43 protein-coding genes and 3 tRNA genes (1 of these 46 only partly in view) are annotated in these 57,671 nt (G+C 65.6%); 25 read left to right on the forward strand and 21 right to left on the reverse strand.

Going from position 1 to position 57,671, the window contains the following annotated elements:
* Window positions 1-105: 105 nt before the first annotated feature.
* Window positions 106-522, reverse strand: coding sequence for a YajD family HNH nuclease (locus ACFSJC_RS12340; RefSeq protein ID WP_386027096.1), 417 nt, complete (start codon window positions 520-522; stop codon window positions 106-108).
* Between the two features lie 424 nt (window positions 523-946).
* Here ACFSJC_RS12340 and ACFSJC_RS12345 point away from each other — a divergent pair, with 424 nt between their 5' ends.
* The 3 genes from ACFSJC_RS12345 to ACFSJC_RS12355 are packed head-to-tail and all read left to right on the forward strand — an operon-like array spanning window position 947 to window position 5,620.
* Window positions 947-2,059 carry an ATP-binding protein gene (locus ACFSJC_RS12345; RefSeq protein WP_386027098.1) on the forward strand — a complete coding sequence of 371 codons (1,113 nt, stop codon included), beginning with the start codon at window positions 947-949 and terminating at the stop codon, window positions 2,057-2,059.
* The gene (locus ACFSJC_RS12350) at window positions 2,050-4,425 is read left to right on the forward strand and encodes a DUF5682 family protein (protein WP_386027101.1); all 2,376 of its coding nucleotides are present in this window, start codon (window positions 2,050-2,052) and stop codon (window positions 4,423-4,425) included. The genes ACFSJC_RS12345 and ACFSJC_RS12350 overlap by 10 nt, the downstream gene beginning before the upstream one ends.
* On the forward strand, window positions 4,415-5,620 hold the full coding sequence (locus tag ACFSJC_RS12355; protein ID WP_386027103.1) for a VWA domain-containing protein: 1,206 nt from the start codon (window positions 4,415-4,417) through the stop codon (window positions 5,618-5,620). The genes ACFSJC_RS12350 and ACFSJC_RS12355 overlap by 11 nt, the downstream gene beginning before the upstream one ends.
* A 541-nt stretch (window positions 5,621-6,161) precedes the next feature.
* Here the strand turns inward: ACFSJC_RS12355 and rsgA are convergent.
* Entirely contained in the window at window positions 6,162-7,232 is a 1,071-nt protein-coding gene (rsgA, locus tag ACFSJC_RS12360; protein ID WP_386027105.1) for a ribosome small subunit-dependent GTPase A, read from the reverse strand.
* A gap of 148 nt (window positions 7,233-7,380) precedes the next feature.
* On the opposite strand from rsgA, the gene ACFSJC_RS12365 reads away from it, so the two are divergent.
* Entirely contained in the window at window positions 7,381-7,935 is a 555-nt protein-coding gene (locus ACFSJC_RS12365; RefSeq protein ID WP_386027107.1) for a cyclin-dependent kinase inhibitor 3 family protein, read from the forward strand.
* Window positions 7,936-7,948: 13 nt separating this feature from the next.
* Window positions 7,949-8,683 carry a hypothetical protein gene (locus tag ACFSJC_RS12370; protein WP_386027109.1) on the forward strand — a complete coding sequence of 245 codons (735 nt, stop codon included), beginning with the start codon at window positions 7,949-7,951 and terminating at the stop codon, window positions 8,681-8,683.
* Here ACFSJC_RS12370 and ACFSJC_RS12375 read toward each other — a convergent pair.
* Both ACFSJC_RS12375 and ACFSJC_RS12380 read right to left on the reverse strand, forming a co-directional pair.
* Window positions 8,673-9,716, reverse strand: coding sequence for a thioredoxin family protein (locus tag ACFSJC_RS12375; RefSeq protein ID WP_386027111.1), 1,044 nt, complete (start codon window positions 9,714-9,716; stop codon window positions 8,673-8,675). The genes ACFSJC_RS12370 and ACFSJC_RS12375 overlap by 11 nt on opposite strands.
* Window positions 9,717-10,044: 328 nt before the next feature.
* Window positions 10,045-10,521, reverse strand: a complete 477-nt coding sequence (locus tag ACFSJC_RS12380; RefSeq protein WP_386027114.1) for a MarR family winged helix-turn-helix transcriptional regulator — start codon at window positions 10,519-10,521, stop codon at window positions 10,045-10,047.
* A 154-nt stretch (window positions 10,522-10,675) separates the two neighbouring features.
* Between ACFSJC_RS12380 and ACFSJC_RS12385 the strand changes: the two genes are divergently transcribed.
* The 5 genes from ACFSJC_RS12385 (at window position 10,676) to ACFSJC_RS12405 (ending at window position 17,460) form a co-directional block, all read left to right on the forward strand.
* Window positions 10,676-11,122, forward strand: a complete 447-nt coding sequence (locus tag ACFSJC_RS12385; protein WP_386027116.1) for a hypothetical protein — start codon at window positions 10,676-10,678, stop codon at window positions 11,120-11,122.
* Window positions 11,123-11,155: 33 nt separating this feature from the next.
* A complete protein-coding gene (locus ACFSJC_RS12390) occupies window positions 11,156-11,560 on the forward strand; it encodes a hypothetical protein (protein ID WP_386027119.1) in 405 nt (134 codons plus the stop codon).
* Window positions 11,561-11,723: 163 nt separating this feature from the next.
* A complete protein-coding gene (locus tag ACFSJC_RS12395) occupies window positions 11,724-15,548 on the forward strand; it encodes a DUF4132 domain-containing protein (RefSeq protein ID WP_386027121.1) in 3,825 nt (1,274 codons plus the stop codon).
* Complete coding sequence (locus ACFSJC_RS12400; RefSeq protein WP_386027123.1) at window positions 15,545-17,188, forward strand: hypothetical protein; 1,644 nt, start codon at window positions 15,545-15,547, stop codon at window positions 17,186-17,188. Before ACFSJC_RS12395 ends, ACFSJC_RS12400 begins: the two co-directional genes overlap by 4 nt.
* A complete protein-coding gene (locus ACFSJC_RS12405; protein ID WP_386027125.1) occupies window positions 17,167-17,460 on the forward strand; it encodes a hypothetical protein in 294 nt (97 codons plus the stop codon). Before ACFSJC_RS12400 ends, ACFSJC_RS12405 begins: the two co-directional genes overlap by 22 nt.
* A 30-nt stretch (window positions 17,461-17,490) precedes the next feature.
* On the opposite strand, the gene ACFSJC_RS12410 is transcribed toward ACFSJC_RS12405, so the two are convergent.
* Together ACFSJC_RS12410 and ACFSJC_RS12415 are read right to left on the reverse strand one after the other, a co-directional pair.
* Window positions 17,491-20,487, reverse strand: a complete 2,997-nt coding sequence (locus tag ACFSJC_RS12410; RefSeq protein WP_386027127.1) for a diguanylate cyclase — start codon at window positions 20,485-20,487, stop codon at window positions 17,491-17,493.
* A gap of 19 nt (window positions 20,488-20,506) precedes the next feature.
* Window positions 20,507-21,646 (reverse strand): polyamine ABC transporter substrate-binding protein, encoded by a 1,140-nt coding sequence (locus tag ACFSJC_RS12415; protein ID WP_386027129.1) that lies wholly within the window; start codon window positions 21,644-21,646, stop codon window positions 20,507-20,509.
* 456 nt (window positions 21,647-22,102) lie between these two features.
* On the opposite strand from ACFSJC_RS12415, the gene ACFSJC_RS12420 reads away from it, so the two are divergent.
* From ACFSJC_RS12420 to ACFSJC_RS12450, 7 genes are all read left to right on the forward strand, one after another.
* Window positions 22,103-23,458 (forward strand): SWIM zinc finger family protein, encoded by a 1,356-nt coding sequence (locus ACFSJC_RS12420; RefSeq protein ID WP_386027132.1) that lies wholly within the window; start codon window positions 22,103-22,105, stop codon window positions 23,456-23,458.
* Window positions 23,458-25,044 (forward strand): DUF5691 domain-containing protein, encoded by a 1,587-nt coding sequence (locus ACFSJC_RS12425; protein ID WP_386027220.1) that lies wholly within the window; start codon window positions 23,458-23,460, stop codon window positions 25,042-25,044. The genes ACFSJC_RS12420 and ACFSJC_RS12425 overlap by 1 nt, the downstream gene beginning before the upstream one ends.
* On the forward strand, window positions 25,041-26,138 hold the full coding sequence (locus ACFSJC_RS12430) for an ATP-binding protein (RefSeq protein ID WP_386027135.1): 1,098 nt from the start codon (window positions 25,041-25,043) through the stop codon (window positions 26,136-26,138). The genes ACFSJC_RS12425 and ACFSJC_RS12430 overlap by 4 nt, the downstream gene beginning before the upstream one ends.
* The gene (locus ACFSJC_RS12435; protein ID WP_386027138.1) at window positions 26,135-28,405 is read left to right on the forward strand and encodes a DUF5682 family protein; all 2,271 of its coding nucleotides are present in this window, start codon (window positions 26,135-26,137) and stop codon (window positions 28,403-28,405) included. Before ACFSJC_RS12430 ends, ACFSJC_RS12435 begins: the two co-directional genes overlap by 4 nt.
* Window positions 28,402-29,556 carry a VWA domain-containing protein gene (locus tag ACFSJC_RS12440; protein ID WP_386027140.1) on the forward strand — a complete coding sequence of 385 codons (1,155 nt, stop codon included), beginning with the start codon at window positions 28,402-28,404 and terminating at the stop codon, window positions 29,554-29,556. The genes ACFSJC_RS12435 and ACFSJC_RS12440 overlap by 4 nt, the downstream gene beginning before the upstream one ends.
* A 178-nt stretch (window positions 29,557-29,734) precedes the next feature.
* Window positions 29,735-29,998 (forward strand): hypothetical protein, encoded by a 264-nt coding sequence (locus ACFSJC_RS12445; protein WP_386027142.1) that lies wholly within the window; start codon window positions 29,735-29,737, stop codon window positions 29,996-29,998.
* Between the two features lie 92 nt (window positions 29,999-30,090).
* A complete protein-coding gene (locus tag ACFSJC_RS12450; protein WP_386027145.1) occupies window positions 30,091-30,729 on the forward strand; it encodes a transglycosylase domain-containing protein in 639 nt (212 codons plus the stop codon).
* Between the two features lie 78 nt (window positions 30,730-30,807).
* Here ACFSJC_RS12450 and ACFSJC_RS12455 read toward each other — a convergent pair whose 3' ends face one another.
* Window positions 30,808-31,872 (reverse strand): NAD(P)H-dependent flavin oxidoreductase, encoded by a 1,065-nt coding sequence (locus tag ACFSJC_RS12455; protein ID WP_386027147.1) that lies wholly within the window; start codon window positions 31,870-31,872, stop codon window positions 30,808-30,810.
* A 90-nt stretch (window positions 31,873-31,962) separates the two neighbouring features.
* Between ACFSJC_RS12455 and ACFSJC_RS12460 the strand changes: the two genes are divergently transcribed.
* The 4 genes from ACFSJC_RS12460 to ACFSJC_RS12475 all read left to right on the forward strand — a co-directional run bounded on the left by ACFSJC_RS12460 (window position 31,963) and on the right by ACFSJC_RS12475 (window position 36,238).
* Entirely contained in the window at window positions 31,963-32,838 is an 876-nt protein-coding gene (locus tag ACFSJC_RS12460) for a LysR family transcriptional regulator (protein ID WP_386027149.1), read from the forward strand.
* Complete coding sequence (locus tag ACFSJC_RS12465) at window positions 32,835-34,001, forward strand: YbfB/YjiJ family MFS transporter (RefSeq protein WP_386027151.1); 1,167 nt, start codon at window positions 32,835-32,837, stop codon at window positions 33,999-34,001. The genes ACFSJC_RS12460 and ACFSJC_RS12465 overlap by 4 nt, the downstream gene beginning before the upstream one ends.
* Window positions 34,002-34,218: 217 nt before the next feature.
* On the forward strand, window positions 34,219-35,769 hold the full coding sequence (locus ACFSJC_RS12470) for a serine hydrolase (protein WP_386027153.1): 1,551 nt from the start codon (window positions 34,219-34,221) through the stop codon (window positions 35,767-35,769).
* 157 nt (window positions 35,770-35,926) lie between these two features.
* Window positions 35,927-36,238, forward strand: coding sequence for a YebG family protein (locus ACFSJC_RS12475; protein ID WP_386027155.1), 312 nt, complete (start codon window positions 35,927-35,929; stop codon window positions 36,236-36,238).
* Between the two features lie 260 nt (window positions 36,239-36,498).
* Here ACFSJC_RS12475 and htpX read toward each other — a convergent pair whose 3' ends face one another.
* Window positions 36,499-37,386: a protease HtpX gene (gene htpX, locus ACFSJC_RS12480; RefSeq protein ID WP_386027158.1), complete on the reverse strand. Its 888-nt coding sequence runs from the start codon at window positions 37,384-37,386 to the stop codon at window positions 36,499-36,501.
* A 186-nt stretch (window positions 37,387-37,572) separates the two neighbouring features.
* Between htpX and ACFSJC_RS12485 the strand changes: the two genes are divergently transcribed.
* Both ACFSJC_RS12485 and ACFSJC_RS12490 read left to right on the forward strand, forming a co-directional pair.
* Window positions 37,573-37,648: transfer RNA gene (locus ACFSJC_RS12485), tRNA-Ala, on the forward strand.
* 56 nt (window positions 37,649-37,704) lie between these two features.
* A tRNA-Glu gene (locus tag ACFSJC_RS12490) sits at window positions 37,705-37,780 on the forward strand.
* 137 nt (window positions 37,781-37,917) lie between these two features.
* Here ACFSJC_RS12490 and ACFSJC_RS12495 read toward each other — a convergent pair.
* The 5 genes from ACFSJC_RS12495 to ACFSJC_RS12515 all read right to left on the reverse strand — a co-directional run bounded on the left by ACFSJC_RS12495 (window position 37,918) and on the right by ACFSJC_RS12515 (window position 42,673).
* Complete coding sequence (locus tag ACFSJC_RS12495; protein ID WP_386027223.1) at window positions 37,918-39,303, reverse strand: ribonucleotide-diphosphate reductase subunit beta; 1,386 nt, start codon at window positions 39,301-39,303, stop codon at window positions 37,918-37,920.
* 185 nt (window positions 39,304-39,488) lie between these two features.
* Entirely contained in the window at window positions 39,489-39,950 is a 462-nt protein-coding gene (locus ACFSJC_RS12500; protein ID WP_386027161.1) for a hypothetical protein, read from the reverse strand.
* A gap of 218 nt (window positions 39,951-40,168) precedes the next feature.
* Window positions 40,169-41,896: a potassium/proton antiporter gene (locus ACFSJC_RS12505; RefSeq protein ID WP_386027163.1), complete on the reverse strand. Its 1,728-nt coding sequence runs from the start codon at window positions 41,894-41,896 to the stop codon at window positions 40,169-40,171.
* Between the two features lie 105 nt (window positions 41,897-42,001).
* On the reverse strand, window positions 42,002-42,316 hold the full coding sequence (gene ppnP, locus ACFSJC_RS12510) for a pyrimidine/purine nucleoside phosphorylase (RefSeq protein ID WP_386027165.1): 315 nt from the start codon (window positions 42,314-42,316) through the stop codon (window positions 42,002-42,004).
* Between the two features lie 81 nt (window positions 42,317-42,397).
* Entirely contained in the window at window positions 42,398-42,673 is a 276-nt protein-coding gene (locus ACFSJC_RS12515) for a YMGG-like glycine zipper-containing protein (protein ID WP_386027167.1), read from the reverse strand.
* A gap of 310 nt (window positions 42,674-42,983) precedes the next feature.
* Between ACFSJC_RS12515 and hcp the strand changes: the two genes are divergently transcribed.
* A complete protein-coding gene (gene hcp, locus ACFSJC_RS12520) occupies window positions 42,984-44,273 on the forward strand; it encodes a hydroxylamine reductase (RefSeq protein ID WP_386027169.1) in 1,290 nt (429 codons plus the stop codon).
* Between the two features lie 27 nt (window positions 44,274-44,300).
* On the opposite strand, the gene ruvB is transcribed toward hcp, so the two are convergent.
* Together ruvB and ACFSJC_RS12530 are read right to left on the reverse strand one after the other, a co-directional pair.
* Window positions 44,301-45,353, reverse strand: coding sequence for a Holliday junction branch migration DNA helicase RuvB (gene ruvB / locus ACFSJC_RS12525; RefSeq protein WP_386027171.1), 1,053 nt, complete (start codon window positions 45,351-45,353; stop codon window positions 44,301-44,303).
* Between the two features lie 105 nt (window positions 45,354-45,458).
* A complete protein-coding gene (locus ACFSJC_RS12530; protein ID WP_386027174.1) occupies window positions 45,459-46,949 on the reverse strand; it encodes an FAD-linked oxidase C-terminal domain-containing protein in 1,491 nt (496 codons plus the stop codon).
* 132 nt (window positions 46,950-47,081) lie between these two features.
* On the opposite strand from ACFSJC_RS12530, the gene ACFSJC_RS12535 reads away from it, so the two are divergent.
* Window positions 47,082-47,157: transfer RNA gene (locus ACFSJC_RS12535), tRNA-Thr, on the forward strand.
* 300 nt (window positions 47,158-47,457) lie between these two features.
* Here the strand turns inward: ACFSJC_RS12535 and ACFSJC_RS12540 are convergent.
* From ACFSJC_RS12540 to ACFSJC_RS12565, 6 genes are all read right to left on the reverse strand, one after another.
* Window positions 47,458-50,823 (reverse strand): ABC transporter permease, encoded by a 3,366-nt coding sequence (locus tag ACFSJC_RS12540; protein WP_386027176.1) that lies wholly within the window; start codon window positions 50,821-50,823, stop codon window positions 47,458-47,460.
* A complete protein-coding gene (locus tag ACFSJC_RS12545; RefSeq protein ID WP_386027177.1) occupies window positions 50,820-51,707 on the reverse strand; it encodes an ABC transporter ATP-binding protein in 888 nt (295 codons plus the stop codon). Before ACFSJC_RS12545 ends, ACFSJC_RS12540 begins: the two co-directional genes overlap by 4 nt.
* A 7-nt stretch (window positions 51,708-51,714) precedes the next feature.
* Complete coding sequence (locus ACFSJC_RS12550; RefSeq protein ID WP_386027179.1) at window positions 51,715-53,568, reverse strand: ABC transporter ATP-binding protein; 1,854 nt, start codon at window positions 53,566-53,568, stop codon at window positions 51,715-51,717.
* Window positions 53,565-55,373 carry an ABC transporter ATP-binding protein gene (locus tag ACFSJC_RS12555; RefSeq protein ID WP_386027181.1) on the reverse strand — a complete coding sequence of 603 codons (1,809 nt, stop codon included), beginning with the start codon at window positions 55,371-55,373 and terminating at the stop codon, window positions 53,565-53,567. Before ACFSJC_RS12555 ends, ACFSJC_RS12550 begins: the two co-directional genes overlap by 4 nt.
* 5 nt (window positions 55,374-55,378) lie before the next feature.
* Window positions 55,379-57,478, reverse strand: coding sequence for a TonB-dependent receptor (locus ACFSJC_RS12560; RefSeq protein WP_386027183.1), 2,100 nt, complete (start codon window positions 57,476-57,478; stop codon window positions 55,379-55,381).
* Window positions 57,479-57,579: 101 nt separating this feature from the next.
* On the reverse strand, window positions 57,580-57,671 hold the 3' portion of the coding sequence (locus tag ACFSJC_RS12565; RefSeq protein ID WP_386027186.1) for a class I SAM-dependent methyltransferase. 721 nt of this gene lie beyond the right edge of the window; 92 of the gene's 813 nt are visible here — the last part of the coding sequence; the start codon falls outside the window, past its right edge — the gene reads right to left on this strand; its stop codon occupies window positions 57,580-57,582.

Raw genomic sequence — 57,671 nt, forward strand, 5'->3', positions numbered from 1 at the left:
GCAGGGCTCCTTCGTGGCGTGGTGTGTGCTGGAAATGGGTCGATCGCGTGCGGATGGCCCGCAGGTCTATGACGACGCGGGCGAGTCCGCAGTGCGGCGAATGCCCTATGTGTCCTTTTTCAAAAGATCGGCCAAACCCTCGAACGGGTTGAAGGTCGTCTGGTTAGCGCTGTCCTTGTGCGTCTTGCCGCGTCCCGCACCGAGCGAGGCCAGGTGCTCCTCGTACTTCTGATGTTCGTTGTCGTGGCAATAGATGCACAGCAACTCCCAGTTGCTGCCGTCCGACGGATTGTTGTCGTGGTTCATGTCCTTGTGGTGGACGGTCAGCTCGCGCAGGTTCTCGCGGGTGAATGTCCGGGCGCAGCGTCCGCAGACCCAGGGATAGAGCTTGAGCGCCTGGTCGCGATAACCCGCCGCGCGCTCGTCGCTGGCCTGACGTGCCTGAGCGACCACGCGGTCGAGCTTGTCGACATCGATCGGTTTGCCGGTCTTGGAATGACGTGGGCCGTTGCTGGTGGCCATCTGTGGGTCCTCATCAAGAAGGTGCGGTTGGCCGATCAGGACGGCTTCGCTGGTTGCCATGGTGGCCGCACTGAGAGACCGGAGACCCGCAAGGCTGGGTGAAATCGTGCCGGGAGCCTGATGCGCGAACGGGCTGCGGGGGCTTGTATGCCCAGCGTGCGAAGCCGAGCCGACGCGCGTCTCAAAGGCGGAATGTTAGCAAACCGTTGCGGCCTTTGTCCCACTGTAATCACCGCCGCTCGGCGCGTTCGTCGCGCAAGCGTGCCCGCGTTCGCAAACCCTGACGCGCATCTCGCCTATCATCGCGGTTTATGCTTGGTCGGGACGGGGCGAGCGGGGCGTCGCGCGTCTCCGGCTCAATCGCGTTTTCGGCATCCGTGCCTCGGCCTGGCAACCGACAACTCAGTTCAGGATCCCGCGAACGATGACGGCCGATTCCCGACCCAGCTCCTCCGCCCAGCGTCTTCCCGCCGAGCAGCTCCATGCCCATGAACTCGCGGCACTGCGCGCCTGGGACTGTCACCCGCGTCCGGCCGGCTGGCAACTGAGCCCGCGCGCGGTTCGCGCCTTCATCCTCGGCAGTGACGGCGAGACGCTCGGCGGCCAGATCATCGAGCGCAAGATCTACGGCAACGACGTGCTGGTGGAACGGGCCATCGTCACGCTGGCGGGGCAGCGTGGGCTGCTGTTGGCGGGCGAGCCGGGAACCGCCAAGTCGCTGCTCTCCGAGCTGCTGGCAGCGGCCATCTCCGGCCACAGCACGCTGACGGTCCAGGGCAGCGCCGGCACGGTCGAGGAGGGCATCCGCTACAGCTGGAACTATGCCTTGCTGCTGCGTGACGGTCCGACCCCGGCGGCGCTGGTGCCCGGCCCGCTGCATCGGGCGATGGAGCAGGGCGCGCTGATGCGCTTCGAGGAGATCACCCGTTGCCCGGTCGAGATCCAGGACCTGCTGATCCCGGTGCTGTCCGATCGCGTGCTGCATGTACCCGAGCTGAAGGGCGAAGGGGCGATGCTGCTGTCCCGGCCGGGCTTCAACATCATTGCGACCGCGAACCTGAAGGATCGCGGCGTCAACGAGATGTCGTCGGCCCTCAAGCGCCGGCTCAACTTCGAGACCATGCAACCGCTCTCCGACGCTCGGCTGGAGGGCGAGCTGGTGAGCCGCGAGGCGGGGCGTCTGCTGGCGGCGGAGGGTATCGAGACCGCCCCGGCGCCGGATCTGACCGGACTGCTGATCACCCTCTTTCAGGAGCTGCGCCAGGCCCAGGCACTGGGCGTTGCGCTCGAGCCGCTGAGCAATGTCCTCTCGACCGCCGAGGCCATCAACGTCCTCTACAGCGCGATGGCCGAGTCCTGGTATCTCGGCGGCGGCCCGCCTGGTCCAGCCCAGTTGCTGCGCCATCTCGGCGGCACGGTCATCAAGGACGAAGAGGACGACCGCCGCCGGCTACGCGACTATCTGCGTCTGGTCCGCAGCCATCGTTCGGACGACCCGGCCTGGCGGGCGCTGCTGGAGGGGGAGGCGTGGCTCTGAGCGCGGCCGAGGCGGACGAGTCGCGTCTGGATCGCATCCCCTTCGGCTCCGACCTCTGGCTGGTCCCGATCCGTCACCATAGCCCGGCCTGTGCGCTGCATCTACAGGCCCTGATCCGTCGTGTTCGGCCAAGCCGAATCCTGATCGAAGGCCCAGCCGACGCTACCGCCCTGATCCCGCACCTGGGTGCGAAGGACGCTCGCCCGCCGCTGGCCATCTATTGCTTCCATACACTGCCGGCCCGATCGGCTGGCGGCGAGCCGGTGCGGCACCGCAGCTTCTTTCCGATGGCCGGCTTCTCCCCGGAATGGATCGCGATCCGCGAGGGGCTGCGGGTCGGTGCCGAGGTGCGCTTCATCGACCTTCCCTACGCGGCGCGCGTCGGTCTGTCCGGTCAAGACACGCCAGAGTCAGACGCCGTGCCCGAGGGTGTCGAGCGCACGCTCGCCGAGGACCGGCTGCTCCAGCAGTCCTGGGCGACCAGCCGTCTGGTCGAGCGCGCCGGCTGCAGAGACTTCAACGAATGGTGGGACCGCTATTTCGAGTCCCGCACCCCGGCCGGCGACCCCGAGACCTTCTTTCGCACCCTGTTGCACTGGTGTCTGCTGCTGCGCCCGGAATTCGACACGGGCGACGTGGAAACGGCGGCACGCGAGCGCGCGATGGCGAGTGCCGTGCGCGACGCCCGTGCCGAGGAGGGGCGCTGTCTGGCGATCACCGGCGGTTATCACTGCGAGGCCATTGCGCGGTTGCTGGAGATGCCCGCCGATCCGCCGCCCGTCGATCCACGCAAGCCGGGCGAGCAGGGCACCTATCTGATTCCCTACTCCCTGTCCCGTCTGGATGCCGCCAATGGCTATGCGGCCGGCATCGCCGACAGCGGCTACTACCAGGCGCTGTGGCGACAACGCGGCCAGCCGGACCCACGGGCCGAGGCGATTCGCGTCTCTGCCGCCCGTGTCGCTCGCCAGATGCGCGAGCGCGGCGAGCCGGTGACCCTGCCCGATGTGCTGGAGGCCACGCTGATCGCGCACCGACTGGGCGCCTTGCGCGCCTGTCCGCCGGGTCGCCCGGAGCTGTTCGATGCCATGGAAACGGCCTTCGCCAAGACCTTGCAGCCCGATCCCGTCGCCTGGCGCCGTCTGCTGCGCGAACTGGCGGCCGAGGCGTGCGTCGGGCGCGTCCCCGAGGGCTATCCGTTGGCGCCCCTGGTCGAGGACTTCCGCGCCCGCTGCAAGCACTTTCGGCTCGCCTACGCGGCTGGCGCCGAACGGGTGCGCGTGCTCGATCTCTATCGCTCCGAGCGGCATCGCGAGGTGTCGCGCTTTCTATGGCAGCTCGGCTTTCTCGGGATCCCCTATGCCGAGCGGGAGGCAGGCCCCGACTTCGTCGCCGGCACCGGACTCGATCGGGTGCGCGAGACCTGGCGTCTGCGTTGGAGACCGGAGACCGACTCGGCCTTGACCGAATGCAGCCTCTACGGCGCCCAGATCGGCGAGGCGGCCTCGGGCCGGCTGAGCGAGCGGCTCGACCAGGGCGGCGATGCCGCATCGCTGCTGATCTCGGCGCTACAGATGGGGCTGCGCGAGCGTATCGGCCGACTGCTCGAACGCCTGTCCGCCTGGCTCGGTCAGGAGGGCGACTTCGTGGTTCTGGTCGCCGGATTGGCTCGGATCGAGCTGGCGCGCAACGCCCGGCATCTGCTGGAGCCCCAGGACGCGACGGACCTGGATGCGCTGCTCGGCAGCGGCTTCCGTTACGCCTGCCGGCGCCTGTCTTGGATCGGCGACCTGGAGCCGGAGCGCGATGCCGATTGCGCCGAAGCACTGGGGCTGCTGAACGGTCTAGCGCGACCGGACGCACCCTGGTGCGACCTGGAGCTGTTCAGGGACAGCCTGATCGGGGTTGCAGACAGTGCCCCTGCGCCGATCCTGGCCGGACGGTCGGCGGGCATCCTGACCGCACGCGGACTCTGGCCGAGCACGAAGGGGCGCGCGTCACTGGAGCGGGCGATGCGCCAGGGCGAGTTGACCCCGATCCGACTCGGCGGCTTTCTTCAGGGTTTTCTGCCTCCAACTCGCGCCCTGTTGGTCCAGGAACCGGAGCTGATCGCGGCCATGAGCCGGGTGCTGCTGCGCTGGGACGAGGACCAACTGCTCGCGGTGCTGCCGCATCTGCGGCTCGCCTTCACCGCGCTCAAGCCCCGCGAGGCGGCGGATCTGGGTGCGCTGATCGCGCGTCTGCTGTCCGGCGAGCCGTCGGCGACCCGCGCGGTCTGGAGCGATCGGGACCGTGCCGCCGCGCGCCAGCTCCACGACCGGGCCTTTGCGGCCTTGAAGATCTGGGGATTCACCGATGCTGACTGATCTGTCCAGCGAGGAGGGCGCCGAGCTGCGGCGCCGTTGGCGGCTGATCCTGGGGCCTGCCGCCGAAGACGGACTCGCCCCCTGCGCTGCGACCAGCGGCGAGTCCGGCGACCAACAAGGCCAGCGTCATCCCGTCCTCGGCGATCGCGATCGTCAACGCGACGATTTGCTGGAGCACCTCTACGGCCGCGAGCACGTCAGGCGCGTCTACGAGACTGGCGGCACTCGGCGCGCCGGGCGGGATTCCTCGGGGCTCAGTGTCCCCCAGTGGCTGGCCGGGGTCCGCGCACTCTTTCCGCGCTCGACGGCGGAGACCGTCCAGCGTCAGGCCCTGGAGCGCTACGGCATGCGGGAGCTGCTGGTCGATCCCGAGGTGTTGCGCCAGGCGCCCGCCGATCTGGAGACGGTGCGACTGCTCATCCAATATCGCTCACTGCTGTCCGACACGGCCATGGGCGAGGCGCGCCGGCTGATCCGCAAGGTCGTCGCCGAGCTGGAAGAGCGCCTGACGCGGCGCGTGCGCAACAGCATCCTGGGTCCACGACTGCGCCAGGAGCACGGCGGCGCGCGCATGCTGGCCAATCTCGACTGGGCCACCACGCTGCGGCGCAACCTCAAGCACTATCAGCCGGAGCTGGGCGTCGTGATCCCGGAGCGGCTGTGGTTCTGGCGACGCCAGCGGCGCAGGCCGCCCTGGGACCTGATCCTGCTCGTCGACCAGAGCGGCTCCATGCTCAGCTCCGTGATCCATAGCGCCGTGGTCGCCGCCGTCTTCCATGGGTTGCGCGTCCTGCGCACCCGTCTCGTCCTGTTCGATACCCGAGTCGTCGACGTCAGCGAGCGTGTCGGCGATCCGGTCGAACTCCTGCTCGGCGTCCAGCTCGGAGGCGGCACCGACATCGCGGCGGCCATGGACTACGCTCGCGGTAAGGTCGAGACACCGCGCCGGACCCTGATCGTGCTGGTCTCCGACCTCTACGAAGGCGGCAACCCCGCGAGGCTCGTCCGGCTGACGGCGCGGCTGTATCAGAGTGGTGTCGCCCTGCTCGGACTGGCGGCCCTCGACGAGCGTGGCAACCCCGACTACGACCGTCCATTCGCCGCCCAGCTCGCCGCCGCCGGCATGGAGATCGGCGCCATGACACCGGATCGCCTAGCCGATTGGGTCGGAGAGACGATGGCACGCCGGAGCTAGCCTGAAACCGCTTGACCCAGCGTAGGGCGCAATAGGCCGTGACTGACGCCAGAGCAGGCAACTGCAAGGCATCGTAAGACCCGCAGCATCACCCACACGCCGAGGACTGGCGGCCGTATTGCGCCGCATGCGAGGTTGGCACGGTGTTTGGGGCTGTGCACGGCGCGGCCTTCCTTGTGGCGAAGGCACGCTGGCAAGATGTCTGGCGTCGGTGTGGCTTCCATTCGGCGCAATACGCTATCGCTATTGCGCCCTACGCGGACTTGCTGCCGCCGACATGGAGATCGGCCCCATGACACCGGCTCGCCTAGCTGACTGGGTCGGAGACGATGGCCCGCCGGGCTTAGCCTGAAACCGCTTGACCCAGCGTAGGGCGCAATAGGCCGAGTCTGACGCCTGACCAGGCGACTGCAAGGCATCGTAAGACCACCGCATCACTCACACGCCAAGGGTTGGCGGCTGTATTGCGCCGCATGTTGAGGTTGACAGGGGAGAGGCGAGGTGGCGGAAGGACCTGAGCGCGAGGCACCCGAGTTCGCCTTCAGCGATCCTTCAGATCCCGCTTCACCGATTTGATGAAGCGGCCGAAATCGCGGTCCTTCTTGCGCCGCTCGGCATGGGTCATCTGGTTGAAATCGGACTCCTGTCTGAGCTTGAGATAGTTCTCGAAGTGGGCGCGGCCGATCTCGCCCGAATCGAGCGCCTCGCGCACGGCGCAGCCGGGCTCGCCGCGATGGGTGCAGTCGCGGTAGCGGCAGCGTGAGGCGAGGGCGGTGATCTCGGCATAGCTGCTTTCGATGCCGTTCCCTGCGTCCAAGATGCCGAATTCGCGCATTCCCGGGGTGTCGACGACCAGCGCGCCGCCGTCGAGCCGGATCAGCTCGCGGCGGACGGTGGTATGGCGTCCCTCGCCGGTCGCGCTCACGCGGCCCGTCTCCAGGGCGTCCCGGTCGATCAGATGGTTGATCAGGGTACTCTTGCCGACACCGGAGGATCCGACGAAGCAGTAGGTTTTCCCAGGCAGCAGCGCCCGTTCGAGCGCGTCGAGTCCCTCCCGAGTCACGTTGCTCAGGGTCAGGACCGGAGTCATGAGGCCCATGGCCTCGATCTCGGCCAGCTGACCGGCCAGGACGTCCGGATCCACCAGATCCGTCTTGGTGAGCAGGATGCAGGGATCGGCCCCGCCGTCCATCACCATGACCAGATAGCGCTCCAGCCGTTTGAGGTTGAAGTCGAAGTGACAGGACTGGACGATCATGACGGTATCCAGATTCGCCGCGACCATCTGATACTCGACGGCGTTTCCGGCCGATTTGCGGCGCAGTGCGGTCCGGCGCTCGACGACCGAATGGACGATCGCGAAATCGTCCCCCGGCCGACGTTCCAGGCAGACCCAGTCGCCCACGCAGGGCAGTTCGTGCGGGAAACGATGGCGATGCAGCAGGCTGCCGGCCAGTTTGGCGCGGAAGGAATCCTGCCCGTCCAGGAGCAGCAATTGATCGCGGTCGACGGCCGCGACGCGGGCGATGGATTGCGAGGCATCGCATTCGGCGCGCTGGTCGAACCACTGGGACCAGCCCAGATCGGTCAGTTCGGGATGTCGAGTTGTCATCGTGGGTCGGCTCGGATCGATGGGTGGTGTGGGTGCATGACGGGATGCCTTCATGCCGCGACCGGGATTTTGGTGCAAACGGGTCGACGCGCATAGAGGCTCTGATACACTGGCACGCCGACCCTCGGTATGCCGTCAAGATGCCCCTATGACACAGGTTCGGACGAGCCAGACGCACCCGCTTCGGATCGCGGAAGTCCGCGCGAGCCCCGCGCACGGACGCATCGGGATCACCTTCTGTCCGGGCAAGCAGGATCCCCTTGCCTACACGGGCGCCTGGAAGCGCGACCTCGGGACCGATCTGGACGCCATCCGCGACTGGGGCGCCAGGCTGGTGCTGACGCTGGTGGAGCCCGAGGAACTGGCGATGCTCAAGGTGCCGCACCTCGGCCAGGAGGTCCAGAACCGGGGCATCGCCTGGCGCCATCTTCCCATCGCCGACTATTCGATTCCGAACCAGGCATTCGAGGATCTGTGGCTCGTCCATGGCCGCGAGATCCGCCAGATGCTGCGCAACGGAGAGGATGTGCTCCTGCACTGCAAGGGCGGCCTCGGGCGCGCCGGCATGATCGCCGCGCGACTGCTGGTCGAACTCGGCATGGAGCCCGACGAGGCGATCCGCGACGTTCGCCGCGAACGCAGGGGCGCCATCGAGACGTCTTCGCAACTCGCCCTGGTGCGCCGAACCTGCCCCATTCCCTGATCCAGGATTCGCGATGACCTCCGATATTCCTCCCATCGATACCGCCCTCATGCAGCGTGTCGGCGGTCAGTTGGGCACCAATCCGGCCGGCATCTTCGAGGACGATGACGGACGCCGCTTCTACGTCAAGACGCTGGAGTCGCCGATGCATGCCCGCAACGAGGCGATCGCCGCCCGGCTCTACCGGCTGACGGGTGCCCCGACCCTGACCTATGTGCGCACGGTCGAGCCCGAGCAGATCGCGACCCAGTGGGTCCAACTCGACAAGCGCTGCGTGGCGCACCTGAGCGAGCGCGAGCGCCGCCAGGCCCAGCGCTGGTTCGGGGTGCATGCCTGGACGGCCAATTGGGACGCCGCCGGCTTCGACGGGGACAACCAGGGCGTGGTCGACGGACAGGTGCTGACGCTCGATCTGGGCGGTGCGCTGTGCTTTCGGGCCCAGGGCGATCCCAAGGGCAAGGCCTTCGGCACCCGGGTGGACGAACTGGACGTCCTGCGCCGCGACGAGGACAACCCGCATGCGCTCCGGCTCTTCGCCGACATGCGTCCAGACGCCATCAAGGAGGCCATCGAGGTCGTGGTTCGGATCCCGGACGACCGGATCCGCCAGGTCATCCTCGACGGCGGCGGCAGCCGCAAGCTGGCCGAGAAGATGGTCGCGCGCAAGGCGGATATGGCTGGGAGGTTGGGAACCTTCGAGTCGGCCGTGAGCCTCTGCGCCTCGATGATGGAATCGGCTAACGCATGATGTCGATCTGGATCCCGCGCTCGGCGAGCGCCTCGCGGCGCGCCGAGAGGTAGCGCTGGAAGCTCGGCTGCCAGCGGTAGGCGCCGGTGGAGACGTAGTCGAGCGCGCCCTGGACGTGGAACGCCTTCAGATAGCCCTCGGTGCGGAAGACCTCCCTACCCTGGGTATCGTAGAAGACCAGGCTGGGCGTGTATTCGATCCCCAGCTCGGCGGCCCAGTCGCGCCCGGTCGTCTCCCGTCCGTCCGGCGTCTGCAGGGGCTCGCGCGAGAAGACGTCGACGATGGCGGCATCGAAGGCCGCGAGCGAGAGCGCGACCGGCTCGCGGCGCAGAACGTCCTGATGCAGCTCGTCGCACTCCCGGCACACCGGCTGCTCCAGCATCACCACCAGCGGACGCGGCGATTTCCGGCGGTTGTCGCCGAGTCGTAACGGCGGGGCGAGAAAGCCCGCCTCTTGGTGCAGGTCGCCCTCGGCCTCGCGCGGATTGGTGCGGACATAGAATTTGCTGAAGCGCTCGCCGTTGCGCTCGTGGCGTTCCGCCACGTATTTCAGCGCGGCCGCGAAACGGTGCGGCGGCAGATAGCCGTTCAGCCGCAGCACCGTCTTGCCGGCTTCGTCCAGGAACAGCAGGGTCGGCGTGAACTGGACCCCGAGCAGGGTGGCGAGCTTCTTCTCGGTCGTGGTCTCGCCGTCCAGCCCGGTCACCTCGCGATCGCCCCAGAGGTTGATCGCGATGACGTCGAAGTCCTGGCGCGTCAGCTCGACGATCTCGCGGTCGGTGAAGTTGTCCCGCAGCAGCTTGGCGCAGTAGGGACAGCCGTCCTGGTAGAAATAGAGCAGCACCCGCTTGTCCTCGGCCGCGGCCTCCGCGACATCCTCGTTCAGATCCAAGAAGGAGGTCTTGAACCAGGCGGGCTGTTCCTCGTATCCGGGGTGCTGCATGCCGGCTCCCAGCTCGGCAGGGGCGTCCGAGGCGGCCATCGAGGGAGCGGTCAGGAATAGGAGAGACAGAATCGTCAGCGCTTGGAGCATGGGGGAAGTCCTCACATGAATCGGCCTCAAGGCACTATGTATGCGATGACCGTCTCTTTAAACGCTTCGGGAGCCGAAGCCAAAAGACAAGACCGACACCGCTTGACCCAGCGTAGGGCGCAATAGGCCGCGACTGAAGCCAGAGCAGACAACTGCAAGGCATCGTAAGACCAGCAGCATCCCCCACGCACCGAGGGTTGGTGGCCGTATTGCGCCGCATGCGAGGTTGGCACGGTGTTGGGCAGGGCTTTTATGGCGGTCCCCGACGGCGGTGAGTCATGCGGGGTTTCGGTCAGCCCATCTCTGGCGCGATAGGCTCCACCCAAGGTCATGTGGATTCGGCACGGCGCCTGGCCGGGATGTCCCGATCACCGACGGGAGCCTGCAGGGTTGCGATGATTCGGCGCATCGTCGCCTGGAAGGCTGCGCGTTCCTCGTATTCGAGCCCCGCCAGCGCGTCGGCGTTCACCGCCTCGGCCGCCGCCGTTGCCGGACCTTCGAGCGCGCGCGCCTGATCCGTCAGCCAGATGCGCTGCACCCGCCCGTCGGCAGGATCCTTGCGACGCTGGATCAGGCCGTCGCGTTCCATGCGCGTCAGCGTGTTGGCCATGGTTGGCTGCTCGATGTCCAGGTGTTCGATCAGCTCGCGCTGTGTCAGACCATCGCCCTCCCACAGCACCAGCAGCGCCGGGAAGGTCCCTGTGCTCAATCCCAGCGGCTTGATCCGTGCCTGAAGCTCGCGCGCGAACAGCCGCGCCAAGTGATTGGCGAGATAGCCCGCCGATTCGTCTTTGTTGAAGGTCATCTGATCTCGTCTCGACTGAAGCGTTTTCCACGCAGGCAGGAAGGATGCGATCGACGCATCCCAACGTCCGAATCCCGCCTTGGTACCACTTGCATAGCTTGATATGCAATGTTATATAGCCTGCTATGTTTTTTGTTCGAGACGGAGTCATACCATGTCCAAACGCCTCCATCCCGTCGCCGGCGCGATCGCGCTGCTGACCATCCTGACCTTCTGGGTCGCCACGGTCCTGGCCGAGACGCTCGGCGACATGGCCACCATCGTCGCAGTCAAGACCGCCATTCCCTGGGGCCTGACGATCCTGATCCCGGCCCTCGCGGCGGTCGGCGGATCGGGCTTCGCGATCGCGCGCGACCGCTCCGGGGGACTGGTCGCCGCCAAGCGCCGACGCATGCCGCTCATCGCCGCGAACGGTCTGCTGATCCTGGTCCCCTGCGCCTTCCTGCTGTCCTTCAAGGCCCAGTCGGGAACGCTCGACACGGTCTTCTACGGGGTCCAGGCACTCGAGCTGATCGCCGGGGCCGTCAACATCGCCCTGCTCGGTATGAGCCTGCGCGACGGTCTGCGTCTGAGCGGCCGGCTGCGCACGGCCACCGCCTGAAAACCGGAAAGGATCCATCCGAGGAGAGAAACCATGCGTACCGAACACGCCCTGCTCGCCGCACTTCCCGCGCTGGCGCTCGCCGGCTGCGGCGCCCCCCACCTGAAGACCCTGCACACGGCCGAACAGGCGCTGATCGGCGAGGATGCCGACATCTTGGCGCACTGCATCGGCGAACCATTGGAGATCCGCGAGGTGTCCGGCACCTCTTCGACACGTCTGTACCGGTACTCGTCGGCCCAGTCGCACGATGCCGAGGGACGGCTGCTGTCCGATCCCGCCCCGGATCCCGAACGCGATGCCTCGGCCTGCGTCTTCGACATCCGGGTGCGCGATGGGCGCATCGTTTCGATCGCGCACGACAATCGTGCAGGCTGGGGATTCGGCCGCATCAAGCGGTGCTCGGCGGTGGTCGAGCGCTGCGTGGACGCCCGATAGGCGCGGCCCTGTGCCAAGGATCACGAAACGCGTCTCGACTTCGGGTTAAGGTTCCCGATTTGCTCGGGCGCGCCGTCGATTCCCATCCGAGTCGAGCAGGCGCGTCCGTCCAGGCGATGCATCGCCGACAACGAAAAGAACCGACCCGAGGAGACCTCGCCCCATGGGGACGCTGACCACCGCTATCCAGCAAGACGACACCCAGGCCATCGAGCAGGCATTGACTCCAGACCGTTTGGAGAACCCGATCGACGACCAGGATCTGACGCCTCTCGGCTATGCCGTAGAGCATCAGCGCCCCGGCGCGGTCGCCTTGCTGCTGGCTCAGGGGGCGGATCCGATGCGTCTCGATGTCTCCGGCAAGACGCCGCTGCTGCGGGCGTTGGAGGGCGGGCGCGAGACCGCAGAACTGGTGTTGGACGCCATCGTCGAGCGCGGGCTGATCAACGATGCCTGTCGGCGGGTGATCATGCGCGTGCTGATGGGGCGCTGGGTCGAGGACGAGGACAGCCGGGCCTGTCTGGACCCGCTGGGCATCGACCGCAAGCGTCAGGCGGCGCTGTTCGGCCAATTCGACCGGCACGAGGCCAAGCTGCGAGCCGCCGCGCTCGTCGAGCGTCTGCGGGCCTTCTGCCGTGCCTATGTCGAGATGGCGTCGGGGCTATCCGGCGTGCCGGATGCGCCGGACACCGAGACCCTCTTCGGCTTTCTGATGCATGAAAGCGATGCCGAGCCCGTGACCGCCTGGCTCCTGGCGCTGAAGGCACGGATCGAGGCGGGGGCGCGTCCCGACTTCGCGTGGCAGGACTATCGTCCGTTGCTGTCCGGTATCCGCAACCTGGACGCGGACCAGCGGACCGGAGAGGTCTACGCCCGCTGGGTGATGCTGGAGGCGCCCTTCTTTTCGATCGAGGCGCTGGTGGCGGGACGCATCGCCGCTGAGGTGGCGATCAATGCCGATGCGCAGGCGAGGGCGATCACGCGGGCGGCACGGGCGGGGCTACTCGATCTGAAAGGCTGGATCCTGATCATCGTCTCGGGCATCGATTGCGAGGAGGGCGTCGACGCCGACAATCCTTGGCTGGCGTTGCAGGACGAGCGGGCGCGGGCCGCCATGATCGAACACCCCCGACGGCTGCGCAACGACGCCTTCCAGCAGTTGGCGGGCGTCATGGACGTGCTCGGGTCCGCGTTCGACGGCCTTGCCGGTTTCGTTGCGGCCCTGACGCCGTCCCAACGTACCGCGTTTGCCGCGCATCACCTCTCCGCCTGCAAGGGACAGCCGGGCGGCTGGCTCGCGATGGCGCGCGTCCTGGCGAGCGAGGGGCTGCTGCCCGCGCAACTGCCTGCGCGAGACGACAGTGCGAGCTGGGATGGCATGGCCGACTGGCTGATCGCCGAGGTCGGCAGCGATCTGACCCTGGAGCTGCTCGAACGGATCGGGCAGGACAGGGCACGTCGTCGCTATCGCTGGTCCGACAGCGTGCAAGGCCAGGTCCAGGCGCGGGTGTTGAGCCATTGGATCGAGGCGCAGCCCGATGCGGTCGATCGACTGCGGGCCGCGCATCTGTGCTTGGTCGGTGACCGGGCCTTGCTGCGGCGGCTGATCCTCGACAGCCGCTGCGATTCCGAGCTGCAAGAGGTGGCGATCGCCAACCTGGGCTGGCAACTCGATGGGTTGGCGCCGGACGAGGGGCTGTTGGCGTCGCGCCGAGCGGATTGTCTGCGCATCTGGTGCGCGCAGTCATCGATCCTCCCGGATGACTGGATGGACTGGTTTTGGGCGCATCGCGTCGAGGGCGACGAGCGCGCCCTGTTGCTCAAGGCCTTCTCGCAGGCGGCCTCGGTGACGACGGACGAGGAGGGCGAGGCGCTCGCGGAGGCTGTGGGGCCGGCCCTCGACCGGCTGCGCGACTGGTATATGCAAGACCCGGCCCTGTCCGATCGGGCGTTCTCGGCGATCGAGGAGGTCGATTGGCGCGTCGCGAACGCGGCCTGGGATTGGCTCGGTCCCGCGAGCCGGCGTGCCGTGCTGAGTGCGCTCGCGAGCGAGCTCGATGGGGCTGGAGACTATCGATTGAGCCACTGGCTCAATCAGCCGTCCGTGGTCGCGCTGCTCGACCGAGGCATGGCCGATGATCCCGCGCCCCTGCTGGCACGGCGCGATGCCGCCCGGTGGGCCTTGCGGCATCTCTGTGACGCGGGATTCGAGGCGAGTCTGCCCCAACTTGAAGCGCTTGCGAGCCAGAAAACGGTCCTGCCACATGCGGCCAAGGGGCTTGCCCGGATCACGCCCGGACGTCTGCGCGACGCTGGCCTGCTGTCCGACAGCCGTAAGGCGGTTCGCGATCTCGCCCTGCGCGGTCTCTGCGAGCGCAGCGATGCCGATGCGGTGCCGGTGCTGGAGGAGTGTCTCGGCGAGCGGGCGAGCCGCTGGACCGACATCCAGCGCGGTCACATCCTCGATCGGCTGGAGCACTTCGGTCGCGACGTCTCGGACCTGGATCCACTGCTGGACGCGGACCTCGCCGCCTTCGAGGCGCAGGCGGTCAAGGGGCTGAAGGGCAAGCGTAGCGATGCGTTGGAACGGCTGTGGAATCCGCGTATCGAGGAGCTGGATCTGCCGTTCTCGCGCGATGCCCTGCACTGGAGCTGCATGCTGGCGCGCGACGAGGAATGGGGACAGATGCCGCGCGGCGTGCGGCAGTTGTGGGCGCTTCTGAGCAGCGAGCAGCGCGCCGAGCTGGCATCTCGGCTGGTGGAGTCCTGGGGGCAGGGCGCGGCGGACAACAAGGATCGCTGGGTGCTGCGTCTGGCGTCGGCCTTCGGGGATGACCGGCTGGTTCCCCAGCTCAAGGAGCTGGTCGCGCTCTGGAACAAAAAGCACTACCAGCGCGCCGGATGGGTGGTCGGAACCCTCGGGGAGCTGGATACCACCTATGCGCTCTTCACGCTCGACGAGATCCGCAAGACTGGCAAGTATCGGGACGTGGTGCGGGGGGATGCCTACCAGGCGCTGCGGCGTGCCGCCGAGCGTCGGGGTCTCCCGCTCCAGGAGCTGTACGACGAGCTGGTGCCCACCTTGGACATGGGGCCGGATGGATTGGTGCTGGATGTCGGTCCCTATGTCTATCGCGCCCTGTTGTTGCCGGATCTGTCGTTGCGGGTCATCCACGGCGGTACGGGCAAGCAGAGCAAGTCCCTGCCCAAGGCCAAGAAGGACGAGGATCCGGCGCTGCGCGCGGTGGCCGAGAGTCGTTTCGCGCTGCTGAAGAAGAACGTCAAGCCGGTCGTCCAACAGTTGGGTCCACGGCTTGAGGAGGCCTTCGACTGCGGAAAGTCCTGGAGTACGGGGCGCTGGGAGCAACTGTTCCTGAAGCATCCGATCCTGCTACTCGTCGGCAAGAGCCTGATCTGGAGCGGCACCACAGCGCAGGGCGTGCAGAGCTTTCGCATCAGCGAGGACGGTTCGCTGATCGATCGCGAGGACGAGCCGGTCGCGCTCGCCGAGGGCGAGGTGCGTCTCTGGCATCCGTTGGAGTCGACGGAGGAGGAGATCGCCGGCTGGCGCGATCACTTCGCCGACTATGAGCTGACCCCCTTCATCGTTCAGACCGAGGCGCCTGTGCATGCCCTGGATGACGCGGAGCGCGCGTCGCTGTCGCTCAGCCGCTTCTCCGGTGCCAAGGCGCCTTGGGGTAACGTCAAGCGGCTCATGACCAAGTGGGACTACGGGGTCGCGGACCAGGACGGCACCCACATCTTCGGCTACACCCACAGCTATCCGCTCAGCCGGATCCGGGTCGAGATCGGCATGCAGGAATGCCAAATCAGCATGAGTTTCGACGAGGACTGTGTCCTCGGCGATCTCGAATTCCGGCGCATGGGCGAGGATTGGGGCTCATCCCATCTGCTCCCCTTGGGCGAGGTGCCGCCACGGCTCGTCGCGACCGTCATCGAGAAACTGCGCATCCTCACCAAATCGTGACGCTCGCCGCCATCGAGACTTGGCTCGCCGAGATCGGCGACGGGGACATCGAGGACTGGGCCAACAAGGGCCTGCTGCGACGCGGGCGCAAGCTGGCCGACGCCAGCGGCGCGGATCGCGTCGAGGCGGACAGCGAGCGGTTGATGACGCAGCTCGACGGTCATCGCCAGACACTGAGCGGACCGGGCTTCGATCGGCTCGATTGCGGTTGTCCGGCGACTGCGACCTGTCACCATCTGGTGGCGTTGCTGCTGCTGGCCAAAACGGCGCGGATGGCGGCTGTCGATGCTTCGGAAGCGGCTGCCCCGGACTGGCTGCTCGGTGACGAGGCGCCGCTGGTTCGGGCATTGGGCCGTGCGCATTGGGATCGCGCGGGCCGTTGGATGCGGCTCGGTCTAGTCCCGGAGCTGGAGGAGGGGCCTGCGGGCTGGGTGGCCGAGGTCACGGAGCGCGAGAGCGAGCGGGTGCGCATGGCCCGATCCGCCGGACCCGAGGCCGCGACCTGCACCTGCGGAGCGGCGCGTTGTCCGCATCGGGCGCTGGTGGTCCTGGAGCTGCGCCGCCGTCTGGGTCTGTTCGACCCAGCGTCGGTCGAGAACGCGCTGAGCCGCGATCAAACCGAATCGCTCGCGGCCATCGCGCGGTGGATGACGCAACTGGCGGCAGCCGGGCTGACCGGACTGTCCCCGGCGATGACCGATCAGGGCCGCGTTCTGGCCACGGCGGCCCGTCAGGCCGATCTTCCGCGTGTCGGCATACTGATGGCCGCGCTTCTGGATCTGCTGGAACAGGATCGTCAGGGACGCAGCTTTGCCGACGTGCGCGGCATCGGCGGCACGCTCGCCGCATTGCGCCTGCTGGTCGGCAGTCTCGAAAAGGCGGCGCCGCAGGTCCCATTGCTGCGCCTGACCGGCGTCAATCGTGCCCTCTATCGCAAGGTCACCGGACTGCGGTTGATCGGCGTGTCCGCCGAGCATTGGCAGGGACGACTGGGTCAGGAAGGCATCAGCGTCCATTGTTACGCGCCTGGGGAAGGGCGCTGGTACCGTCTGACCGAGACCCGCCGTCCTCTGCAAGACCAACAGGGTCAATGGGATCCGATCGAGGTCTGGAGGCATGGGCGCTGGGCCGAGGGGCCGCCGCTGCGCGAGCTGCCGGCCTCGGAGGTGCTGCTGCGGACCGGCTGGGTCAGCGCGGAGGGTCGGCTGTCCGGGCGACCAGGCACCCGTCTGGAGCACCGCGCGCTGCGCGATCCGGCGGCAGAACTGCCGGTCGAGACCGACTTCGCCGCCCTGAGACGGCGTTTCGCAGAGACCATGGTCGAGGATCTCATGGCGCCGCCGCCGCGTCTGCCGGTGGTGATCCGCGTCGCCCGGGCCGGCGCCCGACAGTTCGATCCGCACACCCAATGGTGGACGCAGCCCGTGACCGATTCCAATGGCGCGGAGCTCTCCATTGGCATTCTGGTCCGCGATCCCGTCAGCGCCTTGAAGCGCCAGCGTATGGAGACCCGAGCACCGGGCTCGGTCCAAGGCTGGCTGCTGTTCGGGACCCTCTATCGCGCCCAGACCGGCTTGGCGCTCGATCCCATCGCCCTCTTGAACGACGGAGCCGTCGCATGGATGAGTCTGACTCTGTAGATGCCGCCGGCATCGATCTCCTGCTCGATCGCTGGCGGGACTGTCTCGAACTCTGGCTTCAGACCGGCTGCGCCTCGCCCTCCGCCGCCGCGCGCTCCGCGCTCGACCGGCTCCTGGACGAGGAGGGGAGCGCCGAGTGGCCCCAGGTCCAGCGTCTCGCACAGGTGCTGTCGTGCGCGGAGGATCCCGCCGCAGCCACGGCGGCCTTCTTGGATCTCATCGTCTGGCTGGAGACCCTGCAACGGCTGCGCGATGCGGATCGGTTGGCGTGAGGCGCCGAGATGCACCCTGAGCCCGGGGCGTCAAGGCGCATGCACAACGACGCGATTGCGTCCCTGCTGCTTGGCTTGGTACAGGGCCGCGTCGGCCTGGCCGAGCAGATCCGCAGGTTGGTGGGTGGAATCTGGCACCAGGGTCGCGACGCCAATGCTGACGGTCACATGGTCGGCCACTGTCGAGTCGCGGTGCTCGATGGCCAGCGCGGCGACCGCCGTGCGTAGCTGTTCGGCCAGCTCGAGCGCTTGTGCGGCGTCGTCCTGCACGATCACGAAGAACTCTTCGCCACCATACCGGGCGACGATATCCGCGCTGCGACGCGCATGCTCGCTCAGTAGGGTCGCGACCGATTGCAGACAGCGATCGCCCATGGGGTGTCCATAGCAGTCGTTGTATTGCTTGAAGAAGTCGACATCGATCATCAGCGCCGCGAGCGGCTCGCCATGGCGCCGGGCGCGCCCCCACTCGCGTGCCAATGCCTGATCGAGATAGCGGCGGTTGAACAACTGGGTGAGCGAGTCGCGCATCGCCAGACGTTCCATCTCGGCATGGGCCTGCTCCAGCGCCTGCGTGCGCTCGGCCACCCGCTGCTCAAGAGTCTGGGTGAGTTGATGCAGCGCGCGCGTGCGCTCGACCAGGCTGACGTGAACGTGGACGCGCGCGATCAGCTCTTCGCGCGAGAAGGGCTTGGGCAGATAGTCGTTGCCGCCGGCACTGAAGCCTTCGAGCAGATCGCGCTCCTGATTGCGCGCGGTCAGGAACAGGATCGGCAACTCGCTCGCCGAAAAGCGCTTACGCAGCCGCCGACAGACCTCAAAGCCGTTGATGCGCGGCATCATGACGTCAAGCAGCACCACGCGGGTCTCGTCCGCATCGGCCTGGCTCATCCAGGCCAATGCCTTTTCGCCGTCGGTAGCGGTCCGAACGCGAAAGCCCTGAATGCCGAGCTGGTTGGTCAGCACCCGCAGGTTGATGGGATCGTCATCCACGACCAGCACCAGCTGGTTGTCGCCGCGCCATGCGTCCATCAGGGACGGCGCGGTCTCGGTCTGCTCGGTCCGAGTGGAGCCGACGGCCAGGGCGCTGTCGGCCAATTGGCTCTCTTTGCCTGGCGGGGTGTTCTGGTCCGCCACTGGGTTCGCTGCGGAATCCGCCACCGGCAAGGTGAACTGAAAACAGGCACCGGCACCGGCCTGGGATTCGAGCCGAATGGTTCCGCCCAGTGCCTTGACCAGCGAACGGGTCACCGCCAGGCCGAGGCCGGTGCCACCATGCGCGCGACCGGCACCGCTGTCGAGCTGCTCGAAGGAGGCGAAGATCGCCTCGTGTTGCGATGGCGGAATGCCGGGGCCAGTGTCGCAAACGCGCACGGCGATCAGTCCATCGTCATCGACGCCGGCACACAGCTGCACCCAGCCCCGATCGGTGAACTTGATGGCATTGCCGACCAGGTTATAGAGGATCTGCTGGAGCCGATTTTCATCGGCCCATGCCGGCGGTAGCCCCGGCGGCACCCTGTTGATCAGCTCAAGCCCTTTGGGCTCGGCCAGATTGGCCACCAGTTGCAGCACCAGATCGCAAACCGAGCGCAGGTCGACCGCAGTCAGATTCAGCACCAGCTCGCGGTGGCGCAGGCGGGAGAAATCCAGAATGTCGTTGACCAGGGTCGCCAGGCGTTGACCGGAGGCGACGATCAGACGCAGATTGTCGTCCAACGCCGGGGTGAGCGGACCGGCGGCACCACCGCGCAGGCTTTCGGCGAGACCGATAATGCCGTGCAGGGGCGTGCGCAGTTCATGCGAGGTATTGGCCAGAAAGTCGTCTTTCAGCCGGTCGGCCTTGCGCAGGCTATCGATGGCCAACTGCTTGCTGGTCAGTGCCTCTTGCTGAGCGCGGTCCTTTTCCTGCTGCGAGGTTTCGAGGTTGTCGGCCATGTGGTTGAACACGGATGCCAACTGGGCCAGTTCGTCGCGACCGCGTACCGGCACCCGCGCGCGCAGATCGCCGGCACCGATAGCCGCAGCGCCACGCTCAAGCCGCTGCACCGGCAGCAACACCAGCAGATGCAAGACCACGAGCAACAGCACCGACGACAGGAGCAGGGTCACCATCGCGATCACCGCGACGTTTTTCCCCAGGGCTGCACTGGCGGTTTCGAGCTCGTCCTCTGGCAGGAGCGCAATCTGCGACAGGTTGTCGGTGAGTTTCCGCGCGCGTATCAGCGTTCGCTGGTCCTTGTGCTCGGCTTGCCGCACGCTGTGCTTCGCGGCGGCGTCCTGGATCGCATCGCGCAACTCGGCTTCGAGCCGCGCCCCTGCGGGCTCTGACTCATCGGCAAACAATCGCCGCGCCTGGGCATCGACGAACAGAATCCGCCCGGCGCGTCCAAAGTGGCCGTTTTTCGCCTGTCGGCGCAGATGCTCGGGTGAAATGACCAACAGCAGATATCCGCGCAAGGACGGCTTCGCGATGCTGTTGTCTTCAAACGTGGGATCGACGAACGCGAGCTTGTGCCCGACCAGCAACAGGGGGTCGCCCTTCTCATTGCGCACATAGCGCGCCAGCGCGGCTGCGTCGCTCGCTTGCAGTTCGGCGAGATAGGCGTCCAGACCATGCAGCGCAGCGGCATCGGCATGTTCATCGGACAGGTAACGTGCAAGCTCCTTGCCGTCCGGATCGATCAGGCGAATATCGCCATAGTCGCCGTAGGCCTCGTGATAACTCGCAAACAGATTCAGCAGCGGTAGCAACAGAAAATTGACGCGCTCGCCCTCGGGTGCGAACAGATAGCGCTTGAGCAAACTGGAGCCGGCGAAGAGCTTGGCATTGGCCAGCGCCGAGCGCCGGTGGGTCTCTTCGCTCAGCGCCACTTGCTCGAGCAAGGTATCCATCTCGCGCAGCAGCGTGGTCTGGGCATTGGTACGCAAACGGTCGTAGGCCAGCCAGCCAAGCCCCAGCAAGGGGCCGATGACCAATGGCAACAGGAACACCAGCAGCTTGGCACGCAGGGACATGAATTTCATGGGGGCAGAGGTGGCGCGGCTAGTTGATCAGTTGCGCCCAGATGCCGATCATCTGCCGCTGGATCTCCGCCGGGAGCGGCTTCTGAACCTCGCTACGCTCAAGCACCTCGGGTGGCGGGTAGATGACGGGATTGTTCAGAAAGTCCTGCGGCAGCAGGGTCTTGGCCGTCAGGTTGGTGGTCGCGAACCGAAGGCTCTTCGCGCAGGCCGCCGCATGGGCGGGCGTATGCAGCCAGTTGATGAAGGCGTTGGCCAGTTCGGGTTCGCGCGCCTTGGCCGCGATGACGAGGTAGTCGATCATGAGTTCTCCGCCCTCTTCGGGAACCCTGTAGCGAATCGCCGGATTGCGCTCCATCAATAGCAGCGCATCGCCATTCCAGGTCTGTCCGATCCAGGTCTCGCCGGAGACGATGCCCGAGTTGGCATCGGTCTTGAAATAGCCGTAATTCTGCACGAACGGCTTCTGGGCGCGCAGTAGCCGGGCGGCCTCCTCGATTTCGGCCGGTTCGGTGGAGTTGAAGGAGTATCCCAGCGTTTTCAGCGCCATGCCGAAGGCAACACGGTATTGGTTGAGCACCATCAGGTGGCCCTTCCAGGCTTCTTGAGGCGCGTAGTACTGACGCCAGCGATGCAGAGGCTCGTCGATCAGGTCCGAGCGCCATACCAGTCCGGTCGTGCCCCAGAGATAGGGCGCCGCATAGTCATCCGCGCCCTCGAAGCCGTCGATCCAGCGCCGGTCGACATGGACGAGATTGGGGATCGCGGCCTTGTCGAGCGGTTGCAGCCAGCCATGCTGGATGTAGGGCGGCAGATCGGCGGCGGTCACCATCAGCACGTCGAAGCCCTTGCCCTTGTTGCGCATCAGGGTTTCGTCACGCTCATCGGCGGACTGAAAATACCGTTGCACCACTCGCGCGTGGTATGTGCGTTCGAACGCCTTGACGACATCCTGATCCACATAGGCCGTCCAGTTGTAGAACACCAGTTCGCGCGGCGGCGCCTTCTCCTCGACCGGGTCTGGACTGCCCCGATCCTCGGCTTGGTCCGGCTGCGCCAGGCCGTTCGCGCCAGGCCAAAGCATGACCAGGATGCCGAGCAGACAGAGTTCCGGCCAGATCGCGAGAAGGCTCCGACCGACTCGGGTTGACGATGGATTCACAAGAGCCCTCCACGGCGCGGCACAGCGCCAGCGACGAAAAATCATCAGAGAACATCGGTAAAGACATACATGTTTTTGCGATCCGGGCCGGATTCGTGATGGATATCGGCAGGGCGCTGGGATCGCCGGGTGCTTTCGCGATCGGAAACGGAGAGCGGTCGTCTTCCCATTCCGGGATGTAGCTGACGACGATTTTGGGATTCCGATAACGAACGCAACGGTGCCACGGCGCTTGCGGACGCGCGGTAGATGATCGCCGTCAGGTATCTTGACGGTGACGGGTGCGCTGCAGCGACTGCAACATGCATTGCCGCTTATCCTCTTGGCAAGACTCGGGCTGTTATTCTAGTGTCCAGTCGCCTTTTGCTCCCTCAACCCGATCAAGGATCCTCCGCTCGATGAACGCACCTCAGTCAAACCAGTCCATCGCCGCGCGGTTTTCCGGTTAGCGCGGCGATGGCGTCTCCCTGGACGGTCGAGCAGGTCATCGGTATGGCGCCGGATGCCGCGTCCACGAGCGCGGGCCGCAAGCTGGCGAGCGCCGCCAAGTGGCAGAGGCTCGGCCAGACGGATCGGCTGGTCTGGGGCGAGATCAAGGGCAGCGGCAGCACGCCTTACCAGACCTGCATCGACACCGCCGGACCTGCCTTCAAGTGCTCCTGCCCGAGCCGCAAGTTCCCCTGCAAGCACGCTCTGGGTCTCGCCTTGGTCCATGCCGCGTCCACCTCGGCCTTCGCTGCGGATACCCCGCCCGAGTGGGCCGCCGAATGGCTCGCGAAGCGGGAGGCGCGCTCGGAGCGCGAGACCAAGACGGCCGAGCCGCTCGATCAGGCCACCGAACAGCGCCGTGTCGCCGCACAGTCGAAGCGCCGCGATCAGCGCGAGGAGAAGATGCAGGCAGGTGTCGAAGAGCTGCAGCGCTGGCTCGCCGATACCCTGCGCCAGGGCCTGGCGCGCGCCATGGAACAGCATCAGCCCTGGGATCACATGACGGCACGTCTGGTCGACGCGCAGATCCCAGGCCTGGCGCGCTGGCTCCGTCGCTGCCAGGAGGCGCGCTATGGCTCCGAGCAGTGGCAGGACACCGCCCTGCAGGCATTGTCGCGTCTCCAGTTGATTCTGGACGCCTACCAGCGCCGCGAGACGCTGCCAGAGCCGGTCAAGGCGGATCTGTATGAGCTTTTGGGCGTGACCCAAGGCAAGGAGACGATCCTGGCCCAACCAGGCGTCGCCGATACCTGGCGGATCATGGGCAAGTGGACCGGCGACGCGGATCGTCTCCAGGTCCAGCGCACCTGGCTGCGCGGCGAGCGGACCCAACGCTGGGCGCTGCTGCTGGATTTCGCGGTCGCCAACGCCGTGCTGCCCATCACCCCGGAGGAGGGCGCGGGCATCGAGGGCGAGCTGGCCTTCTATCCGGCGACCTGGCCCGTTCGCGCGCTCCTGAAGACACGGCAGGGGACGCAACCGGCGCAGCCGAGCGCCTTGATCGCCGCATGCGAGGGTCTCGAAGGGCTCTACCGCAGCTACGCCGAGCGTCTGGCCGCGACCCCCTGGCTGGAGCGGATTCCGGCCGGTCTGCGCGATGTGACCCCGGTCAAGCTGGACGACCACTGGTTCCTGATCGACGCGGAGCATCGACGGATCCCGCTCGCGCGCCACTTCCCCTTGCGCTGGGAACTGCTGGCCATGGGCGGCGGCGAGCCGGTGCAGCTGTTCGGTGAGTGGGATGGAGACGCCTTCTTTCCGCTGACCATTGCGGACGGGTCGCGTCTCCAGGGCTTTCACGCACTGCACATGGAGCTTTCGTGATGGAGCTCTGGAACGACCTCACGCGCACCGCGCTGCTCGGCACCGAGCGCGGCACCCGAACCTGGGACGCGCCCGATGCGCTCGGGACGGTCCTGTCCCGGCTGCAAGCCCAAGAAGCGGACGCCCCGGTCCATCTGCTGCGCTGCTCGGCGGTCGTGGGCAATTTTGCGCAAGCCGGCCGGTTGCCGGCTCGGCTCGCATCGGCTCCACCATTGCCGGTCGAACCGGATCCACGACCGCCCCTCGGGAGCGCCCGACATCTGCGCCTCATGCTCCAGGACGATCGGCTCAAAACCCTGCTCCCCGAATGGCTGGCGCTGCTCGCCGAGCATGGGCTGCGTGCCCCGGAGTCCAGCATTCCGACGCTCCTGGGCCTGGCCTCGCGGAGTCCCGACCTGCGGCGGGCCATCATGACCGTCATCGGCTCGAAGGGCCTGTGGCTGGCGGGACAGAGTTCGGAGTGGGAACCACTGCTGAACGTCGCGGATCGCGGGCGGCTCGACGCAGCGCTGTGGGAGACCGGCACACCGGAGCAGCGACTGGCCTATCTGGCCCAGACGCGCCGCGAGGATCCCGCACAGGCCGTCGAGCTGCTGGCCGCCGTCTGGTCGCAAGAAGGAGCCCGTGAGCGACGCAAGCTGCTGGGTGTCTTGAGCGACGCACCCGGATCGACGGATGTAGCCTTCCTGGAGTCCGCCCTCGCGGATCGCAGCAAGGACGTGCGCGGCGATGCGGCTGGACTCCTGGCCCGGATACCCGGCTCGACGGTGCGGACACGGGCGGTGGAGCTGCTGGATGGCTGGCTCGGATTCGAGTCCAAGACCGGACTGATGGGGACGCTCAAAGGCCGCAAGGGTCAGCTGAGCGTCACGCTGCCCGAGGACTGGGACAGCGCCTGGACGACGCTCGGCATCCACGAGAAACCACCCAAGGGGATGGGACGGAAGGCCTGGTGGCTGGAGCAGCTGCTGGGGCTGGTCGATCCCGACCATTGGATCGAACGCTGGCAGCTCTCAGCCCCCGAGATCCTCCGCATGGTCGAGGGTCACGAGTGGCAGGGCACGCTGCTGGCGGGCTGGCGGCGCGCCACCCGGCATTTCAGCAATGGCGCATGGGCGCGTGTGCTGATCGCGGGAACGGTCGACTCCGACTCCGATGCTGCGTTGTGGGCGATCCTGAGTCCCTCGGAGCAGGAGGACGCGTTGGCCCAGTCCCTCGACACGCCGAGCAAGGGCGAGCCGTTCGCGCGGGCCTTCGATCGCCTCGGACATCTACAGCACCGTTGGAGTCCGTCTTTTTCGTCGGTCGTGCTTCAGGCCTGTCTCACGCTGTTCCGCGATCAGACGCCGGACGCCAACTATGCCCGCTACGCCATCCTCCGTCAGGTTGCGGCACATCTCGATCCTGGCGGATATCGGCTCGTGGAGCAGGGCTTCGAGCCGCACCTTCAGGCGTCTTCCGCTTGGCAGAAGATCGCTACCGAGATGCTGGACACACTGAGGTTTCGCAACGACATGATCCAGGCCATCGAATCCGCGCGCACCGGATCCGTTCGCATCGAATCAGACCAACGAGGTACGCCTTGAGCACCCAAAGCCCCAACGAAGCCATTCTGCGCCAGCATGCCGAGCAGGAGTTCGCCCATGAGATCGAGGCGCTCAAGGCGGTCGACGAGCATCCCAGACCACCCAACTGGACGCTCTCGCCCTGGGCCGTGCGCACCTATCTCATGGGCGGCGCGCTGAGCAATGGGGTCGAGATCAGCCCCAAATACATCGGTCAGGCCCGCCTGATGGAGATCGCCATCTCCACGCTGGCGACCGATCGCGCCCTCTTGCTCTATGGGCTCCCTGGAACCGCCAAGTCCTGGGTCTCCGAGCACCTGGCGGCGGCGATCTCGGGCGATTCCACCCTGGTGGTTCAGGGCACGGCGGGCATCGGCGAGGAGGCGCTGCGCTACGGCTGGAACTATGCGCGGCTGATCGCGGACGGTCCCTCGCGCGCCGCGCTGGTGCCGAGTCCGGTCATGCACGCTCTTGAACACGGCGCCCTGGTCCGGGTCGAGGAGCTGACCCGCGTCCCGGCGGACGTGCAGGACAGCCTCATCACCATCCTGTCCGAGAAGACGCTCCCCGTGCCGGAGCTCAATACCGAGGTCCAGGCACGCAAGGGCTTCAACGTCATCGCCACCGCCAACAACCGCGACAAGGGCGTCAACGAGCTGTCGAGCGCCTTGAAGCGCCGCTTCAACACCGTGGTGCTGCCGGTGCCGGAGACGCTGGAGGAAGAGACCGAGATCGTCCAGCAACGCGTCGAGCGGCTCGGGCGTGCGCTCGAACTGCCGACCGAGAAGCCGGCGCTGCAGGAGATCCGGCGCATCGTCAGCGTCTTCCGCGAGCTGCGCCAGGGCATGACCGCCGACGGCAAGACCAAGCTCAAGACGCCCTCCGGCACCCTGAGCACGGCCGAGGCGATCTCCGTCGTCAACAGCGGCATGGCCCTGGCCGCGCACTTCGGCGACGGCCAGATGCGCGCAGGCGACGTGGCCTCCGGGCTGCTCGGCGCGATCGTCAAGGATCCGGTGCAGGACAAGGTCGTCTGGCAGGAGTACCTGGAGACCGTCGTCAAGGAACGCTCGGACTGGAAGGACCTCTATCGGGCCTGTCGCGAGATGCTATGAGCACCCATGTCTTCGGCGTCCGGCACCATGGTCCGGGTTCCGCGCGCAGTTTGCTCGATGCCCTTGAGACCCTGACGCCCGACATCGTCCTGGTCGAAGGTCCGCCGGAAGGCGATGCGCTGGTCGCCCTGGCCGGTCACGCCCAGATGCGCCCGCCGGTCGCCATGCTGGTCTATGCGCCGGACGACCCGAGCGACGCCTCCTATTATCCCTTCGCCCGGTTCTCGCCCGAGTGGCAGGCGATCCACTATGCCCTGGGGCGCGACATCCCGATCCGCTTCATGGATCTGCCGCTCGCCAATCGCATTGCGCTTCGGCGACGGGCACGTGAGGAGGCTGCCTCGCCGGACGCGGCACCCTCAGAGGATGACGGGGCCGAGCCGAGCACTGAGCCAGCCGAGCCCTGGCGTGGCGATCCACTCGCGCTGATCGCGCAGGCCGCCGGCTACGAGGACAGCGAACGCTGGTGGGAACACATGGTCGAGGAGCGTCGCGACACCCAGTCGCTCTTCGACGGCATCCGCACCGCCATGACCGCGCTGCGCGAGCAGGTCGAAGGTGAACTTGCGCAGGATCCGCCGATCCTGGACCGCTATCGCGAGGCCGCCATGCGCAAGATCCTGCGCGCGGCCGAGAAGGAGGGCTTTGCGCGCATCGCCGTCGTGTGCGGCGCCTGGCACGTCCCGGCGCTGGAGCAGCGCCCCTCGCAGAGCGAGGACAACCGGCTCCTCAAGGGGCTGCCCAAGGTCAAGACGACCGCGACCTGGGTTCCCTGGACCTACGGGCGTCTGAGCTACCACAGCGGTTACGGTGCCGGGGTCGGGTCGCCCGGCTGGTACGACCACCTCTGGTCGCAGTCCGGCGACGTCGCGACCCCCTGGCTGATCAAGGTCGCCCGGGCGTTTCGGGCCGAGGGGCTCGACATCTCCAGCGCCCATGTCATCGAATCCGTGCGTCTCGCCGAGACCCTGGCGGCCATGCGTGCTCGGCCCCTGCCGTCGCTCGCCGAACTCAACGATGCGACCCAGACCGTCATGCTGTTCGGTGAATCGGCACCGATGCAGCTCATCCATGCGCGTCTCATCGTCGGCGAGCGGCTGGGGCAGGTGCCCGAGTCGACGCCCTCGACGCCACTGCAGGAGGATCTGCGCGCCCAGCAGCGGCGTCTGCGGCTCAAGCCGAGCGCGAGCGATCAGTCAATGGTGTTCGATCTGCGCAAGCCGAACGATCTGGCCCGCAGCCATCTCCTGCATCGGCTGAGGCTCCTCGATGTCCCCTGGGGCCGCAACGGCGGACGCGAGGCCGGCAAGGGCACCTTCAAGGAGTCCTGGCGGATCAAGTGGGAGCCGGACTTCGAGGTGGCGCTGATCGAGGCCGGCCGCTGGGGCAACGGCATCGAACAGGCGGCGACGGCGGCGGTCGTTCAGGAGGCGCATCGGCGCGAGGACATCGGCCAGTTGGCGGCCTTGGCGCGGCAGGCGCTGCTCGCCGACCTGGGCGAGGCCATCGAGCCCGTCATCGAGCAGCTCCAGTCGCGGGCGGCGCTCGCCGCAGACGTGCTGGTGCTGATGCAGGCCGTCCCGGAGCTGGCCCGGCTGGCCCGCTACGGGGATGTCCGCAAGACGGCGGTCGAGCGCGTCGACACGCTCTTGGACGGCCTCTTGGCGCGCATCTTCATCGGCCTCCCCAATGCCTGCAGCGGCATCAACGAGGAGGCGGCGGAGACCCTGTTCGGCCACATCCAGGGCGTCCACGAGGGGCTCCAGCTCCTGGACGACACGCGGCTCCAAGCCCAGTGGCAGCGCACCCTGAGCCAGCTTGCCGACACCCAGAGCCTGCAGGGCATCATTCGCGGGCGCTGCTGCCGGCTGCTGCTCGATACCGGCGCGATGGACGAGGAGGGTGCCGCGCGCCAGCTCGGCCTGGCCTTGTCGAGGGGCAATGCCCCCGGCCAGTCCGCCGCCTGGCTGGACGGCTTTCTGCGCGACAGCGGTCAGCTCCTGATCCACGACCACGCCCTCTGGCAGCTCGTCGACCAATGGGTGTGCCAGCTTGCGGAGGAGACCTTCATGCAGGTCATCCCGCTGCTGCGGCGGACCTTTTCGAGCTTCGAGGCAGCCGAGCGCCGTCAGATGGGCGAGCGCGTCAAACGCGGACCCATGGTGCTCGGTTCGACGAACGATCATCCCGGCGAGTTCGACCGTGCGCGGGCGGAGGCGACGCTGCCGCTGTTGTCTCGGCTCTTCGGTCTGGAGGACGGCGAATGAGTCAAGACGCACGCGAGCGGCGCTGGCGCCTGATCCTGGGCGGCGAGCCATCCGACGGCATCGGGCTGGCCCTGCAAGGCGAGGACACCCGAATCGATCAATGCCTCAACGCCGTCTACGGCCAGGCGGGGCGACGCGGTAGCTTGGCGGGCTCCTCGCCGAACGTGGCCCGCTGGCTGGGCGATATCCGTCAGTATTTCCCGTCCTCGATCGTACAGGTCATGCAGAAGGACGCCATCGAGCGGCTTGGGCTGGAGCAACTCCTGCTGGAGCCCGAGGTGCTGGAGGCGGTCGAGGCCGATGTCCATCTGGTCGCGACCCTCGTGACGCTCAAGCACGTCGTCCCCGCGCGCACCAAGGACACCGCGCGCCAGGTCGTCCGCCGCGTGGTCGAGGACCTGATGCGCCGGCTCGACCAACCCATGCGTCAGGCCGTGACCGGCGCGCTCAACCGCGCCGTCCGCAACCGCCGGCCCAGGCTCAAGGAGATCGATTGGCACCGCACCATCAAGGCCAATCTCAAGCACTACCAGCCGGCGCAACGCACCATCGTCCCGGAGCTGCGCATCGGCTTCGGGCGCAAGCGCTCTTCACTGCGGGACGTCGTGCTCTGTGTCGATCAGAGCGGCTCCATGGCCACCTCGGTCGTCTATTCCAGCATCTTCGCGGCCGTCATGGCCTCGCTGCCGGCCTTGAGCACCCGACTGGTGGTGTTCGACACCGCCGTCGTCGACATGAGCGACGCCCTTCAGGACGACCCCGTCGATCTGCTCTTCGGCGTGCAGCTCGGCGGCGGAACCGACATCAACCGGGCGCTCACCTACAGCCAGGGCCTCATTCGACGCCCAAGCGACACGGTGTTCGTCCTCATCAGCGACCTCTACGAAGGCGGCGACCAGACCGAGATGCTCAAGCGCGCTGCCAGCATCAAGGCATCGGGCGCCGAATTCATCACCCTGCTGGCCCTGAGCGACGAGGGGGCACCCTTCTACGACCACCAGATTGCCGGCCAATACGCCGCCATGGGAATCCCGACCTTCGCCTGCACCCCGGATCAGTTCCCGGCACTGATGGCCGCCGCGATCGGCCACGAGGATGTCAACGCCTGGGCTGCGCGGGAGCAGATTGTGACTACGCGGGGCGGAGGTTGAGAGGCGAGTAAAGGTTTACTCAGAGGGTGTTTACATATTCAGGTGTAAGCTCGGCGTAACCGCATGAACGGTAAAGGAAAATATCTTCCAGCACGCCGCGCTGAGCGGTCGCAGGAAGCAATCGAATCAAGCTGTTACGTATTTTGTAAACACCCTCTTAGAACCAGTAGATGAAATAATGAGCTCTTGGCGCAATCTTGAATTGAAGCTTAGAGAAATTGCAGGTGAGGAAATGGCAAATCATAGCACAGGCCACATGATTCGGGAGTTGACTCAATCAGGAGCAATTACTGTTGAAATGTCCAAGTTAATCTTGGAGCTTTCATCACTACGAAACAAGGTTGCTCACACTGATGAAGAGGCAATCACCTACAAAGTTTCATCATCATTTGGAGAGTCGGTAAATCGTGTATTGTCTGCGCTGGAGGCTTCAAATGCCTAACAAACGCGTAAACACGGATCGCACAAAGCTGCGCCGCTTCGCTCTGCAGCTTTGTGCGCCCGGTTACGCGAAGCGTTAGGTCAGAAAATATCATGAGACGAAAGCTGATATATTTTTTAGCGCTTATATGCGGGGCATTGGGTATATATGAAGCATGTGCGGTAGTGATCGCATACAACAAGCTTTCTCATCAATTCGCGCCCTATGCTTCAGTAAAACTGAAAGATCTTGGCTTGAATGAAAGGCGCCAGGAAATATTAATAAAAATCCAGGATCCTACATTTTTTGAGCACGCCGGTATTGAATGGCCCAACCCACTAACAACCACTACAATCACTCAAAGTTTGGTAAAGAAACTTTTTTTTGACAAATTCACAAAGGGTTTCAAGAAAATAGAGCAAACACTGATTGCTAGCTTTGTTGTAAATCCAAACATATCAAAGGAAGTCCAGCTTGTAACCTTTGTATCTACTGCATATTTTGGCGAAAAAGACGGCAAGCAACTGTTTGGCTTTAATCAAGGGGCACGTTCTTGGTTTAACAAGTCGCTATCGGAATTAAATGATGATGAATACTTATCATTGCTTGCTATGCTTCCTGGGCCAAACATTCTCAAGCCAAATACAGTTGCGTCGAGAGAAAGGGTGCGCCGTATCAAACTGGTGTTGAACGGTGAGTGCATCTACGACCATGTGTCTCAAATATTCTTAGAACAATGTTCTGCTAGGTGATCGTGCAAGGCATAAAGGCATAAAGGCACGGGGTCAGGTCTTGTTTTTTTACATCATGTCAATCACGAATTAAATTGTTCAGCGCCTTTCCAGTTCACGAGCCAACATTTCAACAAGCTCTGCGGCTGGTCGTTCCCGTGCTAACGGTGCACCCTGTCCCGCCCATTGCGCGGCAAATTCGCTCAGGCCCAGCTTCGCGGCAGCGGCCGCCAATTGTTTTGTCGCGTCATAGGCGAGAGGGTAGGCGGCCGGCGCCGGGCTGCCGGCAGCCTCGCCATGCCGTACCAACCGGTTGACGAGGCCCCGGGCGGGACGACCGGAAAGCACCCGGGTCAGCCGCGTTGTTGCCGCCTGGGTGCTCTTGAGATTCTGACGATAACTCTCGTTGGCGGAAGACTCGGGGCATAGAACAAACGCGGTGCCCAGTTGCGCGGCCGCCGCGCCCAGATCGAGCACGGCTCGAATGCCCTGACCATCTATGATTCCTCCTGCGGCAATCACTGGCCGCCGGGTCTTGTGCACCAGCATCCGGACGAGCACGGAGGTGGCAAGCCCCTCATCGCTGGCGTCCGCATCAAAAATACCGCGATGTCCGCCAGCCTCTATCCCCTGCGCCACAATGGCGTCGATGCCGGCCTTCCCGATGAGATCGGCTTCCTGCACATGGGTCGCCGTTGCCATCGTGTAAATGCCTGCCTGACTCAGAGCCCGGACCCGATCGGGCGAGGGCACTCCGAAGTGAAAACTGACCACTGCCGGGCGCTGCTCCAGCAGCATGTGGAATACGTCGTCGTCATCCAGGAAGGAGGTATACAACTCGTTGAGCGCCGCCGGGGGTTCAACGCCAGCCTCTGCGAACAATGGGGCTAGATGCTCCAGCCAGGCGGCCTCGCGTTCCGGATCGCGTTGTGCGGGGGCGTGGCAAAACACGTTGACGTTGAAGGGGCGGTCCGTCAACGCACGTGTTGCTTCGATTTGCTGACGCCCTTGTTCAGCTGAAACGGCACCGATCCCAATCGATCCAAGTCCGCCAGCGTTGGAGACGGCTGCGGCAAGCTGAGGCGTGGATACCCCGGCCATGGGTGCCTGGACGATCGGGAGGCGGATACCGAGCCTGGCGAGAAATTCCTGACCTAGGTTCATGACTTTTCCTTCTGCATCTGAGAATGAGTGGCGTGTTATATTCTTTTTATAAGAATATTTCGTAGCAAAGATTCTCTCAAGAGGAAAAGCATGGATTCCGAGTCACTCCGAATCTTCTGTACCGTGGCCAGCGAATTGAGCATCACTCATGCCGCCACCCGGCTTGGTCGGGCACCGTCCAACGTGACCACCCGCATCCAGCAGTTGGAAGCGGATTTGGGTGCGGACCTGTTCGTGCGGATTGGAAAGCGATTGTCACTGTCCGCTGCGGGCGAGGACTTTCTCGACTATGCGAGTCGCATGATGGCTCTTGAGGAAGAGGCCCGGCATGTTGTCTCCGGTGGAACACATGGCGGCACCCTGCGCATCGGTAGCATGGAAAGCACAGCCGCGAGTCGGCTGCCATCGGTACTGGCCAGCTACCACGCCGGTTTCCCGGAGACACGCCTGGAGCTGACCACCGGCCCATCGCGGCCGCTGCTTGAGAACGTGCGCGCCGGCCAGCTCGATTGTGCCTTCATCGCCTTGCCTCCATCCTTCGAGAGCGTTTCGGCGCTGGGCGATCTGGGACTGACATCCCGCCCCCTGTGGCGCGAAAATCTGCAGTTGCTGCTGCCCGCTCATGAATCCGGCTGCGATCAGGTTGCCGACATCCAGACGCGCTCACTGGCCGCTTTCCCTCAGGGCTGCACCTATCGCAGCATGGCCGAGAACCTGCTCGGCATCGCCGGTTCGACGACCTGGAGAATCCAGGAAATGGCCTCCTACCATGCGATGACGGCTTGTGTTGCGGCCGGGGCGAGCGTGGCGCTGCTGCCTGCGAGCGTGCTGAAGCTGACGAGCACGCCGCCCGACTGCAAAGCGTTGCCGGCAGGCCAGTCCGACACGCTGCTGGTTTGGCGCGAGGGCTATAAGGTGCCCGCGTTTCAGCATCTGATACGGCAACTGGACGGCGCACGGTCATGAGCACCTCGTCCGCCGAGCGACCGGCCTACCGTTCCGAGTGGATATCCGCCATCCAGGCTGCCCTGGTGCTGACCATTGGCATGGGCTTCGGCCGCTTTGCCTTCACCGCCATTTACCCGCACATGGTGAACGAAGGGGTGCTCAGCCTGCGCGGCGGCAGCCTGGCCGCCTCCGCCAATTACGCCGGCTATCTGGTGGGAGCCTTGCTTGCCGTTCGCCTACGCGCCCACAAGGCCCACTGGTTTTGCCAGTTGTCGATTCTGGGTACCGCCCTCTGTCTGGCGGTGCTCGCGTTGTTGACGTCTACCTGGACAATCGTGGCGGTACGTGGCGTCGCGGGGCTGTTCAGCGCGTTGTCCATGGTCGCTGCCTCCCTGTGGTTGCTGGAACATCGCGGTCATTCGTGGGGTGCGCCGCTGCTGTATGCGGGCGTGGGCGTCGGGATTGCCGTGTCAGCGGAATTGCTGGTGCTTGCGGAAGCGAGCGGTCTGGATAGCGCTGGAATGTGGCTGATGCTCGGCATTGCGACGCTGATGATCGGCCTGATGGCTGCACCCGCCTTCCTGACAGGCGATCGCGGTGAGGTTGCGGTCGAGGGCTTGCGTGAAATGGCCCCTTCGAATGCCGATACAGCCATCGTTGCAGCCTGGCCGCTCGTCCTGATTTATGGCCTGGCCGGCCTGGGCTACATCGTCACCGCCACCTATCTCCCGACACTGGTGAAAACCGCATTCCCCGACCTGAATCCGGCTCACGTCTGGGCCGTATTCGGACTGGGCGCGGCACCGTCCTGCTATCTTTGGCATCGCGCTCACGAACGATTGGGAACCCGTCATGCCTTGCGTCTGAACCTCATCGTCCAGGCATGTGGTGTCGCCCTCCCTGTTGTTTTCGACTCGGGGGCGGGCTATCTCCTGAGCGCCCTGTTGGTTGGCAGCACCTTCATGGGCACAGTGACCATCGCCATGCCCGCAGCGCAGCATGCGGCGCGCCAGTCCGGCGTCAACTTGCTGGCAACGATGACGCTGGCTTACGGCATCGGCCAGATTATTGGACCGCTTCTGGCGGATGGTCTGTATGCGCTCAGCCAGACCTTTAACAGTTCATTGTTGTCCGCCGCCGCTGCCTTGGTCATCGCGACGTTCATCAGCCTTCGTCTATAGGCGGTCCGCAAGATCGGTTCCATCAAACATCGAGTTCCTCCAGAGAGTGCACGGGGTCAGAAACATAGGTTGCCTGATGTTGATTCCAGGTGAGTTGGGCGCAACCTTGTCCCCTTGATGGGGCCGTGCGGATGCGCCGACGGCTTGACAATAAGAGAGGGGAGGTATGGCGATGTGGGGGTGTGATGTAGCGAATTCGGCGAGGCGCGCCTGTGCGGTGCTTTTGATCTCGACCGTTTGTGTGTTGCCGGCTGGCGCGGAGGACCTCACGGAGGATCGGATCGACAGTGCGATTCGGGAGCTGGATCGCATGGCGCCCGAGTTGTTGCAGCGTTCCGGCGTGCCCGGCATGGCGATCGCCGTGGTCTCTGGGGACCGAGTTCGCTATCAGCGCGGCTTCGGTGTCCGTGCGCTTGGCGGCGGCGAGCCGGTCGATACGGAGACGGTCTTCCAGCTCGCCTCCGTCTCGAAGCCGCTGGCGGCCACCGTCGTCGCGGGACTCGTCGGGGATGGTCTCGTCGCCTGGGAAACGCCCGTCTTTCGTTTTCTGCCGAGCTTCGTCTTGTCCGACCCCTGGGTCACGCAAACCGTGACCATCGCCGATCTGCTCTCGCATCGCAGTGGATTGCCCGATCACGCGGGGGATCTGCTGGAGGATCTGGGCTTCGATCGGGACGAGATCCTGAAACGTTTGCGGTGCGCGCCGCTCTCGCCATTCCGCATCACCAATGCCTACACCAATTTCGGCTTCACGGCCGGCGCTCTGGCCGGTGCCTCGGCTGCCGGAATGGACTGGCCCGATGTCGCCCAGCAGCGGTTGTTCGCGCCGCTCGGCATGTACCAGAGCAGCTTCCGCTATGCGGACTATCTGAGCCGGACCAACCGGGCCGTCGCTCACGCCTATGTGGATGGGGTCTACCAGCCGCTCTATGAGCGCGATGCCGATGCCCAGTCCCCGGCGGGCGGGGCGAGCGCCAGTGTGAGCGATCTGGCGAAGTGGGCGCAGCTCGCGCTCGACGAGGGTCGCTATGAGGGTGAGCCGGTGATCGAGGCCGCCGCACTGTTGCAGACGCAGTTGCCGCAATCGATCAGCAATCCGGCTCCCACGGCGGACGGGCGTTCCGGGTTCTACGGCTTGGGTTGGAACGTCAGCTACGATGACGCCGGCCGCACCAAGCTCAGCCACTCCGGGGCCTTCATGCTCGGGGTTGCCACGAGCGTGACCCTCTATCCGGGGCTCGATCTCGGCATCCTGGTCCTGACCAATGGCGCGCCCTATGGACTGGCGGAGGCCACGTCGCAGACCTTCTTCGATCTGGTGCTGGAAGGGGCCGTGCAGGACGACTGGCTGAGCCTCTACTTCGGTCTCTTCTCGGCGCTCTGGGCCGAGGAGCGCGACTTCATGCGCGATTACAGCGTCCCGCCCGCGAGTCCCGTGCCGTCACTGGCGCGACCGGCCTACCTGGGCAGCTATTACAGCCCCTATTACGGTCCGTTGCGGGTGAACGCGGGCTCGACTGGGATGTCGATCACCCTGGGGCCGCAGTCCATGACCTTCCCCTTGAAGCATTGGGACGGCAATCTCTTCGTATTCGAAACGACTGGAGAGAACGCGCTTGGGCTCAGCGGCGCCGAGTTCGTGATCGGCCCGAGCGGCAGCGCCGACAGCCTCATCTTGGAGCGCTACAACAAGACTGGACTGGGCACCTTTAGCCGGCGGCCTGACCCGCAACAACCCTGCCAATCTTGGGGGCAATGCGCCGAGTAGAGAGGTTGGGTGCCACAGGGATGTGGTAACCGACCGGGGGACCTGGACTTCGCGGTCATGCTTGAGGTGCGGTGTGACCGCGTTGGCATGGCAAGGGTCGGGCGATCCGGCAGGTTATACTTGTGATCCAGATCTTACCTGTGGGGACACAACGACCATGATCGAGATCGAGTACATCGTGAGAGACAGCAAGGGAGTGGAGCGTTTGCGCACGACCGACAAGAAGGAGGCCGACGCCTACGATCGTATCTTGGAGAACGCTGAGCGTTTGGCGGATCTGCTGCGCGCGGATCAGGTTCTGCCCAACCTGCCAGAGACCGATCTGGAGGAGTTGACCATCTACCTCGCCCGCAACGCCCGTGATGTCGAGCGCGTTCTCAAGGGCAAGGCGCCAGAGCGCGAGGCATCCACAGCCTCTGCATCATCCGAGAAGCCGGACAAGGTGACCCCGCTCAAGGCGGCTGGATGAGTCATCGCGCTCTGATGGCGCAGTTTTGCGGCAAGGGTGGGGCGATCGAAACATGAGGGGGATGACGCAGGGTTTTGCGTCATCCAGACGGGCAGGGCGCTTCACCAGATTTCTGTGTTCTCGTTTGGGTCTGGGCCTTCCTTGGCCCCTTCGATCGGCCGCTCTTTGAGTGCCTGGGTGTGCTCCTGCTTCGGGAGCCTCCGCGTCTTCGCCTCCAAACGGGCTGACGCCGTATGTCGCCCTGCGAAGAAGATCAAACCTCAGTATTGAGTCTGCTCCAGCGCTGCGATGCGCTTTTCAAGCGGAGGGTGGCTGCGGAAGAGGGCCATCAGTCCCTCGCCGATTTTTCCTGAGATGCCGAATGCGGCGAATTCGCCTGCGGGCAGGTCCTGTGGTTCGTGGACGCGCTGTAGTGCGCGCAGGGCATTCGCCATCTGATGTCGGCTGGTCAGGCTGGCTCCGCCGGCATCGGCCCGGTATTCGCGGAAGCGCGAGAACCACATGACGATCATGGTCGCGAGCACCGAGAGCATGATCTCGGCGACGATCGAGGTGATGTAGTAGCCCACCCCATAGCCTTCCTCGTTCTTGAGGATGACGCGGTCGACGAAGTGCCCGACGATGCGCGCCAGGAAGACGACGAAGGTGTTCACCACGCCCTGGATCAGTGCCAGCGTCACCATATCGCCGTTGGCGACGTGGCTGATCTCGTGCCCGATGACGGCCTCGACCTCATCCTGACTCATGCGCTGAAGCAGTCCGGTGCTGACGGCGACTAGCGCATCGTTGCGGTTCCATCCGGTGGCGAAGGCGTTCGGTTCCGGCGAGTTGAAAATGCCGACCTCTGGCATGCGAATGCCGGCCTGGCTCGATTGGTTGGCGACGGTGTTCAGCAGCCATTGCTCGAACGGGCTGGTCGGCTGATCGATGATCTGAACGCCCATGCCATGTTTGGCCATGGTTTTGGAGAGGAAGAGCGAGATCAGCGATCCGCTGAAACCCACGATGGCGGCCATGATCAGGAGCGAGGTCATGTCGATGCCGCCGTTTTGCAGCAGGGCTCCGTCGAGACCGAGCAGACGGAAAACGACGCTGATGACGACCAATATTGCCGCGTTTGTCAATATAAACAATATGATGCGCGTCATGAATCAAAAACTCCAGACAAAGTGAAAACTATGTATAATAGACGCCGCTTGAGTGGGGCAAGAGCCCTATCGCTGCCGTCGAATGCGCAGCAAAAGATATGGGGCTCAAGCCGACGCAACAAGTGGTGAAAAATAAAGTTTGACAAGATCGTCTTTCACCATTAGTATTTCGCGTCTCAGAGCACTGGGGCCATAGCTCAGCTGGGAGAGCGCAACACTGGCAGTGTTGAGGTCGGCGGTTCGATCCCGCCTGGCTCCACCAAACAATACAATCCGACCATTTGGGTCATGGGTCGGGTTGATCAGGATTAAGTTCCTGTCCCCATCGTCTAGTGGCCTAGGACACCGCCCTTTCACGGCGGTAACCGGGGTTCGAACCCCCGTGGGGACGCCAATCCGAAAGGGGCTCAGCGAAAGCTGAGCCCCTTTTTCTTTGCGCGCGATAAGTTGCGGCGCATTCCGGCGTCAGTCTGCGTCGTCATGGATCCGGGGGTGCATCGCACCCTCGGAGTCCTTGCGGTGTCTTCCGCGTCAGTCCCAGTTCAACGCGCCGCCGGTCTGGTATTCGGTGACTCGCGTTTCGAAGAAGTTCTTCTCCTTTTTGAGATCGAGCACCTCGGACATCCAAGGGAAGGGGTTGGTCGCGCCTGCGTATTGCTCGGGAAGGCCGATCTGTGCGCAGCGGCGATTGGCGATGAAGTGCAGATATTCCTTGAACATCGACGCATTCAGCCCGAGTACGCCGCGCGGCATGGTGTCGTGGGCGTATTGGGCCTCGAGTTCGACCGCTTCGCGGATCATCTGTATCAGATCCTGTTTGAAGTCGGGCGTCCAGAGGTGTGGATTCTCGATCTTGATCTGGTTGATGACGTCGATGCCGAAGTTCATGTGCATCGACTCGTCGCGCAGGATGTACTGGAACTGCTCTGCCGTGCCGGTCATCTTGTTGCGTCGGCCCATGCTGAGGATCTGCACGAATCCGACGTAGAAGAAGATCCCCTCGAAGATGACGTAGAAGGCGACCAGCTCGCGCAGCAACCGCTGGTCGCTCTCTGGCGTGCCCGTGTGGAAATGCGGGTCAGCGAGGTGGCGCGTGAAGGGCAGGGCCCATTCGGCCTTGCGGGCGACGGCCGGCAGCTCGCGATACATGTTGAAGATCTCGCCCTCGTCGAGCCCCAGGCTTTCCACTACGTATTGGTAGGCGTGGGTGTGGAGCGCTTCCTCGAACGCCTGGCGCAGCAGGTACTGACGGCATTCGGGGTTGGTGATGTGGCGATAGACGGCCAGCACCAGATTGTTGGCGACCAGCGAGTCGGCGGTCGAGAAGAAGCCGAGATTGCGTTTGATGATGGTGCGCTCGTCCTCGGTCAGGCCGTTGGGGTCCTTCCACAGCGCGATGTCCGCGTTCATATTGATTTCTTGCGGCATCCAGTGGTTGGCGCAGGCGTCCAGATATTTTTGCCAGGCCCAGTCGTACTTGAAGGGAACCAGCTGATTGAGGTCGGCGTGACAGTTGATGATCCGCTTGTCGTCGACGCGCACGCGTCCCGCACCCATCTCCAGCGATTCCAGTCCGGTCGCGCCGCCAGCGGTCTGTGCGAGCGCCCCGTCGGTCTCGGCCGCTGCCTGGTTTCCCAGGGGAAGCGTGTCCTGGATCTCCAGTTCCGGCTCGCGGGCGTTTTCCGCGACAAACGGGTCGGCCGCGACGACCGGCGCCGCGCCTGCCGTGGTCATGAGGGTGTGATTGGCGACGAGGCCCTGGCCGGGGCGAATCTGCCCCGCCGTGTGCTGCGGGCGGATGCGCGGCGGCACGGCGCCGGTCGATGTCGCAGGCTGAGCCTCCTGGGGGGGGACGCTCGATGCAGGCTGAGGGGCGGAGGGTTTGGCGGTGGAAAGCGGGTCGTCCCAATTCAGCATGGTCATCTGTCCTCGGCTGAGCGTTGAATCTGGCCCGGCGCATGGATTGCGGGCACTGGAGAGGGTAGCCCGAAGTGGCTCGGGCGATGTCCAAACGTTAAAGGGATTCGGTCGGGATGTCCAGCGCGGATACTAGATATTGTGTTTTGTGCGTTTCCGTCGCGCAGTATGTGGTTCTATCGGTTTCAGGCGAGACCGCTTTCTTCTACCCATAGGCTGCGGGTTTTCGGCCGGTCGGTCGGCGGGAGTGGCCTCTGGGAGTCGGTGCTGATCGCGGTCGAGCGGGTGATGACCGTCTCTGGAAGATAATGCGTGATCAATCGATACAGCGCGGCGGCGGCGGATTTGGCTTGGTCGACGCGCAGATGATCGAAGCAGATCATGGTCGGCTTGATTCGCAGATAGGATTCCGGCTGTGAGAATCGCTCGAAGATGGCTCGGGCTTCGCGTTCGAGGGCGCTGAAGTTGCGCCTCAGTCGGGCGTCGCAGCAGGGCGGGAGGGTGATGTAATCCCACAGCACGTCGGCAGAGCGCTCGCCGCTGCGCACGACCACATAGGGCGTTTGAGTCTCGCGGCACGTATGAAACCAATCGCTGTCGGTGAAGGTGTCTTTGGCGTCGACTAGGTCGAAAGGGGCGTCAGACATGGGGCTCTCGCTGTGATCCGGGTGATGCGTGAAGGTTGATCCTGTCAGACCTGGTGCTCGCCAGGGAGTACCGGGTCGGTACGGCCGCGAACGGATCGCGGAATCGATCAGCGCTTGCTGCTTTGCTGATGATGTGATGAAAGAATCAACTCATTCGCAACGAATGTCGATTCTGGTTCTCCCCAGGTTGAGCGAATTTTTTGGGGTTCGGAGTCGGTTTAGGCCGCGCCCGGAAGCTTGAGTCCAACCTTGAGGATGCGGTCGTTCTCGACCTCGCGCACGACCAGTTCCAGTTGCTCGATCTGTAGCCGGTCGCCGACCACCGGATGGGCCGAGAGCGTGCGACGGATGAGCGTGTCGAGCGTGATGTCAGGGTCGTGGTGTTGAACCTGGATTCCATAGGCGGTGCAGAGATCGCCGAGTCGAGCCGAGCCGTTGAGAACGAACGCGCCGAAGAAGGCCTGATCGCTGAGATGGGGCGATTCGGTGGGCGCGACGAACAGACGGTCCAATTCCGCCAGATCCTTGGGGTCCGCCATGAGGTAGAGATAGTCGCCGGCTTGGGGGGCGAATGGCTCCAGAGCGTCGAGCAGATGGTGGTCGCGTAGCAGGGCCACGATCCTCGCTCCTTTGGGAAGGTGGAGGAGTTCGGGTCGTCTGTCCACCAGGATGGGGGCGTTCGGGGCGAGCTGGTAGCCGACGAGCTCCAGTTCCTGCTGTCCCGGAATGTCCAGCTCGACACGCTGCACCAGATGGGTCGTGGGTGGTACCTCCAGTCCCAGCCAGCGCGCCAGCACGCCGACGGTCCAGCCCTGGATCACCAGCGAAACCAGCACTACGAAGAAGACCACGTCGAAGTACATCTGGGCATGCGGAAGCCCGGCCAGCAGCGGAAAGAGCGCGAGGACGATGGGAACGGCCCCGCGCAGACCGACCCAGCCGATGAAGACCTGCTCGCGCCAGGGAAAGCGGAACGGCAGCAGGCAGATGAGTACGGCGAGCGGTCGGGCCAGGAAGATGAGCACCCCGGCGAAGAGGAGCGCTGCGGGCGCGACCGGCAGCAGTTCCGACGGCGTGACCAGCAGGCCCAGCATGAGGAACATGGCGATCTGGGCCAGCCGCGCGATGCCATCGTGGAAGCGCTTCACTTCGAGTCTGAACTGGAGCGGCCGGTTGCCGATGACCAGTCCGGCAAGATAGATGGCGAGGAATCCGCTGCCGCCGGCCGCCGTGGTCGTTGCAAAGAGGCTGAGTCCACCGGCCATGGCCGCGAGCGGGTAGAGTCCCGGCATCATCTCCAGTCGGTTGATGAGCCAGACCAGGGTGAATCCGCCGGCGAGTCCGAGCCCGGCGCCGAGTCCCATCTGACGCAGGAACTCGGTCAGCATGACCAGGCCAGGGTTCTGGTTGTCGCTGAGCAGGATCTCGATCATGGCGATCGTCAGGAAGACCGCCATGGGGTCGTTGCTGCCCGATTCGATTTCGAGAGTGGCGCCGATGCGTTGTTTCAGCTCCAACCCCTGCGAGCGCAACACCGAGAAGACCGCTGCGGCGTCGGTGGATCCGACGATTGCGCCCAGCAGCAATCCCTCGAACGGGGGCAGATCCAGTATCCAGGCGGCGCTCAGTCCCGTGATCACAGAGGTGATGAGTACCCCGATCGTCGCCAGCCCGGCTGCCGGCTTGAGTCCGACGCGGAAATTCTTGTAGGGCGTCGCCAGACCGCCGTCGAAAAGGATGATGGCGAGGGCGAGATTGCCGAACAGATGCGAGAGCTGAACGTCGTCGAAGGCGATTCCGCCCGGACCGTCCTCGCCCAGCAGCATGCCCATGACCAGGAAGACCAGGAGCAATGGCGCCCCGAGCCGGCTGGTGAGGACGGAGGTCAGGACGCTGACGAAGAGCGCGACCGAAGCGATCAGGATGATCTGATTAGTGAGTTCCATACCTTGAGCGAGAGGAGGCGAGCCGCATGTGGCTTGGGTCGAGACGGTCTTTCAGTTACCCCGGCCGCCGCCGCGCGCTCGAGGCGTTTCGATTCTAGGAATCTGCTAAGGAAGGTATGAGCAGCAGTAATCGGTGAGTTCGTTGACCTTGACGGTGAAACTGGAGTCGGCAGGGACCTCGAAGGATTCGCCGCCAACGATTCGCCGCCAGCCGCCGGTCCCGGGCAGTTGGACCTCCAGATCTCCGGTCAGGATCTCCATCAACTCGGCGTCCTGGGTGCCGAAGGTGAAGGTGCCCGGCTGCATGATTCCGAGCGACTTGCGGCTGCCGTCCGCGAACAAGAGGGTACGGCTGATCACCTGTCCGTCGAAATAGACGTTGGCTTGCTTGATAACGGTGACGTTTTCGAACTGCGACATAGGGTACTGTCTCGTCAAATCTAATGATGAACGGGGATCCGGCCGCGAATCGGCGCGGCCGGATCCTGGGGGAGCCGGGGCTCAGTAACGCGGGTAGCGATTGTCATAATCGCGGTTGCGATATTCCCGGTCGTATTCCTCCTGCTTTTTGTTCTTGTCGTAGACATAACCGCCGAGCGCGCCCGCGCCGGCACCGATCAAGGCGCCCTTGCCTGCATTTCCGCTCAGCGAGCCGATGGCCGCACCGGTGGCGGCGCCAACGGCGGCGCCGCTGCCCGTGCGTGAGCCAGTGGTGGTGCCGCATGCCACGAGCACCAGGGAGGAGGCGAGTGTGAGTGATAGAGCGAGTGTCTTCATGGTCGTGGTTTCCAGATGTTCTCAGCGGCTGGCCGAAGGCCGGATCCGCTCAATATGGAGGCTCTGATCGATGTTGGCAATTCCCTTCTGTTGAGCGTGCCAGACTGGATCGATCCCTTTGCCACGCGAGAGGCTGACTGTATTGGTCGCCTTTTCTCGGTGGTCTGGTCGATTTGACCTTGGTCAAGGAGCCAGGTTCTCTGTCCAATCAGACTTGGCCCCGAGCGCGGCTCCTCGACCGGTCCAGGATCGAACTGCAAGAGCGAGGGCTGCTTGGCTTGCCATCCATCATGTTTCGTTCGAGGTTCCGATGTTCTGCAATCAATGTGAGCAAACCTTCCGCCAGTCGGCCTGCGTCAACTCACCCGGTGTCTGCGGCAAGGACGCTGACGTTCAGTCGCTCCAGGAAACCCTGCTCTACGGTCTCAAGGGCATGGCCGCCTATGCCCATCACGCGCGCCGGCTCGGCAAACACGACGAACGGGTTTCGGCCTTCATCGAGGAGGCCCTGTTCGCGACCATGACCAACGTGAACTTCGACCTCGACAGCCTGCTCGAACTCTGTCTCAAGTGCGGCGAGATGAACCTGAGGGTCATGGAGCTGCTCGACGAGGGGCATGTCGAGACCTTCGGCAAGCCGTCTCCGACCCAGGTGAAGGAGGGCACCCAGGCCGGTCCGGGCATCCTCGTGACCGGCCACGACCTCCTGGATCTGTGGAATCTGCTCCAGCAGGTCGAGGGGACGGACATCAAGGTCTACACCCACGGCGAGATGCTGCCGGCCCACATGTATCCCAGGCTGCGCGAGCATCCCAACCTGGCCGGTCAATACGGCGGTGCCTGGCAGGAGCAGAAGAAGGAGTTCGCCGCCTTTCCGGGGCCGGTGGTCGCCACCACCAACTGCGTGCTGATTCCGCCCGAGAGCTACAAGGGTCGTCTTTTCACCATGCGTGCCACGGCCGTTCCGGGCGGGCCGCGTCTGGACGAGGACTTCTCCGCCGTCATCGAGGAGGCGCGCCGCTGCGAGCCCTGCCAGGAGCGGATCAGCGGCGAGTCGACCATCGGTTTCCACCGCAGCGTGCTGTTGGATCATGCCCAGACGATCGTCGACGCGGTCAAGGCCGGCCAGATCAGCCGCTTCTTCGTCATCGGCGGGTGCGACGGCGCCGAGAAGGGGCGCAACTATTTCAGCGACTATGCCCAGGGCACGCCGAAGGATTCCTTCATCCTCACCCTGGGCTGCGGCAAGTTCCGTATCCGCGACTACGACTACGGGGAGCATCTCGGATTCCCGCGTCTGATGGACATGGGGCAGTGCAACGACGCCTACGGCGCCATCTCGGTCGCCGTCGCCCTGGCCAAGGCGTTCGACTGCGGTGTCAACGATCTGCCCCTGACCCTGGTGATCAGCTGGTTCGAGCAGAAGGCCGTCGCCGTCTTCCTGACCCTCTTGAGCCTGGGCGTCAAGGGCATCACCCTCGGACCCAATCCGCCCGCCTTCGTCACGCCCAACGTCTTCGCCATCCTGCAGGAACGCTACGACCTCAAGCTGACCGGCGATGACCCCCAGGCGGACCTGCGCTGCGTCGTCGGTGCCTGAAGCTGGAGGCTGGAGGCAACCCTCTGTTCAGGCGTTCGCGCCGTCGAACAGATCCGGGATGGATGTGGCTTCCCGACCCTTGGGGTCGGGCAGTCCGAAATGCCGGTAGGCCGACTGGGTTGCCATGCGTCCGCGCGGCGTGCGCATCAAATAGCCCTGCTGGATGAGGAAAGGCTCCAGCACGTCCTCGATGGTCCCGCGTTCCTCGCCGATCGCCGCCGCCAGGCTCTCGACGCCCACCGGGCCGCCGTCGAACTTCTCGATCACCGCCTCCAGCAGACGCCGGTCCATGTGGTCGAACCCCTGATTGTCGACCTTGAGCATGCTCAGCGCCTGATCCGCCACCTGGACGCTGATGCGCCCGTCGGCTCGGACCTGGGCGAAGTCCCGCACCCGCCGCAGCAGCCGGTTGGCGATACGGGGCGTGCCGCGCGAGCGCCGGGCGATCTCGGCGGCACCTTCGGGGTCGGTCTCGATTCCGAGGATCTGGGCCGAGCGTCGCACGATGTGGGTGAGATCCTCGGCCGAATAGTATTCCAGCCGCTGGACGATGCCGAAGCGATCGCGCAGCGGCGAGGTCAGGAGTCCGGCGCGGGTGGTAGCGCCCACCAGGGTGAACTGAGGCAGGTCGAGCTTGATCGAGCGCGCGGCCGGTCCCTCGCCGATCATGATGTCGAGCTGATAGTCCTCCATCGCCGGATAGAGAACCTCTTCGACCACCGGGCTGAGACGGTGGATCTCGTCGACGAAGAGCACGTCGCCCGGATCCAGGTTGGTGAGTAGGGCGGCCAGATCGCCCGGTTTCTCCAGCACCGGCCCCGAGGTCTGGCGCAGATTGACCTGCATCTCGTGGGCGATGATGTGCGAGAGGGTCGTCTTGCCGAGTCCGGGCGGTCCAAAGATGAGGACATGATCGAGCGCCTCGCTGCGTGCCCGGGCGGCGCCGATGAAGATCTCCATCTGCTCGCGCACCGCCGGCTGGCCCACATAGTCGGCCAGTTGGCGTGGGCGGATCGCGCGATCCATCGCCTTGTCGTCCGAGGCCGGTTCGGGACTGATCAGACGTTCGGGCGTACTCATCGGACGATGGCTCGCCGAAATGAACGGATACTGAGATGCATGGGAGAAACCCTAGTCTTTCTTTGCGTCCTTCGCGCCTTTGCGGTCCAAGTCGAAGGACAGTGATCAATGGTGCGCGTGATGCGCCCTCGGGGTCGGCAGCTCGCGATACTCGGAGCAGCGGCGCGGAGTCGGAATGCCCTTGCCCGGATTCAGCAGGGCGTCCGGATCGAACGCCTCCTTCACCGCATGGAACTGGCGCAGCTCCTCGGGGCTGAACTGGACGCACATCTGATTGATCTTCTCGATCCCGACGCCGTGCTCGCCGGTGATGGTACCACCGACCTCGACGCAGAGTTCCAGGATACGACCGCCCAGCTCCTCGGTGCGCTCCAGCTCGCCGGGCCTGTTGGCGTCGAACAGGATCAATGGGTGCATATTACCGTCGCCGGCATGGAAGACGTTCGCCACCCTGAGTCCGTACTCCCGCGACAGCTCGGCCGTGCGGCGCAGGACCTCGGGCAGTGCGCGACGTGGAATGGTGCCGTCCATGCAGTAATAGTCCGGCGAGATGCGGCCCACCGCCGGAAAGGCTGACTTGCGCCCCTGCCAGAAGCGCAGCCGCTCGGCATCGTCCTGCGAGGTGCGGACCTCGGTCGCGCCGCTTTCCAGCAGCAGGTCTCGGACCTGCATCACCTGCTCCGAAACCTCCTGGTTGGTGCCGTCGAGCTCGCAGATCAGGAGCGCCGCAGCCTCTGTCGGATAGCCCGCATGGACGAAATCCTCGGCGGCCTGGATCGCGGGGCCGTCCATCATCTCCAGTCCGGCCGGGATGATGCCGGCGGCGATGATGTCCCCGACCGCCTGTCCGGCCTTCTCGACATCGTCGTAGGCGGCGAGCAGCGCCTGGGCGCGCTCGGGGACCGGGAGCAGCTTCACCGTCGCCTCGACGGTCACGCCCAGCATGCCCTCGGAGCCGATGTAGAGCGCCAGCAGGTCGAAGCCGGGCGAGTCCAGCGCCTCCGAGCCCAGCTCGATCAGCTCCCCATCCATGGTCACGAAGGTCACCGACAGCAGATTGTGGACCGTGAGTCCGTATTTGAGGCAATGCACACCGCCCGAATTCTCGGCGATGTTGCCCCCGATGGTGCAGGCGATCTGGCTCGACGGATCCGGGGCGTAATAGAGTCCGTGCGGCTTGGCCGCCTCCGAGATCGCCAGATTGCGCACGCCCGGCTGAACGCGCGCCGTTCTGGCGACCGGATCCAGATCCAGGATGCGGTTGAAGCGGGCGAGGCTCAGCAGAAGCCCGTCCCCGAGCGGCAATGCGCCGCCCGAAAGCCCCGTCCCCGCACCCCGAGCGACCACCGGCACCTGGCGCTCGCTGCACAGCCGCAGGATGCGCTGCACCTCCTCGACCGTGCGCGGAAGCACCACCAGCAGCGGCAGCTGGCGATAGGCGGACAGACCGTCGCATTCATAGGGTCGAACCTCCTCCTGTCGCTCCAGCACCGATTCGGCTGGAAGGAAGGCACGCAAGGCAGCGACGAGATCGGTCCGCGCCGCCACGATCTGCGGGTCGTCGAACGGGATTCGAGCAGGCTGGATCAGGCTCATGGGTCTCGGTCTCCAGGTGGGCGCGCGGTTGCCTCGCCGTCATTGCGACGTTGAGATAACCTTCGAATTCACTGTATAATCGCCGCCCCGTCATCCCCATTCAAGGGTGTGGCGCACTCCGCATATCATTAAGCTGGCGTAGCTCAGTTGGTAGAGCAGCTGATTTGTAATCAGCAGGTCATCGGTTCGAATCCGTTCGCCAGCTCCATAAAATCAAGGTTTTGCTCAGTCCTTCGGACTTGTTCGTTGTCTGGAACCGTTTTAGGTAACAAGCGCAAGTCGAGCGGAATTCCTGGGTTCAAAATTTTGTACACAAAAAGCCTGCTCCTTGGGCTGCCCCCAAACCCCGACGTCTACCTCGGACTTTGGTTCCACGTTGCCACGGTTGCCGAGGATGGATGACCCGCTCAGGGTCTGTGCGTCCGATGTAGGGCGTGTTGTGATGTTGACGGCCCCGGCCTCCGAGTTGCGCCCGAACTGAGCCTGACCGGGCGCGTGCGGTTTCTCCTCATTCAACCACATGCATCAGGTTGTCCGCCGGCGCTCGCTCGTATCCCGGCCAGGCATCGAGATAGAGGAAGGCGGTCTCATCCGGCCCGGAAAAGCGTGGCGACGAAGCGTCGCTCGGCGGATCCAGAGTCAATCGGTTTCGCTCGACCCGATAGCGCCATGCCTCGGCGACCAAGCGGCTCGCCAGCCATTCACCCTCGAACCAGTGCCAGCGCTCGCCGGTGGGCGGCTGGGTTGCGGCCTGCACGTCCGATGCGTTCGGTGCGCCCAGGATGCGTGCGCTGGAGGTTGCGCCGACGATGCTGGCGAGCGTGGTGTCGAGATCGTCGCCCCGACGGATCGCGGTCAGGAGTGTCGCAAATTGGGCCGGCGTCTGACGGGCGGTCCAATCGAGCGCGGCGAGCGGGCCGTAGTCGCGCGCCCAGCCATCCGAGGTGGCCATTCGCAGCGCCCCGACCGGGACCGAGCTACCGGCGAGCGCCTGAGTGGTCGCATCGGCTCCGCGCGCGATCAAGGCCGTGAGGGCATCGAGACCGTCGGTTTCAGCGACGCAGAGCAGGCCGATCGCGCCCGGCACGCCAGAGGCGAGCCAGAGCGAGCCGGGACCCTGACGCAGGTCGGCAACATCGCGTATCTGCCGTTGGGCGAGCGCGGTTGCGATCGCGGCGCGGCGTTTCCAGCGCCCGACGCCTTGATCGGCGACGTCCCAATGCGGATCCTCGGCGAGGAGCAGACGATCACCGGCCAGGGTCGAGTCGCCGAGGGCGCGAGGCCATTGGACAACGCCCTGAACGTTTGGCACCGACCCGAGTCGACGGGTGACGCAGTCCCGCATCGCCGCCAGATCCTCGGCGATCGTCGCGGCGGTCTCCGTGCGGGTTCGGTCATGGACGAATTCGAAACCGCCGAGGAGCGAGTGCCGTGCCCTCGGTGCCCAGATGACGGCGAAGTCGAGCGGGCCGTCGATGGTGTCTTCGTGTTCGGCGGCGTCGGTCTGGCCTGCGATTCTTACGCGCCAACTCCAGTTGCCTGCCGGTGCGGCGGCTCCGCTCGGTACCGAGGTACGGTATGCGGGGAGCGTGACCTCGGGCCAGAGGCCATGCGTGACACGCTCGGCCGGGACGCGCGGGACACGGTCCGGATCGAGGCCCAGTCGTGGCAGAACCTCGGTGGCATGGAGCCAGACGCTGTCGCGAAGCAGCCAGGATGGGCGATGCTCCGCACTCCAGCCGAGCAGACGTTGCGACCAGACCAGTTCGATCCGGCATCCTGGTGCGCCGCAGTCGGCCAGTTGCAGCGCCAGGTGATCGCCTTCGACGAGGGTCGCCGTTTCCTGGCCTTCGACCAGCGCCTGTTCGAGTCTGAAGCCGTCGGGAAGCTCCGCATGCAGGAGACCGCCGACAGCGTGCACGCCATTCAGTGTCCAGCGGCCCCGGAGCGTTCGTTCGGCCGGATTGACGCTCAATTCGACCGTCCCGCCAAGCACCGCGAAAGGTGCGGCTGGCGCGAGCCAACGCTGCTCCCAGTGGGCGTTTTTGGTCAGTTGCTGGGTCAGCGTTTCGTAGGTGCCGTCGATCCTGTAGTGCTGGTACAGGTGGATCTCAAGCCCGATCAGCGCCAGCGCGGCGAGCAGGGCCACCTTGCCTGCGGGACCGGCAACACGGTGCCGGAATCCGGGCCAGCGAACCGCCCAGCCCGTCTCCGTCCCGCGCGGAGTCAGGGTTGCGGCCAGGGCCAGCAGCAGAGCGACCAGTGCGAGCTTGAAGGCGCCGCTACTCAAGATCTGCTCCAGCCAGGGTCCGAGTCCGGTGAGGCCGGAGAGCGCGATGTCGACCGGTACACCGATCTGGTGCGGCGGATAGCTGACAAGTCCGGTCTCGTGATTGACGATGAATACGAAGGTTGCGAGCACCGATGCGGCATAGGCCGGTCCGGGGTGACGGATCAGGGCGTGCAGCAGGACGGTGACGGCGGCGAGTTCAAGCAGCGCGGGTGCCAGGACCAGGACCTGATAACCCAGTGTGAGCGCCAGGTCCAGACTCTGCGGAGCGATCAGCGCCGTCGTGATGAGCGTGCCGATTCCGGGCACCAGTGCCAGGATCAGTGTCAGCGCGACGACCGTGACGAGCCGTCCGATCAGTCGCACAGCATTCGGTGCCGGCGTGGCGTCCAGCATCTCGCCGAGACCGATCTGATCGTCGCGGCGGGCCGTGATGCCGACCAGTCCCGCGACGACGAAGGCAATGATGAGATAGAACAGCTCCGTCAACAGCGGCGCGACCAGCTCGGGGCGCGGCTCCAAGGGGCCGTCGGCGTGCTGGACGATATGGTAGACGGCTCCGACGACGGCGAGCACGGTCAGAAACCCCAACGCACCCCAGACGCGGCGCCGCGACAGCACTTGCCAGAGCTGCCATCCCGATTCCGCAACCAGCGCCAGCCACCAGGACGGTTTCGTTATCGGTCCCGGCAGGGCGGTCGGCGCTGACATGGCCGGCATCGGTTGTCTTCGCGCCGATGGTCGCGCCCGTTGGACCGGCTCCAAGATCAGGGATTCGCGGGTCGTGCGGCGGATCCCGGCCCAAAGTAGGGCCAGTGGCAGCAGACACCAGAGAACACGGCTTGCGAGCAGCGCTGGAGTCGGCGCCAGCAGGGCGGTGGATTTCTCATGGGGCGTCCAGTGCTCGACCTGATGCTCGGCCTCGGCGAAGCCGGAAGGATCGAGCAGGGTGGCGAGGACGGGGCTGGCGTCGGCGCTTTTGAGCACGACCATCGCGACCATCCAGAAGGTCATGAAACCGGCGGCGACGATGAAGGGGCCGATCAGGCTGCGGCTGCGGATCGCCGCCAGGTAGTAGAGCGCCCCGGCGCCGAGCGCGAGCGGCAGGGTGAAGACGAGCCAGGCCCAGCCGAGCGCCGCCCAGGGAGCGGGCGCGATCGACCCGGCCGGCACGGCGCCTACCCATTCCAGCAGGGGCGCGGCCAGGAAGCCGACGATCTGCGAGCTGCCGAGCAGCAGCGCGATCCCCAGCGCGCCGACGAAACGGGCCGTCAGCCACCCCGCCAGGGGCACGGGCGCGGTGAGCACCAGCTCGTTCAGACGCGCCGATCGGTCGCGCACGATCGGCTGGGCGAAGACCCAGGCCCAGGCGAAAAAGAGGAAGAAGGCGTCGCCCGAGGTCATGAGATAGACCAGGCTCGGCGCGTTGCGCGGGATGTCGACCGCGCCCATGTCGCGCAGATAGCCGGAATGGGTGAGCACCATCAGCAGGTAGCCGACGAGTACCAGATAGATCAGCGGAACGACACCGCTGCGCAGTCCCGCGCGAAACTCGTCGAGCGCCTCATGCCAGAAGGGGCTCATGCCGCGACCTCAAGGATGCCGGTCTTGGCAAGCGCGACATGGTAGGCGTCCTCCAGGCGTGGGTGGTGGGGCGCGAAACGGCCGTCCGGGGCCGTGCTCGACTCGACGATCGCCAGCGTGCCGCCGGGCACGGCCGAGAGATGCACCGCGTCCGGCGGCGTTTCGCCGCGCGGCACGATCCACGACCAGAGCCGGTCCGCGAGTCGCCCGGTCAGTTCGGCGGGGGTGCCCTCGGCGACGATGCGTCCGCTGGCGAGGATGGCGACCCGCGCACAGAGGTTCTCGACGTCCTCGACGATGTGGGTCGAAAGCAGCACCACCGCCTCGGCGGCCACGTCGGCTAGCACCCGGTGGAAACGGTTGCGCTCGGCCGGGTCGAGCCCGGCGGTCGGCTCGTCGACGATCAGCAGCCGGGGCGACCCGATCAGGGCCAAGGCGATGCCGAAGCGGCGCAGCATGCCGCCCGAATAGGTTGCGACCGGGCGGCGAGCCGCGTCGGTCAGATTCACGCGATCCAGCAAGCGCTCGATCTCGGCGCGACGCTTGCGACGATCGGTGCGCCCCTTGAGCCAGGCGAAGCGCGTCAGCAGTTCGTGCCCCGAAACGCCCGGATAGGCGCCGATCTGCTGCGGCAGATAGCCAAGTCGGCGGCGCACCCGATCGGGTTCGGCGAGCAGGTCGATTCCGTCGAGACGGATCTCGCCGCGATCGGGCGTCTGCAGCGTCGCCAGGGTGCGCATCAGGGTGCTCTTGCCGGCACCGTTCGGGCCGAGCAGTCCGTAGAGTCCGGGCGCTACCTCGAGATCGATGCCGCGTAGGGCCGCGATGCCGTTGGGATAGGTCTTGGCGAGACCGCGAATGGAAAGTCCTTCAGTCGGAGGCATGGTGGGTTCACTTCGGTTGGGAGTCGGTTTGATGCCTGGTGCCGCAGTCTTGAGCGGCGTCGATCAGATGCCAGGCTTTGGCGCGCTGCTGGGCGTCCCACATGGCGCGGTAGCGTCCGCCGGCGGCGAGCAGCGCGGCGTGCCGGCCCTGCTCGACCAGGCGTCCGTCCTCGAGCACCAGGATGGTGTCGGCGCCAGCGATGGTGGACAGCCGGTGAGCGATGACGATGACCGTCTTGTCGCGCACCAGTGCGTCGATCGCCTCCTGCACGGAGCGCTCGCTCTCGGTGTCGAGCGCGGCGGTCGGCTCGTCGAGGACCACGATGGGGGCCTGCTTGAGCAGGGCGCGGGCGATGGAGATGCGCTGACGCTCGCCGCCGGAGAGGCGTCCGCCGATGTCGCCGAGCCGCGTGTCCCAGCCCTGGGGCAGTCGCTCGATGAAGTCCAGGCAGCGGGCGGCGCGGGCCGCGGCCTCGACCTCGGCGTCGCTGGCGTCGGGCCGGGCCATGCGGATGTTGGCCAGCACCGTGTCGTCGAACAGATAGACGTCCTGGAAGACGACCGAGATCAGGCCGTTCAGCGTCTCGGGCGGGATGGCGCGCACGTCGACCCCGCCGATGGCGACTGTGCCCCGCTGCGGATCGGCATGGCGCATCAGCAATCGGGTCAGGGTCGATTTGCCCGAGCCCGAGGGGCCGACCAGCGCCGTCATCCGCCGTGCCGGCAGTTCGGCGTCCAGGTCGCGGATCACGGGACGATCGCCCTGTGCATAGCCGAAGGTCACGCCCGAGAATGCGATGTCGAACTCCGTCGGCACCGCCGTCGGCGTGCGCTGCGGCAGTGGCTCGATGGCGAGCAGGGCCTCGATGCGCTCGAGCGCCGTCTCGATCAGTTCGAGGATGGCGGTGTAGTTGACGAAATTGGCCAGCGGTTCGGCGAAGCGCGAGACCATCACCAGCAGTGCCGCCAGGACGGCGACATCGAGCGTGCCGGCGATCGCCCAGGTGACGCCGACGGCGACGACCAGCAGGAGTCCGAGCTCCACCAGGCTCGCGATCAGCACCTTGGGCCGGTTGCCGGCGCGCTGGGCCCGGCTCTGCACCAGACGCAGCTCCTCGAATCCCTCCTGCAGGCTGGCCGACCGCTCCCCGGCGCAGCGCGCGGCGCGCAGCACCGGCAGTCCCTGGGTGTATTCGAGGATGTCCCCGTTGATGCGCTGGTGCGTCTCGGCGAGACGGCGCATGTTGCGGGCGAAGATCGGTCGGCGCCAGCGGTAGAGCGGGAGGATGGTCGGGAAGATCAGCAGCAGGATCAGACCCATGCGCCAGTCGACGAAGAGTGTGGCCAGTGCCGCGACCAAGGGTGTGACGATGGCGCCCAGGATCAGATTCACCACCGTGAGCAGATAGTTGAGGTTCTCGTCGACGTTGCCGAGCAGGGTCGAGCTGACCTCTCCGGTGCGCTTGTCCTGCAGCCGCTCCAGGGGCATGCGGCGCAGCTGCTCGCCGAGACGGGTGCGCAGCTCGTGGGTCGCGGCGGCCATGTGGCCGTCGAAATCGAAGCCCTGGGCGCGCCAGCGCGCGACCGTCGCCAGTCCCATCAGGGCGGTCATGACGGCGAGCCAGGTCCAGACGGCCGGCCAGTCCGGATCCGGCAGGAGGGCCGAGAAGAGCGGCAGCAGACAGGCCAGCGCCAGGCCCTGGAGCGCAGCGGCGATGGTGAGTCCGAGCAGGGCCGCCCGTAGCTCGGCGGCGCGCGTGCCGGAGCTGCGCAGGAGCTGGCGGTAGGTCTCGAGCCAGGGCGTGATGGGGCGCGTACCCGCGCTCGGGACGGGGATGGTCGGGCTGGAGTCTGTCGTCACGATGGCATCTCCGCGAGACGGGCGGGGGAGGGGGCGGGCGTGCTCGGCGGCGTGTCCGGGTGCAGCGTCCAGGCCTGTGCCTGCTCGTAGCCGTGCCAGAGCCGGGCGTAGAGGCCGCCGTGCGCGATCAGATCGTCGTGACGGCCCAGCTCGGCCAGGCGTCCGCGATCCAGGACCAGGATCTGGTCGGCGTCGCGGATGGTCGAGAGACGGTGGGCCACCAGGATCACGGTCTTGCCCCGCATCAGCTGCGACAGGGCCGCGACCAGGGCCAGCTCGTTCTCCGGATCGGCGAAGGCCGTGGCCTCGTCCAGGACCAGGATCGGGCGCTCCTGGAGGATGGCGCGGGCGATGGTGATGCGCTGGCGCTGGCCGCCGGAGAGGAAGATGCCGCGCTCGCCGGCGCGGGTCTCGTAGCCCTGCGGCAGTGCCTCGATGAAGGCGTGGGCCTGAGCCGCGCGGGCGGCCGCCTCGACCGCCTCCTGGCTGGCGTCCGGCACACCGAGACGGATGTTCTCGGCGATCGAGCCGGCGAAGAGGAAGGTGTCCTGGAACACGAAGGAGACCTGGCCCATGAGATCGTCGGCGCGCATCTCGCGCACGTCGACGCCGCCGACCAGCACGCGCCCGGTCGTGACGTCCCAGAAGCGCGGGATGAGCCGCGCGACCGTGGTCTTGCCGGCCCCCGACGGACCCACGAGCGCCGTCACCGTGCCCGGCGCGGCAGTGAAACTCAGGTCGGCGACGGCCTCTTCCCCGTCCGCGTCGTAGCGGAATCCGACCCCCTCGAACACGAGGCTCGCGTCCTGCGGGCGGTGTGCCTTTTCGGGCGCGACTTGCGGCAGTTCGGGTGTGTCCATCACCTCGTCGATGCGCGCGATGCTGAGCTTGGCCTTGTCGATCAGGTGATAGAGGCTCATCAGGGGCATCATGGCCTCGGCCATGCCGGTGCCGATCAGCAGCACGGCGAGCCAGGTCGAGAAGTCCAGCGACTCGCGCCAGCCGAGCCAGGCCCCGAGCCAGAGGAGGACGGCGAGCGTCGGCATGGGGTTGAGCACCGCCATGCCGAGCCGGCCCGAGAGACTGGCCTCGCGGTACCAATGGGTTAGGAATCCGAGATAGGACTCGAGGGCGTGCTGGAAGCGGCCGAAGGTGTCGGTGCCCGTATCGAAGGTGCGCACCACCGGCATCGCCTGGACGAACTCGACGACGGCGGCGCTGACCCGCTCGCGCGCGGCATGGTAGCGGCGGACGAGTTCGGCGCGGTCGCGCATCGCCAGACTCATGGCGACGAAGCCGAGCGCCAGGACCGCGACGGCCGCGAGGGCGAGACGCCAGTCGAGCCAGAGCAGGGCGATCAGGGTGATCGCCGGACCCGCGTAGGCCCGCGCATGGAGCGGCGTGCTGTCGGCGACGAAGACGTGCAGCTCCTTGACGTCGTCCTGGATGACCTTGGCGAGCGCCCCGGCGCCGATGCGCTGGATCTCGCCGAGCGAGACCCGCGCCAGGTGTTCGGCGAGCCGGGTGCGCAGGATCTGCTCCAGCCGGAAGGCGGCATAGTGCGACTGGTCGAAGGAATTGATGCGTAGCAGATAGGCGAGCACCGTACAGACGAGGACGCCGAACATCGGCGTCCAGGGCCAGTCTCCTGGGGCCTCGATCAACCGATGGATCACCCAGGCGAGCATGGCGAGCGCCACCAGGCCGAACACGGTGCCCAGAGCGGCCAGGGCCATGGCGAAGCGGATCTGACCCTGGACCGGGCGCATCACGGCCCAGGGCGACTTGGGAGTTTGTCTGTCCATGGCGATCAGAAGAGATAGCTGACGCCGAGGCCGAGCGTGCGGTCGCGGCTGGGCATGCCGATATCGACCCCCGGGGCCAGATAGTAGCCGTAGAGGTCGTAGCGCTCGTCGAGCAGGTTGTCGGCCCAGAGATAGACCTCGGCGTCGCCGACCAGCAGGCCCAGGTGCAGGTCGATCTTGTGATAGGCGTCGAGGTCGAAGTGGTTCTGCGGATCGGCGGGACGCGAGCCGTTGTAGCGGTAGTCGATGCGGGCGTTGAGCACCGGCGCCGAGAGTCCCCAGAAATCGTCCAGCGCCCGCTGATAACTGGCGTTGAGCAGGCCGCTCCAGCGCGGCACGTCCGGCACCCGGTTGCCGGATTCGACGTCGCCGCCCTGCACCCCGGTGGCGTCGCTGGTGATGGTGGCGTCGATGTAGCTCAGTCCGCCCGAGAGCGAGAGCCCGCCGCCGACGCGCCAGGTACCCTGGAGCTCGGCGCCCAGGCTCTCGGTGTCGGCGTTGATCGCCTGGGTGGCTAGGGTCGCGATGTCGTAGCCGAGCAGATGGTCGTCGGCGACGCTGTTGAAGAAGAGTGCGCCGCTCAGGTCGAAGCGGCCGTCCTCGGACTCGCTCTTGAAGCCGAGTTCGGCGCTGTTCACGACCGCCGCCCGGTAGGGTGTGCTGTCGGCGACCTGGGTCGCATAGTCGTTGAATCCGCCCGATTTGTAGCCGCGCGAGAGGATGCCATAGACATTGGTCGCCGGGTTCAGCGCGTAGGAGAGGGCGACGCGGCCGGTGTCGTAGTTGTCGCTGAGCCGGCGGCTGTCTGCGGTCCGATGGCCGCTCGGGTCCCTGTAGGTCGCCCCGTAGCGCTTGCGGTCCCAGGTGTGGCGCCAGCCGCCGGTGACCTTGAAGGCGTCGCCGAGCGGATAGGTGACCTCGCCGTAGACGGCGTCGCTGTGGGTGTCGAAACGGCGATCTTGGGCGCTGTCTTTGAGGTGATCGATCGAATCCATGGTGCGCTTCGATCGGGTGACGTTGACGCCCATGACCCAGAAGACGGGGGATTCGGGCAGGGACGACCAGCGCAGGTCCTGATTGAAGGTGTTCTTATCCGAGACGTCGCTGGCCGGGTACTCGATCCCATAGCCGTAGAGCGCCTGCATGACCTTGCGTCCGTACACCTTGTCGATCGAGAGATCCGACTGGCTGTAGGAGGTGACCGAGGTGATGCGGCTGTTCGCGAGGTCGTGCTGGATCTCGAGCGACTGGATGTCGAGCGTCTTCTCGTTGTCGTCGACCGAGCTGCGGGAGACGTCGACGCTCGGATGATCGCCGTAGGGCATCAGCACGATCTGGGGGATCTGTCCGTTCATCTCCTGGTGCTGGACGCTCAGGAAGGCCGAGGTGGCGGGGGCGATCTCCCACAGCAGCGAGCCGCGGAAGGCGAGGTCGCGCTGATAGGTCACGGGATCGCCGGTCTCATCGTTGTCGACCGGGTTGTCCGATCCCGAGTTGCGCACCGCGAGCCGGGCCATGAGGCTCTCGGAGACTGCACCGCCGACGGCGGCCTCTTCGAGCTGCTGACCCTCCTGGCCGCCCTCGATGCGGAGGTATCCCTCGCGCTCGCGCGTCGGACGGCGGCTGCGGATATTGATGGCGCCGGCCTCGCTGTTGCGTCCGAACAGGGTCCCTTGCGGCCCTTTCAGGATCTCGACCCGCTCGACGTCGAGCGTCGAGAGCGAGGCGTCGCGACCCGAAAGCGGAACGCCGTCCATATGGATGACCACCGAGCCGTCCTCGGCGTTGACCTGGTAGAGCGAGCCGACGCCGCGGATGCGTATGTTGGCGTCGCTCGCGCCGCCCGAGGAATTGACGTCGACGCCCGGGGTCTGTCTCAGGGCGTCCTCGAGCGTGACGAGACGTTGGGCCTCCAGATCCTCGCTGCTCAGGACGCTGACGCTGAAGGGGACCTCCTTGGCCGCTTCCTCGCCGAGCCGTGCCGTCACCGTCACCGACTGCAGTTCCACGGCGGCCTCTTCGTCGGCCCCGGCGAGGCCCGGCAAGGCGGCCACAGCCGTCGAGATCAGAATCGAGGACAGCCATCTTTCGTTCAATCGCTGCATGAAATCCCCCAGGGAATGCTGGAACAGGGCAGACATCGCCCGCCGAACGCGCGATGGGCGTTCGGGGCGATCGCGTGGTTGTGGAATGAAAGGGGAGGGTCTCAGCTGCGCCTGGCGTCCGAGGCGGTGAGATGGACGATCCAGGGCATGCCTTCGCGCAGTCCTGGGATTCGGGCCATCAGCGGGAACAGCG

Source organism: Thiorhodococcus fuscus (assembly GCF_042682685.1).
Classification (GTDB): Bacteria; Pseudomonadota; Gammaproteobacteria; order Chromatiales; family Chromatiaceae; genus Imhoffiella; species Imhoffiella fuscus.

What these genes read in the sequence shown, in the direction of transcription:
- ACFSJC_RS12340 (WP_386027096.1), bottom strand. Translation starts at nt 522, where the DNA reads ATGGCCACCAGCAACGGCCCACGTCATTCCAAGACCGGCAAACCGATC.
- ACFSJC_RS12345 (WP_386027098.1), top strand. Translation starts at nt 947, where the DNA reads ATGACGGCCGATTCCCGACCCAGCTCCTCCGCCCAGCGTCTTCCCGCC.
- ACFSJC_RS12355 (WP_386027103.1), top strand. Translation starts at nt 4,415, where the DNA reads ATGCTGACTGATCTGTCCAGCGAGGAGGGCGCCGAGCTGCGGCGCCGT.
- rsgA (WP_386027105.1), bottom strand. Translation starts at nt 7,232, where the DNA reads ATGACAACTCGACATCCCGAACTGACCGATCTGGGCTGGTCCCAGTGG.
- ACFSJC_RS12365 (WP_386027107.1), top strand. Translation starts at nt 7,381, where the DNA reads ATGACACAGGTTCGGACGAGCCAGACGCACCCGCTTCGGATCGCGGAA.
- ACFSJC_RS12370 (WP_386027109.1), top strand. Translation starts at nt 7,949, where the DNA reads ATGACCTCCGATATTCCTCCCATCGATACCGCCCTCATGCAGCGTGTC.
- ACFSJC_RS12375 (WP_386027111.1), bottom strand. Translation starts at nt 9,716, where the DNA reads ATGCTCCAAGCGCTGACGATTCTGTCTCTCCTATTCCTGACCGCTCCC.
- ACFSJC_RS12380 (WP_386027114.1), bottom strand. Translation starts at nt 10,521, where the DNA reads ATGACCTTCAACAAAGACGAATCGGCGGGCTATCTCGCCAATCACTTG.
- ACFSJC_RS12385 (WP_386027116.1), top strand. Translation starts at nt 10,676, where the DNA reads ATGTCCAAACGCCTCCATCCCGTCGCCGGCGCGATCGCGCTGCTGACC.
- ACFSJC_RS12390 (WP_386027119.1), top strand. Translation starts at nt 11,156, where the DNA reads ATGCGTACCGAACACGCCCTGCTCGCCGCACTTCCCGCGCTGGCGCTC.
- ACFSJC_RS12395 (WP_386027121.1), top strand. Translation starts at nt 11,724, where the DNA reads ATGGGGACGCTGACCACCGCTATCCAGCAAGACGACACCCAGGCCATC.
- ACFSJC_RS12405 (WP_386027125.1), top strand. Translation starts at nt 17,167, where the DNA reads ATGGATGAGTCTGACTCTGTAGATGCCGCCGGCATCGATCTCCTGCTC.
- ACFSJC_RS12410 (WP_386027127.1), bottom strand. Translation starts at nt 20,487, where the DNA reads ATGAAATTCATGTCCCTGCGTGCCAAGCTGCTGGTGTTCCTGTTGCCA.
- ACFSJC_RS12420 (WP_386027132.1), top strand. Translation starts at nt 22,103, where the DNA reads ATGGCGTCTCCCTGGACGGTCGAGCAGGTCATCGGTATGGCGCCGGAT.
- ACFSJC_RS12425 (WP_386027220.1), top strand. Translation starts at nt 23,458, where the DNA reads ATGGAGCTCTGGAACGACCTCACGCGCACCGCGCTGCTCGGCACCGAG.
- ACFSJC_RS12435 (WP_386027138.1), top strand. Translation starts at nt 26,135, where the DNA reads ATGAGCACCCATGTCTTCGGCGTCCGGCACCATGGTCCGGGTTCCGCG.
- ACFSJC_RS12440 (WP_386027140.1), top strand. Translation starts at nt 28,402, where the DNA reads ATGAGTCAAGACGCACGCGAGCGGCGCTGGCGCCTGATCCTGGGCGGC.
- ACFSJC_RS12445 (WP_386027142.1), top strand. Translation starts at nt 29,735, where the DNA reads ATGAGCTCTTGGCGCAATCTTGAATTGAAGCTTAGAGAAATTGCAGGT.
- ACFSJC_RS12450 (WP_386027145.1), top strand. Translation starts at nt 30,091, where the DNA reads ATGAGACGAAAGCTGATATATTTTTTAGCGCTTATATGCGGGGCATTG.
- ACFSJC_RS12455 (WP_386027147.1), bottom strand. Translation starts at nt 31,872, where the DNA reads ATGAACCTAGGTCAGGAATTTCTCGCCAGGCTCGGTATCCGCCTCCCG.
- ACFSJC_RS12460 (WP_386027149.1), top strand. Translation starts at nt 31,963, where the DNA reads ATGGATTCCGAGTCACTCCGAATCTTCTGTACCGTGGCCAGCGAATTG.
- ACFSJC_RS12465 (WP_386027151.1), top strand. Translation starts at nt 32,835, where the DNA reads ATGAGCACCTCGTCCGCCGAGCGACCGGCCTACCGTTCCGAGTGGATA.
- ACFSJC_RS12475 (WP_386027155.1), top strand. Translation starts at nt 35,927, where the DNA reads ATGATCGAGATCGAGTACATCGTGAGAGACAGCAAGGGAGTGGAGCGT.
- htpX (WP_386027158.1), bottom strand. Translation starts at nt 37,386, where the DNA reads ATGACGCGCATCATATTGTTTATATTGACAAACGCGGCAATATTGGTC.
- ACFSJC_RS12495 (WP_386027223.1), bottom strand. Translation starts at nt 39,303, where the DNA reads ATGCTGAATTGGGACGACCCGCTTTCCACCGCCAAACCCTCCGCCCCT.
- ACFSJC_RS12500 (WP_386027161.1), bottom strand. Translation starts at nt 39,950, where the DNA reads ATGTCTGACGCCCCTTTCGACCTAGTCGACGCCAAAGACACCTTCACC.
- ACFSJC_RS12505 (WP_386027163.1), bottom strand. Translation starts at nt 41,896, where the DNA reads ATGGAACTCACTAATCAGATCATCCTGATCGCTTCGGTCGCGCTCTTC.
- ppnP (WP_386027165.1), bottom strand. Translation starts at nt 42,316, where the DNA reads ATGTCGCAGTTCGAAAACGTCACCGTTATCAAGCAAGCCAACGTCTAT.
- ACFSJC_RS12515 (WP_386027167.1), bottom strand. Translation starts at nt 42,673, where the DNA reads ATGAAGACACTCGCTCTATCACTCACACTCGCCTCCTCCCTGGTGCTC.
- hcp (WP_386027169.1), top strand. Translation starts at nt 42,984, where the DNA reads ATGTTCTGCAATCAATGTGAGCAAACCTTCCGCCAGTCGGCCTGCGTC.
- ruvB (WP_386027171.1), bottom strand. Translation starts at nt 45,353, where the DNA reads ATGAGTACGCCCGAACGTCTGATCAGTCCCGAACCGGCCTCGGACGAC.
- ACFSJC_RS12530 (WP_386027174.1), bottom strand. Translation starts at nt 46,949, where the DNA reads ATGAGCCTGATCCAGCCTGCTCGAATCCCGTTCGACGACCCGCAGATC.
- ACFSJC_RS12540 (WP_386027176.1), bottom strand. Translation starts at nt 50,823, where the DNA reads ATGAGCCCCTTCTGGCATGAGGCGCTCGACGAGTTTCGCGCGGGACTG.
- ACFSJC_RS12545 (WP_386027177.1), bottom strand. Translation starts at nt 51,707, where the DNA reads ATGCCTCCGACTGAAGGACTTTCCATTCGCGGTCTCGCCAAGACCTAT.
- ACFSJC_RS12555 (WP_386027181.1), bottom strand. Translation starts at nt 55,373, where the DNA reads ATGGACAGACAAACTCCCAAGTCGCCCTGGGCCGTGATGCGCCCGGTC.
- ACFSJC_RS12560 (WP_386027183.1), bottom strand. Translation starts at nt 57,478, where the DNA reads ATGCAGCGATTGAACGAAAGATGGCTGTCCTCGATTCTGATCTCGACG.